Below are 55,913 nucleotides of genomic sequence, written 5' to 3'. Positions count from 1 at the left end.
GTGGTCGTGGGCGGCGGCGAGGACGGTGAGTTCGTCGAGGCGGTCGGCGGGGACCAGCCGGTGCAGCAGCTCGGTGTAGGCCGGGCGGCCGTCGTCGGCCTGGTCCTCGGAGACCTTGATCTGCGCGGTGAGCAGCCGCACCGGGGAAGCGGCCCGGTCCGGGTGCTGCCGGGCCGCGGCGGCCAGCAGGACGATCCCGAGCGGGTTGCCGCCGGTCAGCCGGTGTACGGCGTGCGGGAGCCGGGGCGGGAACTCGATGTCGTCGCAGATCGCGCCCACCATGTGCAGGGTGTCGTCCGGGGACAGCGGCGGCAGCGGCACCAGCAGCGCCCGCGAGGACGGGGTCGCCCCCGGCTCCCAGCCGCTCGCCCGGGCCACCTCCGGCAGTTCCCGCCGTACGGCGCCGCGCAGTGCCGGATGCCCGGTGCCGCGTACCGTCGCCACGCACACCAGCTGGTCGGCGAACCCGTCCGCCCGGTCGCGCAGTACGGCGTCCAGGAGCCCGGGGCCGGGACCGCCGTGCGCGTTGTCCAGGAGCACGACCGGACGGCCGAGCCGCCGCAGCCGGGAGCCCAGCCCGGCGTAGGCCTCCGCCAGGTCGGCGAGCAGGGCCCGGACCAGCCAGCGCTCGGCGTGCTCGCGGGAGGTGCCGCCGGCCCGGAAGTTCCCGGCGAGCAGCAGCAGACCGCGCTTGGCGTTGCCGCCCGCGTTCGGGTAGCCGCGGTACCAGGTGGCCGGTTTCTGCTCCTTGTGGGAGGTGAACCCCTCCGACAGCGCCTCCAGGGTGGCCTCGACGGTCGCCGCGACGAACGGGCCCTGGCCGCTGGCCGCCGCGATCACCTTCGCCGCGACCTTCGCCGCCCACCGGCCGGCCAGCGTGAAGCGGGAACCCCGCTCGTTGAGCAGCAGGATCCGCACCAGCTCGCGGCGGATCCGGTCGGAGTCGCTGCGCCCGCTCCAGTCGCTGGCCCGCACCGCCACCAGCCCCGCCGTCAGCCGGGGGAACGCGAGCTGCCCGGCCGCCCTCACCGGCTCGGTCAGCTGCTCGGCCAGTACCAGCAGCGCCTGCCACACCGGCGACCAGGACTCGGGGCTCTCCTCGTGCGGCGGCCGGGCGAACTGCTCGTCCTCGCAGTCGATCAGCGCGATGGGCGTACGCCGGCGGGCCTCGCCGCCGCGCGGCGGCTCGGTGTAGGCGTCCCGGATCTCGGCGAGCACCGCGCTCTTGCCCAGGCCCCGGCCGCCCGCCAGCACCAACAGGGGCGGTCCGGTGGGGTGTTCGGGTCTCTCCGCGTGCAGCTCGTACGGACGCAGACCGACGAGCCGGGGTACGAGACCGGCCGGTTCGACGTCGAACAGCGCGCTCCGTCCGTACAACCGTCTGTGCACCGCACCTCCCCCGGGGCCGGTTTCCCAACGCCAGGGTAAGTAGAGGCGGTTGTTCTTGCCAGATCGCGTGGTGCGACAGCGGTGGCTCGGTTCAGCGCAGGCGGGACGACGACAGGATCGACAGCAGGTGGGCCGGGACCATCAGCCAGGTGATGACGGCGATGGCGGCCAGCGCCCAGCGGGTCGGTCCGACACCGCCGCTCGCCGCGTCCGCGACGGCGACGACCAGCAGGACCAGGGAGGCCTCGATGCCGTTGGTCACCCGGTGGATCTTGAAGGCGGCGGCCAGCCGGCGGACCGAGGCGACACCCTGCGAGCGGGGTGCGGCGGCCTCGTCGTCGGCGACGGCGAGACCGCGCCGGGCCCGGGCCACGTCCACCAGATCGGTCGACGCCTTCAGCAGGACGACACCCAGGGCGGTCGCAAGGCCCAGCGACACCCAGCCGTTGAAACCGTGCCAGTTCCCGAGCCCGGAGTCGGCGGCCCGGAACCCGAAGCCGGTCATCAGGGCCGCGTCGGCCAGATAGGCGCCGAGCCGGTCGACGTAGATGCCGGTCGCGCTGTTCTGCCCCTTCCAGCGGGCCACTTCGCCGTCCACGCAGTCGAAGAGCAGGAACAACTGCATGAACAGCGCGGCGAGGACGGCACCGGCCAGGCCCGGGATCAGCAGGGCCGCGCCGGACAGCACCCCGCACGCCACCATCGTCCACGTCAGCTGGTCCGGGGTGACCGGGGTACGCACGAGCTGCCGGGTGAACCGCAGCGAGACCCGGCGCATGTACAGCCGCCCCGCCCAGTGTTCGCCGTTGCGGCTCGCCAGCTTGGCCTGCGGCTGGCAGACCTCCCGCAGCTCCTCCAGCACCGGAGCAGCACCCATGCCCGTTCCTCCAACTGCCGCCCGCACGGCGGCGATCGGCACAGGCTACCCGCAGGTCCGCGGGACTCGTCGGCCGGCTCATCGGCCGTTTCTGCGCCGCAGCCAGGTGCGGTAGCGGCGGAGGGAGCGCTGTCGGCCGACGTAGTCGCGCAGGAACGCGAGCATCGGGTTCACTCCGGGGTTCGTCGGGCGGTCGCGCGCGATGCGGTGCAGCTGGTACCTGACCCGGGACATGCCGATGGCGGAGGCCATGACCTTGTCCTTGACGCGGACCGGCGGCAGGACGACCCGGGTGTCGGCTCCCGCGCGCCACCGGTTGGGGAGGTCGGGATCGACGCCGAGGGCGCTGCCCATGCCGACGACGGCGACGCCCCCGGCCAGCACCTCCTCCGCGACCGGGCGTCTGACGATCCCGCCCGTCAGCATGAGGGGAAGGGGGCTGGCCGCGGCGAGTTCCTCGGCGAGGGTGAGGAAATACGCCTCGCGGGCCCGGGTGGGGGCGTCGGCGGGGAGTCCGGACATGGCGGGGCTCTCGTAGCTGCCGCCGGACAGCTCGACGAGGTCGACGCCGAGCGGGGCGAGCATGCCGATCACGGCCCCGGCGTCCGACGCGTCGAACCCGCCGCGCTGGAAGTCGGCCGAGTTCAGCTTCACGGCCACGGCGAACGACGGGCCGACCGTGTTCCTGACGGCCCGCACGACGTCGGTCAGGAGACGCGCCCGATTCGGCAGGGAGCCTCCCCACTCGTCGGTGCGCCGGTTGGTCAGGGGGGAGAGGAACTGTGAGATCAGATAGCCGTGGGCGGCGTGCACCTCGACGCCGTCGAAGCCGGCCAGTTCGGCGCGGCGGGCCGTCTCCGCGAAGCGCGCGACGGTGGCCCGGATCTGCTCGGCGGTCATCTCCGTGGGCTGGGCGAGGTGCCTGCTCTGTCTGCCGATGTCGACGCGGACGGCGGACGGCGCCCAGGCGACTCCGGGCATGTCGGCGAAGACCTGGCGCCCGGGGTGGTTGATCTGCATCCAGACCTGGGATCCGCCCCGCTTCGAGGCCTCGGCCCACCGTTCGAAGGGCTCGATGGGCGAGTCCGCGTCCAGGACTGTCCCGCCGGGGACGGTCAGCGCGTCGGCGTGGACCATCACATTGCCGGTGATGATCAGCCCGGCTCCGCCCCGGCCCCACCGCTCGTACAGGCGGAGCATCCGGTCCCCGGGCAGCTGGCCGGGCGCGGCCATGCTCTCCTCCATCGCGGCCTTCGCCAGCCGGTTGGGAAGGACCGAACCGCTGGGGAGCTCCAGCGGGGTGAAGAGGCCTTCGTCGCGTCCCGACATGTCACTCGCCGCCGTCGGCCGATGTGACGTGCCAGACGAAGATCTCCGTGCCCGGCTGCCGCTCGGAGAACCGTCCCGCCGGGGAGGCCTCCCGCAGCAGCCGGCGCAGGTCTTCCTCGAAGTCGTCGCGGCGCGTGCCGAACAGGTGCGGGGCCGCGTACGACATCGAGAACGCCCAGGCGACGACGTCGTCGTAGGTGCGCTCCAGCGCCTGTCCGCCCGGTACGACGTACCGCCGCGGGCCGGAGAACCCCGCCCCCGCGAACACCGCCGCCTCCCCGCCGGGCGTCCCCTGCGCCAGCACACCGCGGCCGGCCCTGCGCACCGGACCCAGATACCGCCGGACCAGTTCCTGGACCGCCGTGTGCGGCACGGCGGGGTACGGAAGACCTTCGACGGACGCCGGCGACCGGTCCTCCGCCTTGAGATCGGAAATGTGCACCAGGACCCCGCCGGGCCGCAGCATGCCCCTGACGGTCGCCGCGACCAGCTCCCGGTCCATCCAGTGGAAGGACTGGGCGAAGGTCACGACGTCGAACGTCCCGAGTCCGGCCGGCAGTTCCTCGGCCCGGGCCCGCACCCACCGGGCCTTCCCCGCCACCCCGTCCTCCTCGGCCGCGCGCCCGGCCTCGGCGATCATCCCCTCGTCCGGGTCCACCCCCACGATCTCGCCGAACAGCCGGGCCAGCCCCAGCGCGACGATCCCCGGCCCGCATCCCACGTCCAGGAGCCGCCCCCGCCCGTCCAGCCCCAGCACCTCGGCGAGGACGTCCGCCAGCCCGGGAGCGTACGGAACCCTCCCGCGCCGGTAGTAGGAGGCCGAACCCGCGAACAGCGTCTCGTCCCACTCCCAGCCGACCACCACGTCCGCCCACCGCCCTCACCGATACCCGCGGAAATTTCCGACGACCGATGATGCCAGTCAGTCGAGTACCGCCGTGGCCTCGATCTCGACGAGGTGCTCGGGTACGTCGAGTGCCGCGACGCCCAGCAGGGTGGCCGGCGGGACCGGGTTGACGCCCAGCCGGGCGGTCGCCCGGGAGATGCCCTCCAGGAGTGCGGGCATCTTGTCGGGGGTGCCAGCCGACGACGTGGAAGTTCAGCTTCGCCACGTCGTCGAAGCCGGCGCCGGCCGCGGCGAGGGCGGCGCCGATGTTGACGTAGCACTGCTCGACCTGCGCGGCGAGGTCGTCCTTGCCGACCGTGACCCCGTCGGCGTCCCAGGCGACCTGTCCGGCGACGAAGACCAGCTTCGAGCCGGTCGCGATCGCCACGTGCCGGTAGACGTCGATCTCGGGCAACCCGCCCGGCATGCTGGAGCGCAACGGCGTGGTCGAGCGGACGGTGTACGCCACCGTGCCGCCGAAGGTCGAGTACACCCTCACCGAGCCGGGCCGGGGCCTCCTCGCGACGGTCGACGGAATGTGCGCCTGGACCCGCCGCCACCTCGGCGACATCGAAACGGCCCGCAGCCGCTTCGGCGCGAGCGTTTGAGGGAGGGGACGGGGGCTCAGCCCGCCGTCATCGCGCGCTGGACGCTCTCGTGGAGCAGGGCGCGGCGCTGCTCGTGCAGTTCGGGGGGTTCCTGGGCGGTCGCCGCGTAGACGTTGCTGACCGGTGACCAGGCCATGGACATGGCGATGACCATGGCCATCACGTCGAACGGGTCTCCCTCGCGGACCAGTCCGGCGGCCTGGGCGTCGGCGATGGCGCGCAGTTTGCGGTCGTCGAGGCGGTCGGGGTCGTCGACCAGATGGCCGGCCGGGCGCCGCTCCAGGCGGGCCCAGGTGGCCAGCCGGATGAGGTCGGGGCGGCGGAGGTACTCGTCGTAGAGGCGTACGGCCCAGTCCGCGAGGTCGGTGGCGTCGATCGGGACGACGTTCACGATCCGCTCCAGTGAGCCGAAGAAGATCGCGTCGAAGAGCCCTTCCTTGCTGCCGAAGTAGGCGTAGAGCTGCGCCTTGTTGGTGCGGGCGGCGGCCACGATCCGCTCGACGCGCGCCCCGGCGATCCCGTGCTCGGCGAACTCCTGGGTCGCCACGTCGAGGATGCGCTGGTGCGTCGCGGCTCCACGGGAGGTGAGGGGTGGGTCGGCCATACGCCCACGATACCAAACAGAACAGTTGGTTTGCCTGACGGCCCGTGTGCGCTTACGGTGAATAGACCGAACAGTCTGTCTAGAGGGAGACACGTCATGCGGAGCACCGTTGGCTGGCAGGTGGAAGGTCCGTCCCCGACACTGCGGCGGACCCGGCTGGAACGGCGCGACCTGCGCCCCGACGACCTCGCGGTGCGGGTGGACTACTGCGGTGTCTGCCACACCGATCTGCACGCCGTCGGCGCCCGGCACGGCGAAGCGGGCTCGGCGGGACGGCCCCTGGTGCCGGGGCACGAGTTCACGGGCGTGGTGACCGAGACCGGCCCCGCGGTCACCCGCTTCACCGCCGGCGACCCGGTCGCGGTGGGCAACATCGTCGACTCGTGCGGCGAGTGCGCCATGTGCCGCGCCGGCCAGGAGAACTTCTGCCACGCCTTCCCGACCCTGACCTACGACGGCGTGGACCGGCACGACGGATCGACCACCCTGGGCGGCTACTCCCGCGAGTACGTCGTCCGCGAGGCCTTCGCGTACCCCCTGCCGGCCGGCCTGGACCCGGCCGCCGCCGCTCCGCTGCTCTGCGCCGGGATCACCGTCTGGGAACCGCTGCACGCCCTCGGCGTGGGGAAGGGGACGCGCGTCGCCGTGGCGGGACTGGGCGGCCTGGGCCATCTCGCGGTCAAGATCGCCGTGGCGCTCGGCGCCGACACCACGGTTGTCAGCCGCTCATCCGACAAGGCCGACAACGCCCGCCGGCTCGGCGCCCACGGATTCGTCGTCTCCACCGCCCCCGAGCAGTTGGCCGACGCCCGCGACAGCTTCGACGTCGTCATCGACACCGTCTCCGCGCCGCACGACCTCGGCCCCTACCTCCGCCTGGTCGCCATGGACGGAACGCTCAGCCACCTCGGACACCTCGGACCCGTCACCGTGGAGACCACCGACCTGCTCGTGGGACGCAAGCACCTCAGCTCCGCGGGCAGCGGCGGCAGGCCCGCCACCACCGCCATGCTGGACTTCTGCGCCGAGCACGGCATCACCGCCGACATCGAACTCCTCCCTTCGGCACGCGTGAACGAGGCCCTCGACCGCCTCCGCCGCAACGACGTCCGCCACCGCTTCGTACTCGACCTGTCCGACCTGGACTGAACAGCGAGGTCCGGCAAGGCCGTTGCCGGTCGCGAGGAAGGGGGTCCGCCGAGGGCCCAAGCAGGTGGTGAGGCCTGGGTGGAGTCGCGGCTGGGAGTGCGTTCATCAGTCCCGCGTCTGGTAGCGCGGCTCTCGGATGCTGTCGATGATGCGGGTCCAGTTGTCGCCGCCGTGCCCGTTCTCGATCGCGCGCCGGTAGTGGGACTGCACGGCCAGGGGGAGAGCGAGGTCGAGGCCGAGTGACGTGCTGGTCTCGACGATGTGGTCGGACGTCGCGCCCATCATGGTGACCGTGCTGAGGTCGCCGGGATGCTCGCCGGCGTCCAGCGCGGCGCCGGGGGTCTCTTCGGCGGCCCTCAGGATGGCGCCGATCGAGTCGGCGGAGGAGAGCAACTCCGGCAGGGTTTCCCCGGCCTTCATTCCTGCGGTGCCCAGCATCGCGGTGGCGTGCATCAGTGCGGACAGGGTGGTGAGGAACACCGCGAGCTGGGCTTGATACATCATCTGGGCGAGGCCCGGATCCTCGCCCAGATGCTTTGGCGTGCCGATGGGTGCCAACGCCGCCCGGTGGTTCTCCATCACCTCGTCGGGGCCGCTGTAGTAGACATGGGCCGCCTCCGTGCCGACCATCGGCGCCGGGACCATGACACCACCGGTGAGGAAGGCGGCGCCGTGGCCCGCCGCCCAGGTTGCTGCCTTGCGAGTGCGGTCGGGCGTGTCCGAGCTCAGGTTGACCAGCGTCCGGCCGGCGAGTGATGCGGTGGCGCTGTCGAGGATGTCGTACATCGCCTGGTAGTCGGTGAGGCTGAGGATCACGAGGTCACTCGCTTCGACCGCCTTGCCAGGTGTTGCCGCGAGCGTTGCTCCGTCGGCGACGACGCCGTCGGCCCGGCCGGCGGTGCGGTTCCAGACGGTGACCGGGTGGCCTGCGGTGAGGAGGGTGCGGGTCATCGCCTGGCCCATCGGGCCAAGCCCGATCACGGTGACAGCGCTGTCCTGCCTGGTGGTGTGGTTCTGCTGTTCGTTCACCCCTCCATGCTCGGAGAGCGCCACTACTCTCGGAAGTACCCACTATTTTCTGGGGTACTTACCTTTTCGTAAGGAGTTCAGTGATGGCCAAGAGGCCGAGGTGCGGGCCTTACATCTGTGGCATCGACGCTGCGCTCGACGTGGTGAGCGGCAAGTGGAAGGGACTGATCCTCTGGGAACTTGACGCCCATCGCGTACGCCGCTTCGCCGAGCTCCGTCGCGGTCTGCCTGGAGTGAGCGAGAAGATGCTGACTCAGCACCTGCGTGAGATGGAGGCAGACGGACTCGTGCACCGGGAGGTCTATGCCCAGGTGCCGCCACGGGTGGAGTACTCCCTGACTGAGCACGGGCGCACGCTCAATCAAGCGCTCGGGCCGCTCGGCGCCTGGGGGAGTGGACGGATGCGTCGCGAAGGCTTCGAAGTGGTCGACGCAGCCGAGACCTAGGAGTTGTCCGCGTTGCTTGAGTTCTATGCCGGTCACAGCGGGCACACCGTGGCCGAACAGCGGCTGCGTGACGACGCCGAGACGCGGTACGTCGACGACATCCTGCGGATCGTCGTCGAGCGGGACGACGCCCCGCTCGACAGGCGGCGGGAGCCCGACGACCGGTTCGTCGGGGTCTGCTGGCTGCTGGCCGACGCGCAGCTCACCGACCCGGACGCCGCCGCGCACTGGACGGGGGACTCCGACCCCATGGACGTACCCCGCGACCGCTTCCTCGTCGCGGGCCGGGCCTGGCGGGCGATCCGTGAGGAAGGGGCCGATCCCCGGACCTTCGGGCTGCATCCGCCGGAGGAGGGGCCGCTGTGGGGCGAGCGGTTCGTGGCGGGGAACGTCCGGCTCGACCTCGCCGCGCTGAACAAGGTCGAGACGCTGCTGTGGGACGTGTGGGGAGCGGACGAGGGCGAGTTCGGCGAGCCTCTCCCGGAGGCCGTCCGCGCGCTCTACGACCGTGCCGCGCGGGTGACGGCCGACGAGGTGCCGTTCGGCGCCGTCCGCGTGCTCTTCGCCGAGGAGGACGGACTGCGCACCCCGCGGACCGTCCTCTGCCCGGCCCCCTTCAACGGCCCGAGTCGTGTCACGCTGCGCTGAGTCACGCCGCGTTGGTGTTCGTCCCGTGGGCCGGGGTTCTCGTGCCCCGGACCACCCGGTGCGCGCAGGCCGCCGCCAGTAGTTCGCCCAGGAGGTCCGGGTCGTCGATCTCCAGGCCCAGGAGGGACTCGATGCGTTCCAGTCGCTGGTAGAGGGACTGGCGGCCGATGTGGAGGAGGGCGGCCGTGCGGGTGGGGGAGCAGCCGTGGCGGAGGTGGACCTCAAGGGTGCGGACGAGGTCGCTGGAGTGGGCCGCCTCCCACTCCAGGAGGGGGCCCAGGGCGTGCTGGACCATGCCCGCGAGACGGTCGCGGTTGGCGTCCACCCCGCCCCGGGTCAGCTCCCGCTCCAGGGCGAAGGCGCGGGAGGAGGTCACCAGTGGGCCGTCGGGGGCGGACGGCTCGGCCGGCGGGACGGTCAGCGCCAGTTCCAGCGTGGTCCGGGCCGCCCGCAGCGTCTCGCTCCAGCGCAGCCAGCCGCCTCCGGCCGCGACCGGGTGTCCGACGGCGACCGTCAGCCCGGGTTCGGCGGCGGACCGGAAGGCCTCCTGGACCGCGCGCACCGGATCACCGGCCCGGCTGCCCGACGGCAGCGCGAGGAGGGCGAGCACGTCCCCCGGGAACGCGGCCCGCAGCACCCCGCCCCCGCCCAGCAGCCGTACGGCACGGTCGACGCAGCCGGTGTCGCGCGCGCCGTGCGCGGAGACGCCGATCAGGCGCGCCCCCGGCCCCGGATGGAAATCGGCGAGCGCCGCCCGCGCCTCCACCTCCGGCTGGTTCAGCGCGGCCCGGTCGGCGAGGTCGGCCAGCAGTGCCGCGGTGTGGTCGTCGCTCCAAGGGCCCCAGGAACCCCAGGGGCGGGCACGGCCCGACAGCCCCCGCGCCACGATCGCCCGGTTGGCCGCCTCGGTGATCCGTACGAAGGGCACCACCCGGTGCATGGCCAGCAGCGGCAGATCGCGCCGGCGTGCCTCGTCGACGACCTCCTCCGGCATGCTCGGCAGGGAGCGCCCGACCTCCACCGCGAGCCCGGCGGCGCCCCGCGCGGCCAGTTCCCGCACGTACCGGCGCCGGACCTCGTCGTCGGCGTCCGTCAGCCCGAAGCCGTTGGTGAGCAGCAGCTCTCCGCCGTCGAGGAAGTTGGCGCCCTCGTAGACCTCGCTGGAGTGGACCCAGCGCACGGGACGGTCGAGTCCGCCCGCGCCGGCGAGCAGCTCGGGCTCGGCGGCCCGGACCGGGTCGAGGGCCAGGACTTCGCGGAGGGTGAGTGCGGGCACGGGGACCTCCAACGTGCTGACAGAACGTCCGGCTGCTGGCTCCCGGGAGAGTACTTTCCGCACGTTGCCCTGGTGTTTCGGCCACAGCAGAGTGGAGTCATGGACCTTATGGATCAGGCGACGGCGCGTGAGTGGCTGGCAGCCGCCGTGGACGAGGCCCGTACCGGGCTCGCCGAGGGCGGTATCCCGATCGGCGCCGCGCTCTACGGCGCCGACGGCACGCTGCTCGGCCGTGGCCACAACCGGCGCGTCCAGGACGGCGACCCCTCCACACACGCGGAGACGGCCGCCTTCCGGGCCGCCGGGCGGCAGCGTTCGTACCGTGGCACGACGATGGTCACGACCCTCTCGCCGTGCTGGTACTGCTCCGGTCTGGTCCGCCAGTTCGGTATCTCCCGGGTGATCGTCGGCGAGGCCGTCACCTTCCACGGCGGACACGACTGGCTGGCGGAGCACGGCGTGCGGATCGTGCTCCTGGACGACCCCGAGTGCGTCGCGATGATGAGCGACTTCATCGAGAAGAACCCGGCTCTGTGGAACGAGGACATCGGTGAGTAAGCCACGAATTCCCACGATCGACCTCACGCCCTGGCGCGACGGTGACGCCGAGGTCCGTGCCGCCATCGCGCGTACGGTCGACGACGCCCTCCAGACCGCCGGTTTCCTGCTGGTCACCGGGCATGGTGTGGACCCCGCCCTGCGCTCGCGCATCCGGGAGGCCGCCCGTGCCTTCTTCGCGCTGCCCGTGGACGTCAAGCTGCCGTACGCCGTGAAGGTCGGCGGGCGGGGCTGGCTGGGGCCGGGAGCGGAGGCGAACGGCTACTCGGAGGGTACGGAGACGCCCCCGGACCTGAAGGAGTCCCTCACCTTCGCCACGCACGACCCCTTCGACGACCCGGTGATCAACGCGGAGTGGTACGCCCCGAACGTCTGGCCGGCGGAGGTGCCGGAGCTGGAGGCCCTCTGCGCGCAGTACCTGGACCGGATGGGCGAGCTGGAGAAGCAGCTGCTCTCGCTGCTGGGGGAGGCCCTCGGTCTGGAACCGGACCTCTTCTCCCGCCACATGGACCACCCCACCTACGGCTTCAACATCAACTGGTATCCGGGGACGGAGGTCGTCGGCCAGCCGGAGCCCGGCCAGTTCCGCATCGGCCCGCACACCGACTTCGGTACGGTGACGATCCTCGACCGGCAGGCGGGCAAGGGGGGCCTCCAGGTCTGGACGGACGAGGGCGGCTGGGAGGACGCGCCCTTCGACCCGGACGCCTTCACCATCAACATCGGTGACCTGATGGCCCGTTGGACCGGCGACCGCTGGCGCTCCGGCCGCCACCGGGTCCTCCCGCCCCCGGCCGACGAGCCCGCCGAGGAGCTGATGTCCCTCGTCTACTTCGGCGAGTGCACCCCGGGCACGCTCGTGGAGTCCGTCCCGGCCCCGGTGGGGCGGGTGGCGTACGAACCCGTGGACTCGCATGTGTACCTGCGGGAGAAGCTGGACTCGATCACGGTCGACTGACCGATCCCGGCCGGCCGGGTCTTGCTTATGCGAGTAAAGGGCCTTTAGTTTACTTAGCATGATGCTGACCCAACGGGAGCGCGAGATCATCGCGTTCCTGCGGCGCGATCCGCTCGCCGGGCCGCAGGCGATCGCGGACGCCATCGGGACCACGCGCTCCGCGGTGAACGTGCACCTGTCGAACCTGGGCAAGAAGGGCGCGATCCTGGGGCGCGGCTACATCCTCCGCCAGGAGAACGCGGTGGTGGTCATCGGCGGCGTGAACCTCGACATCAAGGTCCGCAGCCTCGCGCCCGTCCAGCGCCGTACGAGCAACCCCGGCCGGTCGGTCACCGCCGCCGGCGGGGTCGGCCGCAACATCGCGGAGAACCTGGCGCGGCTGGGCACCCCGACCCACCTCGTCGCGGCCGTCGGACGCGACGCCGCGGGCGAGCGGCTGCTCGACGACACGCGGGCGGCGGGCGTGCGCGTGGACCATGTGCACCGCAGCACGACGCATCCGACCGGCACCTACACCGCCGTCCTCGACGCCGACGGGGACCTGGTGGTGGCCATCTCGGACATGGCGGCCACGGACGCCCTGACGCCCCAGGAACTCCAGCCGGCGCGGGAGCTCGTCGCGAACGCGAGCCTGCTGGTGCTCGACGGCAACCTCCCGGCGCGCGTGCTGACCTACGCGCTGGACATCGCCCGCGCCGCCGACGTCCCGGCCGTGATCGACCCGGTGAGCGCGCCCAAGGCCGCCCTCCTCGCCCCGCTGATCGCCCCGGAGCGTCCGGTCTTCGCCCTCACCCCGAACCTGGAGGAGCTGGAGGCGATCACCGGCCGGCCGGTCGGCGCCGGGGACGAGGACGTCGTCGAGGCCGCCGCCGTCCTGCACGAGCGGGGTGTGCGGCACGCCTGGATCCGGCTCGGTGCGCGCGGCAGCCTGCTGAGCACCGCCCACGCCGGCCATACGTTCCTCACCGCGCCGCCCGCCGAGGTCCACGACGTCACGGGCGCCGGCGACGCCATGCTCGCCGCCTTCGTGCACGCCCTGCTGGCGGGCGGCGAGCCGGTCGACGCCGCCCGCTACGGCCACGCCGCCGCCGCGCTGACCGTCGCCGGCACGGCCACCGTGCGCCCGGACCTGACCCCGCGACTCATCGAGGACACCCTCAACGACCCGAGTTGGAGCCAGACATGACCGTCCCGCACCCCAGGCTGACCCTGACCGACGAGGTCCGTGCGGCGCTGCACGACGGCCGTCCCGTCGTCGCCCTCGAGTCGACCATCATCAGCCACGGCATGCCGTATCCGCAGAACGTGGAGATGGCCACGCAGGTCGAGGAGATCGTCCGCGAGGGCGGAGCGGTCCCGGCGACCGTCGCCGTGCTGCACGGCCGGCCCTGCGTCGGTCTGACCCCGGCGCAGCTGGAACTGCTCGCGACCAGCAAGGACGTGACCAAGGCCAGCGTGCGCGACCTGGCGTACGTCATGGCGCGCGGCGGGCACGGCGCGACCACCGTCGCCGCCACCATGCGGCTCGCGGCCCTCGCCGGGATCAGTGTCTTCGTCACCGGCGGCATCGGCGGCGTCCACCGCGGCGCACCGGTGACCTTCGACATCAGCGCGGACCTCACGGAACTCGCCGCGACCGACGTCGCCGTCATCAGCGCCGGTGTGAAGAGCATCCTCGACATCGGGCTCACCCTGGAGACCCTGGAGACGCTGGGCGTGCCCGTGCTCGGTTACGGCACCGACGACTTCCCCGCGTTCTACTCGCGCAGCAGCGGCTTCCCTTCCCCCATGCGGGTCGACTCGGCACGCGAGATCGCCGCCGTCATGCACGCCCGCTGGGACCTGGGCATCTCCGGTGGTGTCAGCGTCGCCAACCCCGTCCCCGAGGCGGACGAGATCCCGGCGTCCCGGATGGACGGCATCATCGAACAGGCCCTCGACGAGATGGAGAAGGCGGGGATCTCGGGCAAGGCGGCCACACCGTATCTGCTGGGCCGCATCGTCGAACTCACCGACGGAGCGAGCCTGCGGACCAACATCGCCCTGGTCAAGAACAACGCCCGCCTCGGCGCACGGATCGCCACCGAGTACGCGGGCTGCTCCACTACTCCGTGAGCGAGTATGCCCACGCTGTCGCAAGCGGCCGTGAAGTGGAAGATTGAGCAGCAGGTCGGTGAGTTCGGTCGGCATGGTGATCATGCAGTCGTGGCCGGTCGCCAGCTCCCAGACCGTCGCCGTCGCGGGAACCGGCCGCAGGGTGAACCCTTCCGGCGCCGCGCCCACGCAGTGGATGTGCGTGCGCGGGATCGTGCGCACGGCCGGGTTGTCCAGCCGGACCGGTTGCTGCAGGCACCGCACCGGCTGATCCGACAGCATGCCGCGCAGCCAGGCGGCGTCCGCCGGGTCGGTGACCCCGAACAGGCCGAAGGGCGGCGGCATCTCGGGAAGCGGCGGCACCCGCCACGTGCCGGACTTCACGGCGAGGTCGATCAGGACCTGGGTCGCCGGCAGGATGTCGGCCGCGGTCTCACCGTCCTCCGGGACCATCGCGTCGAGGTAGACCAGCTGCGCGATCCGGTCCGGGACCTGGTTGGCCGCGGACGAGATGACCAGCCCGGCGTAGCTGTGTCCGACGAGGACCACCTCGGTGAGGTCCTCCTCGACGATCAGCCGGACGACGTCATCGACGTGCGTGTCGAGTCCGACCTCGGGGCCGAGCAGATGCGCCTGGTCGCCGTAGCCGGTCAGCGACGGCGCGAGTACCCGGTGTCCGGCCGACGTCAGCAGCGGGACCACCCGCTCCCAGCTCTGTCCGCTGTGCCAGGCGCCGTGTACCAGCAGGTATGTTGACGTGAGGGGCAAGCGGAGTCGTGATGCGGATAGGTGAACTCGCCGTCAGGGCCGGCGTCAGCGTGCGGGCGCTGCGGTACTACGAGGAACAGGCCCTGCTCGCCTCGGAACGCAGCGCCGGCGGCCAGCGGCACTACCCGGAGAGCGCGGTCGACCGGGTCCGGCTGATCCAGCGGCTGTACGCCGCCGGGCTGCCGAGCAGGTCGATCGTGGAGCTGCTGCGGTGCGTGGTGGGCGGCGTGGCCACGCCGGAGCTGCTCGAACGTCTCTCGGCCGAACGGGACCGTATCGACGGCCGGATCGGCGATCTGCTCAGCGCCCGGGACCGGCTCGACACGTTCATCGCCGGCGCGGCCATGAGCGGGCGAACCGGCCTCAGCTGCGGACCGACCCCGGTGACGGGCGAACGCTGACCGTTGGTCGAAGTCCCGTACCGAGTAAGGGATTTCGGCAACCCGTTCGGCGGCTGGGCCTATGCTGGGCGCGCCCAAGCAGTGGAACAGATGTGCGCCAGGAGGCAGTTGTGGCAGCGCTGGAGCCGGACGACCCGCGCTCCGTCGGTGAGTACCGGTTACTGAGCAGGCTGGGCGCGGGCGGTATGGGCCGGGTGTATCTGGGCCGTTCGCCGGGCGGCCGGCTCGTCGCGGTGAAGCTGGTGCACTCGGAACTGGTGCGCCGCCCGGAGTTCCGCTCCCGGTTCCGCCGCGAGGTGCAGGCGGCCCGCTCGGTCAGCGGTGCCTTCACCGCCGCCGTCATCGACGCCGACCCGGACGCCCCCCTGCCCTGGCTGGTGACCAGCTACATCGCCGGGCCCTCGCTGGAGCAGGCGGTCGCCGAGCGGGGGCCGATGTCCACGCCGGCGGTGCTGGCGCTCGCGGCCGGGCTGGCCGAGGCACTGGTGTCGATCCACTCCGTGAACCTGGTCCACCGCGACCTCAAGCCCTCCAACGTGCTGCTCGCCGAGGACGGACCGAGGGTCATCGACTTCGGGATCGTACGGAGCATCGAGGGCGACTCGTTCACCGGGACCGGACTCCTGGCCGGCTCACCGGGGTTCATGTCCCCCGAGCAGGTCGCCGGGGCCACGATCACCCCGGCCAGTGACGTGTTCTGCCTCGGCGCGGTGCTGGCCTTCGCGGCGACCGGCGGCAACCCCTTCGGCGCCGGGCCCACCCCCGCCCTGCTCTACCGCGTGGTGCACGACGAACCCGATGTCGACGCCGTCGCCGACCCCGCCCTGCGCTCGCTCATCTCCGCGTGTCTGGTGAAGGACCCCGCCCACCGGCCCACCCCGCGTCAGATCCTCGCCCATGTCGGCCCGGCAGCCGGGGAGGCCGTCTCCGCCGCCGGAGGGCGTACGGCGGTCGGCGCCCCGCAGTTCGCGACTCATCCGCCCACGCGGGCCATGCCGGCGGAGATCCGGGAGTACCCGCGCACCCAGGTGCTGCCGGCGACGCACCCGGCCACCCGGCTGGACACCCCGGTCGGCCGCCCCCTGACCCACCAGCCGACCGGCCCGGGCGACTCGCTCTCCCCCTCCGGACACCGAGACGGCCGCAGCCGCCGTGCCTTCCTGCTCGCCGGAGCGGGTGCCGTCGCGGCGCTGGGCGTCGGCGCGGGAGTCTGGTTCACCCGTTCCGACGCCGGGACCACCAGCGCGGACCCCTCCCCCTCCCCCTCCCCTTCCCCCGTCGAGGTCCCCCAGCCCGTAGGACTCTGGCCCCTCGACGAGACGTCCGGCGAGGCCGCCCGGGACACCCTCGGCGGCAACGCCGGCACCGCGACCGGCGTCCAGTGGCTGGACGGGGCCGCGGTGTTCGACGGCAGGAGCAGCCAGATCGTCACGCAGGGACCGGCGGTCGACACCAGCGAGGGCCGCAGCTTCTCCGTGTCGGCGTGGGTGCGGCTGAGCACGATCCCGGACACCTTCGCCACCGCCGTCAGCCAGGAAGCCGACACCAACAGCTGCTTCTACCTCCAGTACTCCGGCGACGAGCGACAGTGGGCCTTCGCCGGTGCCAGCCGGCGCGCGGTGGCCCCTACCGCCCCCGTGGCAGGCGTCTGGACCCACCTCGCCGGTGTGTTCGACGGCCCCGGCCGCCGGCTCCGCGTCTACGTCGACGGCGTCCAGGAGTCGACCCTGGTCGACACCGGCACGACCGCCATCGGCGGCCCCCTGGTGATCGGCCGGGCCAAGTACAACGGCGGCCCCGCCGACTGGTTCCCCGGCGCCGTCAGAGATGTCCGGGTCTTCGACAAGGCCCTGACCACCGCCCAGATCAAGTCCCTGAAGTAGGCCCCGGCTTCGCGGCCGTACGCCGGCGCAGCGCCGCGTACACCCCCGCGCTCACCAGGAACCCCACCAGTGGGGTGATGTCGCCGAAGGACGGCCAGTGGTCGGGGACGTAGCCCACGTACTTCTCCTGGTTGGAGAAGAGCGGGACCGACACCACCACACCGGTCAACAGGGCTGCCAGGCCCGGCCAGTTGGTGTACGCGCGGTCGGTCAGGGCCGCGTCCGTCGCCGGGTCGGGGGACCGGAGGAGACGGTCGGTCAGCACCACGCCCAGCCAGGGCGCCACCCAGTACGCGATGACGAGGAGGAACGCCTCGTACGCCGAACCCGCGTCCGACAGGGACGCCCACGCCGCCGCCGTGCCCGCCACGCCCGAGACCACCACCAGCGTGCTGCGGCTCAGCCAGGCGGGGAGGTCGAGGCCGAGGGCGGTGAGGGAGATCGCGCCGGAGTAGACGTTCAGGGCGTTCGCGGAGATCGCGCCGAGGATGATCGCGAGAAGGACCAGGTTGCCCAGCCAGCCGGGGAGATGGCCGGTGAAGGCGGCTGTCGGGGTGGCGCTCTGCGGGGCGGCGATCGTCGCCGAGGCCGCGCCGATGACGGAGACGACGGCCACGGAGAGGAACAGGCCGAGGGCCGGGTAGAGCGCCGTGCGGAAGCGGTTCGCGGTGCGGGGGAGATAGCGGGAGTAGTCGGCGGCGTACGGGTTCCAGCCCGCGGCGTAGCCCCAGGCCGCGCTCGTGGCGAGGAGGAAGCCGCCGATGCCGCCGCCGGAGCCGCCCCCGCCGAGGTCGGCGTGGTCGAAGGTCCAGACGCCGGCGAGGAGGAAGACGACGGCCAGGGCCGGGAACGCGTACCTCTCGAAGACGTGGACGAAGTTGTGGCCGATGAAGCCGATCAGGATCTCCACCGCCACCACGAGGAGGAGGGAGGGCAGGGGGCGCAGACCCGTGAGCGTGTTGAGCGCGAACGCCGCGCTCACGCTGTTCACCGCGAACCAGCCGACGCCCGCGACCAGTCCGTTCGCGGCGGACGGCAGGATGTTGCCCCGGAAGCCGAAGGAGAGCCGGCCGATCACCATCTGGGGGACGCCGTAGCGGGGGCCGTCCAGGGAGAGCACGCCCTGCGTGAGCGCGCCGAGGGCGGTGCCCAGGAGCAGGGCCGCCGTCGCCTGCCAGAAGCTCAGGCCGAAGAAGAGGACCGAGATCACGCCGATGTAGACCGTCGCGAACTCGATGTTCGGGGAGGCCCAGGTCCACAGCAACTGGAGCGGGGAGCCGTGCCGTTCGGCGTCGGGGATGGGGTCCGCGCCCGCCGTCTCGACGGCGATGACCTTGTCGCCGTATTCGGGGGCGGGTGCGGTGGCGGAGCCGGCCGGTGCAGTCGTCATGCGTCGTAAGTGTCCGGCCCGCCCCGGCCCCGGCCCAGAGGCGCACTGCCCGTTTCGGGAGGCTCGGGGACGTACAACCTGTAGGGCTGGTCAGCCGTCTTTGGGGTCCTCGCCGGACTCGCGGCGCTTCAACTCCTCCTCGCGGCGGCGGAGGTCGTCCTCCCAGTCCTTGAGGAGCTGCTCGTCGTCCTTCTCCTTCTCCTCTTTCAAAGACTTGAGGAACTCGGGGTTGTCGTCCGGCGCGACCCACTCCCGGGAGGCCGGGCCGCCCGCCGCGGCCTTGCGCTTCTTGCCCGCGACCAGCCACGCGACCGGACCGACCAGCACCTCGCCGAACAGCAGGATGATGAACACCCACGCCACCTTGGGCAGCCCCCGCACCTCGTCCTCAGGGGTGTTCAGGCAGTCGATGAACGCATAGATCCACAGCGCCAGGACCAGCAGGAACGGCAGATACCTGAGCATGGTGGCGGGTTCCCCCAGGAGACGGTGACGGGACGCGGGGCGGCCCCCGGTGACGGGGTCAGGGTAGCGGGTGGCCGATACTGGGACACATGGCTTACGACGATCTTCGTTCCCTGCTCAGGGCACTGGAACGCGAAGGCGACCTCAAGCGTGTCAAGGCTGAGGTCGATCCGTACCTGGAAGTCGGGGAGATCGTCGACCGGGTGCAGAAGGCACAGGGGCCCGCGCTGCTCTTCGAGAACGTGAAGGGGTCCTCCATGCCCCTCGCGATGAACGTGTTCGGCACCGACCGGCGGCTGCTGAAGGCGCTCGGGCTGAAGTCGTACGGCGAGATCAGCGAGAAGATCGGCGGGCTGCTGCGGCCCGAACTGCCGCACGGGTTCGTGGGCGTGCGCGAGGCGTTCGGGAAGCTCGGCGCGATGACGCATGTACCGCCGAAGAAGGTGAAGTCCGACAACGCGCCCGTGCAGGAAGTCGTCCTCCAGGGCGACGACGTGGACCTCGGCCAGTTGCCCGCCCTCTTCACCTGGCCGCAGGACGGCGGATCCTTCTTCAACCTCGGGCTGACGCACACCAGGGACCCGGAGAGCGGGATCCGCAACCTCGGGCTGTACCGCCTCCAGCGCCACGACCGGCGCACGATCGGGATGCACTGGCAGATCCACAAGGACAGCCGCAACCACTACCAGGTGGCCGCCCGGCGCGGTGAACGCCTCCCGGTCGCCATCGCCTTCGGCTGCCCGCCGGCCGTGACGTACGCCTCCACGGCCCCCCTCCCCGGTGACATCGACGAGTACCTCTTCGCCGGGTTCATCGCGGGCAGGCGGATCGAGATGGTCGACTGCAAGACCGTGCCGTTGCAGGTGCCGGCGCAGGCGGAGGTCGTCCTGGAGGGATGGCTGGAGCCGGGCGAGATGCTCCCGGAGGGCCCCTTCGGCGACCACACCGGCTTCTACACCCCGCAGGAACCCTTCCCGGCCCTGAAGATCGACTGCGTGACGATGCGCCGCCGCCCCCTGCTCCAGTCGATCGTCGTGGGCCGCCCGCCGACGGAGGACGGCCCCCTCGGCCGCGCCACGGAACGCTTCTTCCTCCCCCTGCTCAAGATCATCGTCCCGGATATCGTGGACTACCACCTCCCCGAGGCCGGCGGCTTCCACAACTGCGCGATCGTCGCGATCGACAAGAAGTACCCCAAGCACGCGCAGAAGGTCATGCACGCCGTCTGGGGCGCCCACATGATGTCCCTGACCAAGCTGATCGTGGTCGTCGACTCCGACTGCGACGTCCACGACCTGCACGAGGTCGCCTGGCGGGCCCTCGGCAACACGGACTACGCCCGCGACCTGACGGTCGTGGAGGGCCCGGTCGACCACCTCGACCACGCCTCCTACCAGCAGTTCTGGGGCGGCAAGGCAGGCATCGACGCGACGAGGAAATGGCCCGAGGAGGGCTACACCAGGGACGGCGGCTGGCCGGACATGGTCCTCTCGGACCCGGAAACGGCAGCGACGGTCGACCGCCGCTGGAAGGAGTACGGACTGTGAGTTCCGCTTCCGCAGCGCTTCCGCAACCGGGGCGTACGAAGGCCTTCCTGCGGCTGGTGATGATCGAGCACTCGGTCTTCGCGCTGCCCTTCGCCTACATCGCCGCGCTGACGGCCATGTTCCGGCTGGACGAGAACGTCCACTGGGGCAGGCTGCTCCTCGTCACGATCTGCATGGTGGGGCTGCGTACCTTCGCCATGGCGGTCAACCGGATCATCGACCGGGAGATCGACGCGCGGAACCCGCGTACGGCTCACCGTGAGCTGGTGACCGGTGCGATGTCCGTGCGGCACGCGTGGACCGGCGCGCTGATCGCCGTCGTGATCTTCCTGGGCTCGGCGGCGCTGCTCAACCCGCTGTGCCTGGCGCTGGCCCCCGTCGCCGTCATTCCGATGGTGGTGTACCCCTACGGCAAGCGGTTCACGAACTATCCGCAGGCGATCCTCGGTCTGGCCCAGGCGATGGGTCCGGTCGGGGGCTGGCTGGCGATCACGGGGGAGTGGTCCTGGGACGCCGTCGTCCTGGGCCTCGCCGTCGGCATCTGGATCGGCGGCTTCGACCTGATCTACGCCTGTCAGGACGTCGAGACCGACCGCGAGACCGGTGTCATGTCGGTCCCGGCCCGCTTCGGCATCCCCGCGGCCATCTGGGGCGCCCGTGTCTGTCACGCCCTCACGACGGCGCTGCTGGTCTGGTACGCCCTCGCCACCGGCGCCGGCGCGTTCTTCTGGCTCGGCCTCCTCGTCGTCGCCGGCGCCTTCGTCTACGAGCACACCATCGTCCGCCCCCACGACCTCTCCCGTCTGAACAGGGCGTTCTTCTCCGTCAACGGCTTCATCGGCATCGCCCTGTTCGTGTGCGCCCTGCTCGACCTTCTGGTACGTGGGCTCACCGTGTAGCCACGCGCGTTCACTACGGCCCTCCGGTCCTGAAGACCTCCGCGCTCACCGGTACGCTCAAGGTGTGAACGCAGGAGAAACGCAGCGCGTGCCTTGGATCGTGGGGGTGTCCGGGGCGTCCGGGACGCCGTATGCCGCTGCCGTGCTGCGGGCGCTGCTCGCCGGGGGCGAGAGCGTCGACCTGGTGGTCAGCCGGGCCTCGCGGCTCACCCTGCTGGACGAGACCGGGATCTCCTTCCGGGACGCGCACTGGCGGGACGACCTGCGGGAATGGCTGGCGCGAGGGGCCGACGGGAAGCCGGACACGTTCGATGCCGACGTCGACCCCGTGCGGTACTGGAACGCGGGGGACCTCGCGGCGGGGCCGTCCTCGGGGTCGTATCCCACGAAGGGGATGCTGATCGTGCCCGCCTCGACCGCCTGCGTCGCAGGTGTCGCCCTCGGGCTGTCGAAGGACCTCCTCCAGCGCGCGGCGAGCGTCACGCTCAAGGAGCGCCGGGCGCTCGTCGTCGCCGTACGGGAGAGTCCGCTGAACGGGCAGACCCTGCGCCATCTCGTCGCCCTCGACGACGCCGGCGCGAGCGTCGTGCCCGCCTCGCCCGCCTTCTACGCGGGCGCCACGCACATCCAGGACCTGGTCGACTTCGTCGCCGGGAGGGTGCTCGACGCGGCGGGGGTCGCGCACGGGCTCTACCGCCGGTGGGACGGCGAACTGGGTGGTGGTGGCGGGGGCGGGACCCCGACCACCTGAAGCACGTCGTACGGCGGAGCACTACTTCTCAACTTTGTACTACCTCTCATCTTTTCAGGAACTTCAGGAACTTCAGGAACTTGAACCGGAAGGCTTCGATTCGCATGGACGCGGTGGACAGGCAGCTCATCCAGGCTCTGCGGGAGAACGGCCGGGCCTCCTATGCCGAGCTGGGGCGCCTCGTCGGCCTGTCGGGACCCAGCGTCACCGACCGCATCAACCGGCTGGAGGCGGCCGGTGTCATCACCGGCTACCGCGCCACGGTGAACGCCGCCTCGCTCGGCCTCGGCGTCACCGCCCTCATCGGCATCTCCCTCTCCGACGCCGCCGACCACGAGGACGTGGCGAACCGGATGAAGGACCTGAGCGAGATCGAGGACTGCTGGTTCATCGCCGGCGACGACTCGTTCATGCTCAAGGTGCGGGCCAACAACGTCGACGGGCTGGAGAGGATCATCCGGCGGCTGTCGGGAACGAAGGGCGTCTCCAGGACGCGCACCACGATCGTGCTCTCCACGAAGTGGGAGAACCGGGTCGGGGAGCTTCCCGAGGAGGTCTAGCCGTACGGTTGGTCGTCGGTGGCGTCGTCGTAGGAAGTCGTAGAAAGGTGTGCGCATGGATGTCGGGCTCAAGCGCGAGCTGGAGGAGAAGGTCAGGGCCGGTGAACGGCTGACCCGTGAGGACGGCGTCGCGCTGTACGAGTCGGACGACCTGGCCTGGCTGGGCGGACTCGCGCACGAGGTGCGGACGCGCAAGAACGGCGACGTCGTGCATTTCAACGTCAACCGGCACCTCAACATGACCAACGTGTGCACGGCGTCCTGCGCCTACTGCTCCTTCCAGCGCAAGCCGGGCGAGAAGGACGCGTACACGATGCGCATCGAGGAGGCGGTGAAGCTCGCCAAGGCGATGGAGGGCGAGAACCTCACCGAGCTGCACATCGTCAACGGCCTGCACCCGAACCTCCCCTGGCGGTACTACCCCCGCTCCCTGCGGGAGCTGAAGGCCGCCCTCCCGGAGGTCTCGCTCAAGGCCTTCACGGCGACGGAGATCCATCACTTCGAGACGATCAGCGGGCTGTCGGCGTCCGAGATCCTGGACGAGCTGATCGACGCGGGCCTCGAGTCCCTCACCGGCGGTGGCGCGGAGATCTTCGACTGGGAGGTCCGCCAGCACATCGTGGACCACCGGACGCACTGGGAGGACTGGTCCCGCATCCACCGCCTGGCGCACGAGAAGGGGCTCAAGACCCCGTGCACCATGCTGTACGGCCATATCGAGGAGCCCCGTCACCGGGTCGACCACGTGCTGCGGCTGCGTGAACTCCAGGACGAGACCGGCGGCTTCCAGGTCTTCATCCCGCTGCGCTACCAGCACGACTTCGTGGACGTGAAGGACGGCAAGGTGCGCAACCGCCTCCAGGCGCGCACCCAGATGGCCACCGGCGCGGAGGCGCTGAAGACCTTCGCGGTCTCACGGCTGCTCTTCGACAACGTCCCGCACGTCAAGGTGTTCTGGGTCATGCACGGCGTCCAGACCGCGCAGCTCGCGCTCCAGCACGGCGCGGACGACATGGACGGCTCGGTCGTCGAGTACAAGATCACGCATGACGCGGACAACTACGGCACGCCGAACAAGCTGACCCGCGAGGACCTGCTGGACCTCATCCGCGACGCCGGGTTCCGCCCGGTGGAGCGCAACACGCGCTACGAGATCATCCGCGAGTACGACGGCCCCGACGCGGCGCGTCGTGAGTCGCCGCAGCCGATGCGGGTGTGAGCCGCCGCAGCCGTAAGTTCTAATATGCCCGGGTGTCCCTTACGTTTTCACTCGATCCCGCCGTCACCCCGGCCCTCCGTGACGGCATCCTCGACCTCTGGACGGACGTCTCCAACGCGGGCGGCGCCGTCGGGTTCGTCGCTCCGGTGGAGCGGGAGACGATCCGGCCGGAGCTGGTCAAGCACCTCACGGCGATGGCCGAGGGGCGGCACCGGCTGCTGGTCGGACTCGACGAGGCGGGAGAGCCGGCCGCGACCGCCTTCTTCTCCTTCAACACGCACCGGCTGCAGACGCACTGGGTGTGGCTCTACACGGTGATGGTGCACCCCCGCCACCAGGGCCGGGGGTACGGCCGCGACCTGCTGGCGGCCGCCGCCCAGGCCGCCCGCGGCTTCGACGGCATAGACGCCATACGGCTCACCTGCCGGGGCGGGCACGGCCTGGAGCGCTTCTACGGCTCCTGCGGCTACAAGGAGGTCGGCCGGATCCCGGGTGCCATCCGGGTCGCCCCCGGCGACGACCGCGACGACATCATCATGCTGCTGCCGCTGACCTGACGGCCGTGGGGGCGGCTGCGAGATCGTGAGCGGGGCGTGCTTCACTGGACGGCGGTCCCTTTTTGGAACGGTCGAGTGGATTGAACGGAAGAGTGGATTGACATGCTCCGCTACACACTGATGCGTCTCGGCATCTTCGCCGGCTGCCTCGTGGTCGTCTGGGGCCTGGTCTACTCCGGCGTGTTCCCGCGCGGGTTCGGCCAGTCCAACGGCATGTGGGTCGTCCTGCTCGCGATGGTGCTCTCGGCGCCGATCAGCTTCGTCGTCCTGCGCAAGGAGCGGGACCGCGCCTCGGAGACGGTCGTGAAGCGGGTGGACCGGATGAAGGCCAACCTGGAGGCCAACCGCTCCCAGGAGGACGACGCGATCGACTCGGCCCACGCGCAGGGGCAGACCTCGTAAGGGAGTTGGCCAACTAGGCTGGCCCCATGGGTGCTGTGAAGGCGAAACGGATGCCGCGGGCGGTCCGTGAGCAGCAGATGCTGGACGCCGCCGTGGAGACCTTCGGGCAGCGTGGGTACATGGCGGCGTCCATGGACGAGATCGCCGAACTCGCGGGCGTTTCCAAGCCGTTGGTGTACCTGTACCTGAACTCCAAGGAAGAGCTCTTCACCGCCTGCATCCGCCGTGAGGCGGCGGCGCTGGTGACGGCCGTACGGTCCGGTGTCCGCACCGGTCTGCCCGCCGACCGCCAGCTCTGGGACGGGCTGCTCGCGTTCTTCGTACACACCGCGGCGTACCCGCACGCCTGGTCGGTCGTGCATCTCCAGGCGCGTACCCACGGGGAGACGTTCGCCGCCGAGGCGGCGGCGATGCGGGAGGAGATCGTCGCGTTCGTGACGTCCCTGATCGTCGTCGCCGCCCGCGAGGCCCACCGCGACCCCGACCTCCCCGAACGCGAGGTCGCCGGGCTCGCCGAGGCCCTCGTCGGCGCGGCGGAGTCCCTCGCGACCTGGGCCAACACCACGGACGGCGTCACGGCCCGCCAGGCGGCGACGACTCTGATGAACTTCGCCTGGGCAGGTCTCTCCAACCTGATGGACGGCCGCAACTGGACCCCGCCGGCGGCCTGACCTCCTGGCGGTGGAACAGGCCCGGGCCGCCCCTCGCATCACGGTGTCAGGCCGCTCCCCACTTCCGCAGGGTCGGGGCCACCCGCTGGTAGCCGACGCGGTACAGCTTTCCCGCTCCGCGGCGGGCCAGCCGGCGTACGGCACGGCCCGTGCGGCCCGAGGCGGCGGTGGCCGGGGCCGACCGGGGGCGGCCCTGCTCGTCCAGGCCGTGCCGGCGGAGGATGTCGCCGAGGTAGAGGCCGGCGGAGCGGGGGGTGTAGTAGGGCCGCAGGGGCGGCAGGGGTCCGGACGCGCGCAGCAGGGCGAGGCGGGCGCGGGCCGCCGCGTACGGGTCGGCCTTGCCGATGCCCTGCGCCGCCGCCCACTCCGGCAGGGGCCTCGGCTGCGCGCCGGCGTCGAGGTCGTCCCAGGAGGCGAGGCAGCCGGAGGGCAGGAAGTAGTGGTTGCCGTGCGCCTCGCGGACGCCGAGGTCGGTGAGGATCGCGGTCGGGATGCCCCGGTGCATCGACTCCAGGGCCGCCGTGGAGGAGACCGTCACCAGCAGGTCGGTGCGGTCGAGAACCTCGGCCATGTTGCCGTAGACCAGCCGGAGGTTGGCCGGGGCGGGCTCGGGCAGGTCCTCGACGAGGTGCTGGTAGGGATTGGCCTCGACGTGGGTGGTCTGCTCGCCGGGCAGGCTGCGCAGCTTGATCAGCACCTCGCGCCCGGGATGGCGCCGGGCGTGCGCGGCGGCCCGTCCGAGCAGGTGCAGCCGGGCCTCCCGGTCCCTGGGCACGGACGGCTGTACGGCGAAGGTGAGCGTGAACGGCCGCTCCCCGTCCTCGGCGGGCCGGTGCGGCGCGCCCCCGAGGAACGGCAGCGCGCACTCCACGACCGACTCCGGGTCCACCCCGACGGAGGCGAAGGCATGGGCGAACCGCTCCGCGTCGTGGGCGGAGTTGGCGAGGACGAGGTCCGTGCCCGCGCGGGTCAGCAGCCCGTCGACCAGCTTCTCGTAGACGACACCGACGTACCCGCTGACGGTCACCGGCCGCCGTTCGCGCCCCGCCCAGGCCAGGCCCAGCGCGTGCGTGAGCGCCAGGACGGCACCGCCCGACACCGCCAGGATCACCACGTCGGCGGCGGCCAGCTCCTCGTCGTCGACCAGCCCGGCCGTCGCCACCACCCGCTGCCGGTCCGGCACGATCCCGACCTCGGCCAGCTGCCGCTCGGTCGGGGTGGAACGGCCGCGCAGGAAGACGGCGTCGAGGGAGTGCTCCGGGGCGAGTTGCCGGGCCACCGAGGCGCCCCACTTCCAGCGCGTGTCCGAGTCCGCGATCACGGCGATCACGGCGGTGGGTCTGCGGGAGCTGTCGGGGGTTGAAGACATGGCTCAGGCCCTTTTCTGGCGGGGTGCGAGAGGGCCGAAGCTAGGAGGAGTGGCTGAGAGTGGGGTGGGGAGTGGCTGGACGTGAGCTGGGAGGGCTGTGCGCCGCCTGTGGGTGGAACGGCAAGTTCCGCACACCGTGCCCCAGTTGCCGACCGCGACGATGTTCCGGGCGCCGGCGGTTCACCTGATGTTCACCTGGCATCGGGGCAGGAGCCGGTCACCCGCCCGCTCACATGCAGCCGTCCGGCGTCCCCCGCCTCCCGTAGTTCGAAGCGGTCGCCGTCCGTCCCGAACGTCACCGACCCCGGCAGCGGCACCGGCGCCCGGAAGTCCGCGCGGACGTGTACGTCGGGCGGGGTGCCCTGGGCGGCGAGGCAGCGGGCGACGGTCCACATGCCGTGCGCGATGGCCCGGGGGAAGCCGAAGAGACGGGCGGTGAGGGGGTGCAGGTGGATGGGGTTGCGGTCGCCCGAGGCGGCGCCGTAGCGGCGGCCGACGTCGGCGCCGAGATGCCACTCGTCCAGGACGGGGAGGGGGGTCTGCTGAGACTCCCCCGGTGCCGTCGTCGTCTCCTGCGTCCGGTGCCGGGCCAGATAGGTGCTCGTCGACTCCCACACCACCGTCCCGCCCTCCCGCAGCTCGGTCACCACGAACGCCTCCGTGCCGCGCCGGTGCGGCGCCAGGTGGTCGACGCGCACGGCGAGTTCGTACGTCCCGCCGGCCGCGAGGGAGCGACGGCGGGTGATCTCGATCGACGTGTGGACCAGGCCGAGCAGCGGCAGCGGGAAGTCGCCGCGGCTCATGATGTCCATCGCCGCCGGGAAGCCGAGGACGTGCGGATAGGTGACGGGCAGGGAGTCCTCACCGGTCGCGAAACCGCAGACCCGCTCGTAGGCGGCCAGCCGGGTCAGGTCCACCCGCAGGCCGGACACGACGACTTCCCCGCCGGAGAAGGCGACTCCGGGGCGCGGGCGCTTGAAGGGGGAGCGCAGGGCACCCCGGGCCAGCAGCAGTCCCAAGGGGGTGGCGGCGGCCATCACGCCCCCAGCAGACTCTGGCCGCACACCCGCACGACCTGTCCGTTGACCGCCCCGGACGCCGGGTGCGCGAGCCAGGCGGTCGTCTCGGCGACGTCGACCGGGAGGCCGCCTTGCGCGAGTGAGTTCATCCGGCGGCCCGCCTCGCGGATGAACAGCGGTACGGCGGCGGTCATGTGCGTCTCGATGAAGCCGGGCGCCACCGCGTTCATTGTGACCCCGTGCCCGGCGAGCGCGCGCGGCGCGAGGGCGCGGACCAGTCCGGCCACCCCCGCCTTGCTCGCGCCGTAGTTCGTCTGCCCCGCGTTGCCCGCGAGCCCGGCGATGGAGGCGGTCGCCACGATCCGCCCGCCCGGCCGCAGCGTGCCCTTGGCGAGCAGCGCGTCCGTGGTGCGCAGCACGCTCGCGAGGTTGACGTCCAGGACCGAACTCCACCGCTCGGCGGGCATGTTGACCAGCCGCCGGTCCCGGGTGATGCCCGCGTTGTGGATCAGCACGTCCAGCCCGTCGGGGAGTTCGGCGGCGATCCGCTCGCCCGCGTCGGCGGCCGTGATGTCGAGCGGGAGGGCCCGCCCGCCCAGCCGCCCGGCGACCCGCCGCGCGTCCGCCTCCGCCTGCGGTACGTCGAGTACGACGACCTCGGCGCCGTACCGGGCCAGCGTCTCGGCGACCGCCGCCCCGATCCCGCGCGCGCCGCCGGTGACCAGGGCGGTACGCCCGGCGAGCGGACGGTCGTCGTCGTACGCGCCGGTCTCCCCCTCCCCGACCCCGATCACCTGGCCGCTGACATACGCCGACTTGGGGGAGAGGAGGAACCGCAGGGTCGACTCGGCGGCGGGGGCGTCCGTCAGGCGGACCAGGTTCACGGTCCTGCCCCGGCCGGTCTCCTTGCCGAGGGACCGGGTGAACCCCTCCAACGCCTGCTGCACGGCGGCCTGTTGGTGGTCGTCGGCGTCGAGGGGCGAGCCGAGGACCACGATCCGGCCGCTCGCGGCGACGGACCGTACGACCGGGTGCAGGGCCGCGTGCACCTCGGCGAGCGTCTCGACGTCCCGCACGCCGGTGGCGTCCAGGACGACGGCGGCGGGGTCGGAGGTGCCGAGGGGGAGTCCCGTACGGGACAGGACCGGGGCGAGATCGAGTAGGGCGGACTTTCCGGCCGTAAGGTGAAGCAAGGTGCCAGTGAGGGACGGGTGTTCGGGTGACCAGCGCCTGAGTGCCGCCGGCTGCGGAAGGCCGAGCCGTCGCGAAAGGAAGCGGCCGGGTGCGGTGGCGGTGAAGCTCAGATAGCGGTCGGCCATGCTCGTCTCCCAGTCTCCCACGGGCTCTGCCGTAGTTACTTACTCCGGAGTAAGGTTACCGGGGGTAAGTCTAGGTCAAGGGTGAGGAGCAGGTCGAGATGAGTCCCCTGGAGCTGGTGCGTGACGACGCCCCGAAGCCCCCGGTCGAGCCCCCGCGCGCCCGCCGCGTCGCGGTCGTCGGCGGTACCCGGGTCCCCTTCGCCCGCGCCGACGGCCCGTACGCCACCGCCTCCAACCAGGACATGCTCACGGCGGCGGTGAACGGCCTCGCGATCCGCTACGGCCTCGACGTCCCCGGAGTCGTCGGCGAGGTGGTCACCGGCGCCGTCCTCAAGCACAGCCGCGACTTCAACCTCGCCCGCGAGACCGTCCTCGGCTCGAAGCTGGACGCGCGCACCCCGGCGTACGACATCCAGCAGGCGTGCGGCACCGGTCTGCAGGCCGTCATCGCCGCCGCCAACAAGATCGCCCTCGGCCAGACCGACTCGGCCGTCGCGGGCGGCGCCGACACCGCCAGCGACGCCCCGCTCGGCGTCAACGACCAACTGCGCCGCGTCCTCCTGGAGGCCCGCCGGGCCAAGTCCACCGGCGCCCGCCTCAAGGCCCTGACCCGGATCCGCCCCGCCCATCTGATCCCCGACATCCCGCGCAACGCCGAGCCGCGCACCGGCAGATCCATGGGCGAGCACGCCGCGGTCACCGCCCGCGTCTGGGGCGTCGAACGCGAGGCCCAGGACGAACTCGCGGCGACCAGTCACCAGCGGCTGGCGGCGGCGTACGAACGCGGCTTCTTCGACGACCTGGTGGTCCCCTTCCGCGGCCTGACCCGCGACCAGAACCTGCGCCCGGACTCCACACCCGAGAAACTCGCCGCGCTGAAGCCGGTGTTCGGGCTCGACGCCCCCGAGGGCGGGCCGGAACCGACCATGACCGCGGGCAACTCCACCCCGCTCACCGACGGCGCGGCGGTCGTCCTGCTCGCCTCGGAGGAGTGGGCCGAGACCCGGGGCCTGGAACCGCTCGCCTACCTGGCGGCGTACGAGACGGCCGCCGTGGACTTCGTACGCGGCGATGTCGCGGGCGGCGAGGTCGGTCTGCTGATGGCCCCCGCGTACGCGGTCCCGCGCATGCTGGCCCGGACCGGGCTGACCATCGAGGACTTCGACTTCGTCGAGATCCACGAGGCGTTCGCCTCCCAGGTGCTGGCGACGCTGGCCGCGTGGGAGAAGCAGGGGCTCGCGCCGGTGGACCGGTCGCGGCTGAACGTCGCCGGCTCCTCCCTCGCCACCGGGCATCCGTTCGCGGCGACCGGCGCGCGGATCGTCGCGACGCTGGCGAAGCTGCTGGCCGAACGGGGCCGTCCCGGGCGTGGGCTGATCTCGATCTGCGCGGCGGGCGGACAGGGGGTGACGGCGGTGCTGGAGCGTCCTTGACGGAGAATCAGGGGGATTGACGAACGAACCTGAACGTTCGTCACATAACCCCCGAGACTGCACACCCCCACCCCCTGATCATTCCCGAACACGCACAAGCCCCCCACGCCAGCCCCGTACGATCCCGTACCTAACCGGTGGTAACCCCTTACTTCGGTGTCATCCCGGTGAACGCCTCCATACCCGAGGTACGTACGTCAGGCAGCAAGCAGTTCTTTTTCGCTGCACGCCCAGGGAGCCGCCCGTGTCCACGTCCCACGCCACCTCCGCCGACTTCGACCACGCGTCCCCCTCCCTCGTGGAACCCGAGACGCGGCGGCTGGACGGCGCCGTACGGGAGGCGTCCGTACCGGCGTTCGCGCATCCGGTCACCTACGGGTCCCTCGCCGACCTGCCCTACGACAACGCCGCCGCCGCCCCGCAGGAGGTGGTCATCAGCCGCCGGGACCGCGAGGGCGGCGAGTGGAGCGACATCACGGCGGAAGAGTTCGCGGCGCAGGTCCAGGCCGTGGCCAAGGGGCTGATCGCGGAGGGGCTGATGCCGGGTGACCGGATCGCCATCATGGCCCCGACGACGTACGAGTGGACGCTGCTCGACTTCGCCGCGTGGGCGGCCGGCCTGGTCACCGTGCCCATCTACCCCACCTCCTCCGTCTTCCAGACCCGCTGGATCCTCCAGGACTCCGGCGCGGTCGCCCTCGTCACCGAGACGGTCGGCCAGGCCGCCGCGGTCGGTCCCGAACGCGACCGGCTGCCCGACCTCCAGCATCTGTGGGTGATGGAGAAGGGCCACGTGGACCGGCTCGCGGAGGCGGGCGAACACGTACCCGACGGCGAAGTGGCGGTCCGGCGGGGCGTGTTGGGACCCGACACCCTCGCCACCCTCATCTACACCTCCGGCACCACCGGCCGCCCCAAGGGCTGCGCGATCTCCCACGGCAACTTCTTCGCCGAGATCGACAACGCGATCGAACTCCTCTACCCGATCTTCAAGCAGCCGGGCGAGGACATCTCGGTCCTCCTCTTCCTGCCGATGTCCCATGTCTTCGGCCGGATGGTGGCCATCGCCTGCGTCCGGGCCCGGGTCCGCCTCGGCCATGCCCCGAGCCTCAAGCCCGACCGGCTCCTGCCCGACCTCGCCGCGTTCCGTCCCACCTGTCTCCTCGCCATCCCGTACATGCTGGAGAAGATCTTCAACACGGCCCGCGCGAGAGCCGAGGCCGGCGGCCGGCTCTCCAAGTTCGACCGGGCGGTGTCGGTGGCCCGCCGCTACGGCGAGGCGATCGAGGCCCAGAAGACCGGCTCCGGCCACGGCCCCGGCGCCACCCTCCGCGCCGCCCGCGCCTTCTACGACCCCCTCGTCTACCGCCGCATCCGCAACGCCATGGGCGGCCGGGTCCGCCACGCCATCTGCGGCGGCTCCCCGCTCGGCCGCCCCCTGTCCGCCTTCTACCTGGGCGCGGGCATAGAGATCTACGAGGGCTACGGCCTGACGGAGACCACCGGCGCGTCCACCGTCACCCCGCCCCTCAAACCCCGCCTCGGAACGGTCGGCTGGCCCCTCCCCGGCACGAAGATCCGCATAGCCGCCGACGGTGAGATCCTGATCGCCGGCGACCACGTCCTGCGCGGCTACTGGGACCCCTCGGCCGGCGGGGTGGTCCCGGCCGCCCCCGACGGCTGGCTCGCCACGGGCGACATAGGCGAACTGGACGACGAGGGCTACCTCACGATCACCGGCCGCAAGAAGGAAATGATCATCACGGCGGGCGGCAAGAGCGTGGCCCCCGCGCCCCTGGAGAACTGGCTCCGCTCCCACCCCCTGATCTCCCAGGCCATGGTTCTCGGCGACGGCCGCCCCTACGTCTCCGCCCTCCTCACCCTCGACCCCGACGGCCTCACCCACTGGCGCAACATGAACGGCAAACACCCGGTCCCGGTGGAGCTCCTCCTCGGCGACGAGGAGCTCTACGCCGTCCTCCAGCGAGCGGTGGACGAGGCCAACAAACTGGTCTCCCGCCCGGAGTCGATCCGCCGCTTCACCGTCCTGACCAGCGATTTCACAGAAATCTCGGGCCACCTCACCCCTTCGATGAAACTCCGCCGGGAGGCAATCCTGCGGGACCACGTGACAGAGGTGGAGGGCCTGTACGGGGAGTGACGGCCGCGAACGCCGTCAAGTTCTCAGGCCGGGGTGAGGAGTTCGGCGAAGTGGTCGGCGAGGCGGGTGACGGCGTCGAGCCGGGTGCCGGCGCGGGCGACGCGGAAGCCGTGGCGGCGGCCCCAGAAGCAGGCCCGGACGATCTGGAAGTGTGCCCAGCGGCCGACCCGTTCGCGGTCGAGCCCCGCCTCCTCGGAGAAGAGGTCCATCAGCCGGTGGGCGGTCTTCAGGGCGTCGGCGGGCAGGATGCGCAGGGCGAGGGGCTTGAGGAGCGTGCCCGCGTCGTACGCCGGATCCCCCACCCACCCCTTGGGATCGACCGCGAGCCATGGCTCCCGCTCCGCGCGCAGGATGTTACGGGCGTGGAGGTCGCCGTGGACGAGCAACGACGGTTGTGAGGGCCCGAGTTCGCGGGCGGTGGCGAGGGCGGCGTCGATAACGCGGCCCGGGAGCGCGTGCTCCAACTCCCGCCGGTCGAGCCGGAGTTCATCGGCCCACCTCGCCACCATGTCCCGCAGCCGGGGCAGTTCCGCCGAGGGCGCCGGTACGGCCAGCCGCCGGGCGACCCGCCCCGCGACCCGGGCGACCTCCTCGACGTCCTCGACCTCGGCGAGCGAATCGCTGTGCACCCGTTCCAGCAGCATGGCGTACCGCGAGTCGTCGCGCGCGTAGAGCCGTACGGCACCGTGCCCGCCCCAGGCGGCGAAGGCGTCGGGCTCGTGGTCGTTCCCGGGATGCGGGTACGACACCTTGATCACGGCGGGACCGTGATCGGGCGTCGCGACGGGTACGACGATCCCGACGCCGCCGTGCACCACGTCACCGTCGGGCACGCAGCCCCACCGGTCGGTCAACTCCCCGAGGAGGGCGGGAAGCCCGGCGAGCCAGTGGGCGCCGGGCTCCCCCTCGCGGTCGACGGTGGTGCGGACGAACGTCTCCGGTACCTCGATCATGCGTCCATTGTCAGCACCGCTTCCGTGAGCCTGTCGGCCAGTTCGGCGAAGCCGGTGCTCAGCGGCACGTCCGTGGTACGGCTGGCGTAGGACTGGAAGACGAGCGCGGCCGTGGCGAGGACGGCTGGTGCGACGGCCGCCTCGTCGACGGCGAGCGCCTGCCGCAGCTGGAGCGGGACGGGCCACTTCCTGGGGATGGGGCGCTTGGGCGGCGGGGGACAGATGTCGTTCCCGACCTCCCTGAGGATCGCGGTGGGGTCGCCGCCCGCCAGGCTCGCGGCGATCGTGGCCTCCGCGACCGAGACGTAGGTGGCGTGGACCGACTGCCACAGGCCCTCGTGCGGCGGCAGCGGCTGCGGGTTGAGCCGTGCCTCGTCCGCGTCCGTCCGCAGCGCGCCGTTGGACCGGGCGGCTATTCCGGTTTCCGGGGGCCGACCAGCTCCTGGTAGAGCTTCCGCTGTTCCGCCGGGCTCTGGGCCTTCTTGAGCTTGTCCGCCCAGCCCTGCTTGATCTCGTCGAGGAAGGTGTGCCAGCCCTTGCCGCCGCCCATCTTCCCCAGCTCCACCAGCCGCTGGTTCTCCTTCAGCTTGCCTTCGCCGATCTTGTCCGGCTTGTGGCCGTGCAAGGGGGACTCGGGGTTGGCGGTCGCCTCCGTGGACTTGATGCCGTGGTGGTAGCCGACCGGGCTGTAGGCGTGCGGCGCGATCGTCTCGATGCCGACCAGCAGGGAGCCGTCCGTGACACGGGTCGGCGCGGTGAACACCAGGAGCATGTGGCCGTAGGAACCGTTCGGGAGGACGACGTCCCCGTTCCAGTCCTTGGTGCCCATGCCGCCGATCGCCTGGTCGACCCCCAGGATCTTCGGGGTGGCGATCGGCAGGCCCTTGGAGGCGATATTCGTCAGCGACGCCCCGACGCCGCCCTTCTCCACGAAACTGCCGGGCGTGTCGCCCTTGTTCTCGCCGATGGACGAGCGGTGCGTGGCGAACCCACGGTTCGTGACGCGCGGGTCCTGGACACCCTTCTGGGTGATGCCGAGGAAGTCGAGCAGCTGATGGTCGTTCTCGCCGGACCGGAGGGCGGGGATACGGATGTTCACGCGTCCGCCGTGCGCGAGGGCCCGGATGACGTCGCCCTCCCGGTAGTCGACGTGCTGGTCCTTCTTCTTGTCGAAGACCTTCAGGCCCTCCTGAAGGATGATCAGGACGTTGGTGAGGATTTCCCGGGCGAAGGCGTCCTGTGAGGTGTGCTGTTCCGTCGGCTTTGTGTCGCCCTCCGGGTGCTTCTGGTCCGCCCGCACGCTCTTCGGAACCAGGGAGTCGAGGGCCGTCTCCCGGATCTGCGTGTCCCGCTCCTCCTCCAGTCCCTGGCGCTCCTCATCGTTCTTGGGCAGCCCTTGCGTCCGCATGAAACGGCCCAGAGTGTAGGCGGGGTTGATCGGGATGGGGGCGCCGCCGGTGGGCCGCTGGGTCCCGAAGCCGAGCGTCGCGGCGAGGATGCGTCGGCCCGGGGTGAGCTTCAGCCAGTCCGTGTAGTCGGGCTTCTGCTCCGTGGCCTTGCCCTTGCCCTTGCCGGTGCTCGTGTCCTCGGCGGCGGTGCCTCGCTGGCCGGTGGCGATCTTGTGGCCCTCCGCCATGGTGCCGATGCCCACGCTGTTCAGCCACGCCGGTCGCTGCGACGACAGGAGTTCGATGTCCGAGAGTTCCTGCCCCCGGAAGATCTCGCCGAGTTGCAGCCGCCGCTCCAGGACCCACCGCATCCTGTCGTTGGGGAGCAGCCACTCCTCGGGCCACAACTTGTGCGGCTCCCAGATGTTGAACTTCCGCTTCTCCTGGAGCGCGTACTTCTCGATCGACCGGGCCAGCCGGACCATCACCGCGTCAGGGTCGGTGGACGTCTCCAAGGACGCCTCGTCGAGGGGCGGGCTTGCCGCCGTCTCCTCGTCCACCATCCGCTGGACCGTCGCCGTCACGGCCCGGTTGCCGGCGGCGCGCTGGAGCGCCAGCATGCCGGTGGGGTCTTTCACGTTCCGCGACGGGGTCTTCGGGCGCTTCTGTTCGGTGTCCCGATCCTGCTGCCGCTGCTGTCGCTGTGCGTGCATCCCTCCAGGCTGACCCCGGCCCCGGTCACGGCACCAGAGCGGAAGGGGCGCCTACCGGGGCAGAGCGTTGCCCTCACGTTCACCTGGCGTACGTGAGGAATTCCGCCCAGGCGGGGGAGGAGAGGGTGAGCTGCGGACCGGCGGGGTTCTTGGAGTCGCGGATGTGGATGGTGTGGGGGCAGACAGCCACTTCGAGGCATTCGCCGCCTTCACCGCCGCTGTACGTCGACTTGCGCCAGGTGTAGGCGGCTTCCACGCAATCACCGCCCTCGCCGCTGCTGTAGCTGGACTTGAACCAGGCGAGTTCCTCGGTGCTCATAGCTCCTCCAGCTTCTTCTCGATCAACGTGCGGGTCTCCCTTGGCGGGAGAGCCACCGCCCGCATGATCCCATAGCGGTCGGCGATCTTCCGGACCTCTTCAGGGTCGGTGATCAGCCGGGGATATCCCTGCGCTTCGGTGTAGGCCACCTGCGGGTGCTTCTTGGGGGCCAGGAGGTTGAACGCGCTGTCCATGTTGGGGTGTTCCTCCACCCTGGTCGGCATCACCTGGATCTCCACGTTCTGCATGTGGCTGACCGTCAGCAAGTGCCGCAACTGCTCCGCGTGGACCTCCCGTCCGCCGATCGGCCGGTCCAGCACGTGCTCCTCGATCACGTAGCTGACAACCGGCGCAGGTCGACGGCTGAAGAGCTGCTGCCGCGAGAGCCTGTCGGCCACCCGCTTCTCGATCGTCTCCTCGTCCAGGAAGGGACGCCGCTTGGCGAACACCGCGTGGGCGTGGGCCTCGGTCTGGAGCAACCCGTGCACCGCGTTGATGGAGTACTGGTGCAGCTCCACCGCCTCCGCCTCCATGGCCGCATAGCCCCGGTACCACTCCGGATGCCGCGTCCGAACCTTGGCCATCGCCTCCCTCACCTCGGGGATCGCCTCCAAGAACAACCCCCCGGCCTCCAACAGCGCATCCGCCTGCTCCAACACCTCCGGACGGATCGTCCGTACCCCCCGCTCCATCGAGGAGATGGCATCCGGCCCGTACCCCACCATCTCGCCGAACTGCTTCTGCGTCAGCCCCTTCCGCTCCCGCAGGAGTTTCATCATCTTGCCCAGGGCCGTGAGCAGCCCCGTCGTGCCGTCGGCCTCCGCCGGTGTCTCCGGCCTGCGCTCATCCGTCACTCACCCCACCGCCTTCACGTCTTCGTGGTCACGACCGACGGCCCGTACACGCCTCGCACCGCAGCCGTACGGCTACACAGAGTCGCCAAGTCGCTCCTGGCCAGCGTAGATACAACCGGCCACGCTGAGTCAGGTGAACTCCGAAATCTCCACCCAGATCTCCACCCCCCTCGGTGATATGACCCTGCGCTTCAGCTCCACTCCGCGCGGCGCCCGTCTGGCTCGGCGGCTGGCCGCGCAGCAGCTCACGGCGTGGGGGCACCCGTACGGCGGCGACGGCAACCACACCGTGCAGCAGGTGGTCGCCGAGCTGGCCGCCAACGCCGTCACGCACGGACGCGTGCCCGGCCGGGACTTCGAGCTGCGGCTGCTGCTGCTCACGGAGGACACCGTGCGGGTGGAGGTGAGCGACACGCGGGGTGACCGGAGCCTGCGGATCGTGCGGGACGCGGACGCGGAGGGCGGCCGGGGCCTGATCGTCGTGACGGTTCTGTCCCGCGCCTGGGGCGTCACGGAGCGGGAGGTGGGGAAGACGGTGTGGGCGGAAGTACGGCTCTCGTAGTGCCGGATTTCCGGAAGACGGGCCGGGCGAGGAATTATGGGCCCCATGAGCGACAACGTTTACTTCGACATCACCATCAACGACGAGCCCGCCGGGCGCATCGTCTTCAAGCTGTACGACGACGTCGTGCCCAAGACCGCCCGCAACTTCCGCGAGCTGGCCACCGGTGCGCACGGCTTCGGCTACAAGGGCTCGTCCTTCCACCGGGTCATCCCCGACTTCATGCTCCAGGGCGGCGACTTCACCCGCGGCGACGGCACGGGCGGCAAGAGCATCTACGGTGAGAAGTTCCAGGACGAGAACTTCCAGCTGAAGCACACCAAGCCGGGCCTGCTCAGCATGGCCAACGCCGGTAAGAACACCAACGGCTCGCAGTTCTTCATCACCACCATCGTGACCTCCTGGCTGGACGGCAAGCACGTCGTCTTCGGCGAGGTCGTCGAGGGTCTGGACATCGTCAAGACGATCGAGGGCCTGGGCAGCCAGTCCGGCCGCACCTCGGCCAAGGTCACCATCGCGGACTCCGGCACCGTCTGAGACACCGCCGACAGGCGACTGCGGCGGGCACCACGTGCGGGTGCCCGCCGCGCGCTCGTACGAGGACGTCAGTCCCGCGCCGCGTGCTGCTCCGGGGGTCTCTCGTACATCGCCCGGAACCCCTGAGCCAGCGTGGCGGCGACGGCCGGGTCCGTGACCTTGGACCACTCCTGGTGGGCGTGGTCGAGGCAGGTGCGCGCGGTGCGGGGATCCGGATGCGGCCCGGAGGAGTGGAACCGGGCGGCGGTCAGCCACAACTGGGCGGAGAGGCCGTGGTTCCCGGCGATACGGGCGACCTCGGCCCGTACCTCGATCCAGTGCGTGGCCTCGGTGGACTTGGCGCCGTGCAGGCGCACGGCCTGGTTCTCCTGCCTCCGCACGATGGCCTCGACCTCGGCGAAACGTCCCGCACGGGCTTCGCGCCACAGGCGGGTGTGGATGTCTTCGCCGGGCCGGGGACCGAGGGCGAGGAGACCGTGCTGCGTGATCGCGAGGGAACGGCGTGTCCCGTCGGCGCCGTCCGCCGTCGGATCCACCCGCCGGGCGTCTCCGACCACCACCACGACCACACCCAGCATGATCATGATGAGTCCCGGCCACGCGCTCCCTCCGGGCAGCTGATCGAGCCACAGCCAGGCGATCAACGCGGCCACGGGGGCCTCCAGCAGGAGCAGCACGCTCACCGCCGTGGCCGGCGCCCGGCCGAGGGCGAAGTTCAGTGAGAACAGGCCGAGCAGCTGGGGGAAGACGAGGAGACCCAGCAGCGCGAGCCAGGTGTTGCCGTCGAAGGTGACCAAGGGGGTTCCGGTGACCAGGCAAAGGACCAGCAGCTCCACCGTGCACACCAAGGAGCACAGCACCGAGTAGGTCATGGTGCTGACGTCGGGGCGGGCCTGCTCGCTGAACGCCGTGTAGCCCGCGAGGGTGATGGCGCCCACGAGGGCCAGCGCGTCACCGACGAGGGCCTCTGTGCCCGACCGTCCGTCCATGCCGCTGGCGAGGGCCGCGCCCGCCACCGAGACGGCGAGACCCGTCCAGGTCACGCGCGGGAGCCGGTTGCCCTGGAACGTCGAGATGAGGGCCTGCCAGACGGGCTGGGTGGCGACCAGGGCGGTGGCCATGGCGACACTGGTCATCCGGGTACTGGTCATGAACGTGGCGAAGTGCGCGGCCAGCGCCGTACCGGCGAGGAATCCGTACAGCGCGCCTCGGCGTTGCTCCTTCCGCACGATGAAACGCTCTCTGCGGAAGACCTTCCTGAACTCGCCCCGGCGGATCAGCACGACCACCGGTCCGAGGGTGAGGAGCCCCAGCGCGTTGCGGCCCAGTGCCAGTGCGAGCGCGGGACCCGTGGCGAACGCGGTCAACGGCGCGGTGGCGGAGAACGCGCCCACCGTCACCAGCACGGCGGTGATGGAGGCTGCGTCGAGCTTTGTGCGCATGGTGAAGGCGAACTTTCATGGCGAATGAGAGGTGTGCGGGTGGGCGTGCGCCGCACTGCCTTGTGAGCAGCGCGGCGTCACCACCTGAGGATGCGCACCTCATACCGCCGGTTCAGTCCCCTGCTCGCGCGCCGGACGGGGAGCCGGAACGAACCGTTCACTGCCCGGAGACCTGATCACCCCTGGTCACGGCGTTGCCGGGACGGCCGAAGCCGCGACGGATCCCGGTCGGGGGAGGGGAGAAGAGTGCACGCGGGCACCATGCCAGGAGGGAAGAACGTGCAAGGGTCCCGGCGCGGGAAAGGCCGGGCGGCTAGGCGGCTCGCCTGGTGATCAGGAAGGCGTGCGGGGTCCTCTCGTCGCTGTCCGGGATCGGCTCGCGCACCGTGCAGGACACCAGGGTGAAGCCGGCCGCCCGCAGCAGCTCCGTCATCCGCTCCGGACGGCGGCGCTCGAAGTCCAGGGTGACCGGGTGGCCCCAGGGGCGGTCGTGGTGGCGGGGCTCGTCGCCGACCTGGAAGGCCAGGAGGAGCGGGCCGCCCGGGCGCAGGACGCGGTGGAACTCCGCGAAGAGGGCGGGAAGCTCGTCCACAGGGGTGTGGATCGAGGAGTAGAAGGACAGGACGCCGTCGAGCGAGGCGTCGTCGTAGCCGTGTTCGTGCAGCCTCAGCATCGATCCCTGGGCGAAGGGGATCCCCGGGTTCTCGCGGCGCGCGATCGCCAGAAACGACTCGGAGAGGTCGAGGCCGGACATCGTCAGCCCGCGCGACGCCAGGAGTCCCGTCGTCCGGCCGGGCCCGCAGCCCAGATCCGCCACCCGGCCGCCTACGCCGACCAGCTCGGCGTAGGCGGTGAGGACAGCCCGCTCCAGAGGTTTGTCGGCGAGATCGGTGCGGAAACGGTCGGCGTAGTCCTCGGCGATGGCGTCGTAGAAGGTGCGTGTGTCTTTCTCGGTCATGCCGGGGACCCTAGAGGCCCCCACTGACAGCCGGGCCGACAGTCGGGCCGACAGTCGGGGCGATGGCCGGGGCGATGGCCGGGGCGCGAGGCCAAAGGCAGGAGCCCCGTGCCTTTCGGCACGGGGCTCCTTGGGTGCTGCACTCAGAATGCGATCACACGAGGTGTGACAATCACACGGGGGTGACGTTCTCCGCCTGCGGACCCTTCGGGCCCTGCGTGACGTCGAAGGAGACCTGCTGGTTCTCCTCGAGGGAACGGAATCCCTGTGCGTTGATCGCGGAGTAGTGGACGAAGACGTCGGGGCCGCCGCCTTCCTGGGCGATGAAGCCAAAGCCCTTTTCGGCGTTGAACCACTTCACGGTTCCGGTAGCCATAAGCCCTCCTTGGGCCCAAAGGGTTGCCCTGCTCCAGAACCTGCAAGTGTGAAAAGCGAGTGCCGCACAACTGCATACGTCTGAAAACGTCAAGAGCCCGCGGTTACATGCGCTCCGCAGGCTCTGTACTGCAAGGGAAACCAAACTGCAACTTGCGGCGAGCCTAGCATGTGGGCAGCCGAATGCAATAGGGGTCAAGATCACGTCACCCGGATGTTTGAACATCTCGTGAAGCAGTTGACCCGGGGGGCGGAGTCCGCAGAGTACCGGACGAGGTCTAGCCTCGCGATGTGGACAATTCTCGCACCCGGCCGCGCGTCGGCCACATCCAGTTCCTGAACTGCCTGCCCCTGTACTGGGGGCTCGCGAGAACCGGCACGCTCCTCGACTTCGAGCTCACGAAGGACACCCCGGAGAAGCTCAGCGAGAAGCTGGTACGCGGGGACCTCGACATCGGGCCCATCACCCTGGTCGAGTTCCTCAGGAACGCCGACGACCTGGTCGCCTTCCCCGACATCGCGGTCGGCTGCGACGGACCGGTCATGTCCTGCGTGATCGTCTCGCAGGTCCCGCTGGAGGAACTGGACGGGGCGCGCGTCGCCCTCGGCTCCACCTCGCGCACCTCCGTACGCCTGGCCCAGCTGCTGCTGGCCGACCGTTTCGGCGTACGACCCGACTACTACACATGTCCGCCCGACCTCAGCCTGATGATGCAGGACGCCGAGGCGGCCGTACTCATCGGGGACGCGGCCCTGCGCGCCAACCTGGTCGACGCACCCCGCTTCGGCCTCCAGGTGCACGACCTCGGCACCCTGTGGAAGGAGTGGACCGGCCTGCCCTTCGTGTTCGCCGTCTGGGCCGCCCGCCGGGACTACCTGGACCGGGAGCCGGCCCTCACCCGCGACGTCCACCAGGCCTTCCTCACCTCCCGCAACGTCTCCCTGGAGGAGGTCGGCAAGGTCGCCGAGCAGGCGGCCCGCTGGGAGGCGTTCGACGAGCAGGTCCTGGAGCGGTACTTCACCACCCTCGACTTCCGCTTCGGCGGCCCCCAGCTGGCGGCGGTCGCGGAGTTCGCGCGCAGGGTCGGTCCCACCACGGGTTTCCCGGCGGACGTGAAAGTGGAGCTGCTGCGGGACTGACGTCGGCACTACGCTGCCTGCGAATTGCGAATTGCGAGTTCCGCGTCCTACGGGGGAGGGGTGGACATTCATGCAGCCGCTCGGAGCCGACGAACCCACGGCCGTCGGGCCCTACCGGCTTCTCGGCCGGCTCGGCTCGGGCGGAATGGGCCGGGTCTACCTGGGGCGCAGCGCCGGGGGGCGCACGGTCGCCGTGAAGATCGTGCATCCGCACCTCGCGCTCGACGACGAGTTCCGCACCCGCTTCCGGCGCGAGGTCGACGCGGCGCGGCGGGTCGGCGGCGCGTGGACCGCACCCGTCCTCGACGCCGACCCCGAGGCCGCGGTCCCCTGGGTCGCGACGGCCTACGCGGCCGGTCCTTCGCTGGCCGCGGCCGTCGCCTCCGCCGAGGGGGCACTGCCGGAGCACACCGTGCGGGTGCTGGGCGCGGGGCTCGCGGAGGCGCTGGCGGCGGTGCACGACCTGGGCCTTGTGCACCGGGACGTCAAGCCGTCCAACGTGCTGCTGACCGTGGACGGCCCGCTGCTCATCGACTTCGGCATCGCCCGTGCCACGGACGGCACCTCCTCGCTCACCTCGACCGGCGTCTCCGTCGGCTCCCCCGGCTACATGGCCCCCGAGCAGATCCTCGGCAAGGGCGGTGCCTTGTCGGGCGCGGCCGACGTCTTCTCGCTCGGCGCGGTGCTGGCGTACGCGGCGACCGGCGAGCCGCCGTTCCCGGGGGACTCGTCGGCCGCGCTGCTCTACAAGGTCGTCCACGAGGAGCCTGAGCTGGGGAAACTGGGCGACGGGCCGCTGCGGGAGGTCGTCGAGGCCTGCCTCGCCAAGGACCCCGCCGTCCGTCCCGCCCCCGGCGAGGTGGCCCGACGGCTCGCCCCCGAGGGAGCGGCCCGGCTGGTCGCGGCCGGGTGGCTGCCGGGGGCGCTGGTGGAGCAGGTCGGGCGGAGCGCCGTACAGCTGCTGAACCTGGAGGCGGCGGAGGCGGTCCCCTCGGGGCCCGTCGGATTCAGCAGCACGGCGGTGACGGAAGGGGAGCCCGGGTCGGTCGGGCCGATTGGGTCGGTCGGGCCGGTTGGGTCGGTAGGTTCGGTCGGTTCGGTCGGGTCGGTTGGTGAGTCTGCGACGGCCGGTTCGGCTGGGGAGCCCGTGACGGCCGGGGCGTTCGGGCCGCCGCCGGTGATGGACGCGAGCCCCGCGACCCCGGTGGATCTTCCGGGTGGTCCTGCCCTGGCGGCCGTGCCGACGCCCAGAGAGGCTCCCCGCCCCGGGAAGGTCTCCGTCAGCCTGTCGGCCTCCACCGTCCCCGGTGAGGGCGGGCGCGGACGGCGGCTGAGCTGCTCCGTCGCGCTCGCGGTCGCGGGGGCGCTGGCGGTGGTGACGGTGGGTTCGGTCTTCGTCTTCCAACTGCTGCCGGGCGGCGCCAACGACGACGCCGGGTCCGACGCCGGCAACGGCCCCGCGGCCTCCGAACCGTCGGCCTATTCGAGCGCCCCCGCGAGCGACACGGCGCCCACCGCGCTCCCGGCCCGCTACGTCGGCACCTGGCAGGGCGAGGGCAGCGGCCTCGGCGGCACCCTCCCGATGGGCACCTTCCGGGTCACCCTGAAACAGGCGGACGTGGGCGAGAAGCTGGGCGAGCTGCGGCAGACCGATGTGCTCGGCGGGGTCTGCTTGGACGTCCTGACGCTGAAGAAGGTGACGGCGAAGGAAGTCGTCGCCGACTCCGTGGGCGCGAAGACCAACCACTCGGGCTGCAACCCGACTCCGCACACCATCCGCTTCACCCCGACCGGCGACGACCTCACCTACACCTCGGACAGCTCTGCGGAGGGCAACCCGACGGCACGCATGTCGAAGGTGCGGTAGATGGCGAATCGGGGGCGGGGCCGGGATCGAGGCCGGGACCGGGATCGGGATCGAGGTCGGGACCGGGACCGGGGGAGGCTGCGGGCGCGGGACGCCTTGGGGCTGGTGGGCACGCTGCTCATCGGGGCGGTCTTCGTCGGGGTCGTCCTCCTCGCGGTCTGGGGGCTGAGGCGTGTCGTGCGGGAGGCCGCACCGGCGCTGGCCGAGGTGCCGGGCGGAGGGTGGACGGTCGGCGCGGTCCTCGGACTGCTGTCCCTGGCCGGGTGGGCCGGCGGCAACCGGCTCACGGGACGGGGCCAGGGGGTCTGCTGGTCGGTGGCCGTCGGCGTGCCGATCGCCGTCATCCTCGCGCTGCCCGGCCGCAACTGCCGCTCGGACGCCGGGACGTGCGCGTACATCCCGGGCACGGGCGGCGTGGCGGTGGCGTACGGGGTGACGGTCGCGATGGCCGGCGGGCTCTGGTACCTCGGCCGGCGCAGCCGGGCGGGCCGGCGATGATCACAACACCCCCCAGCGATCTCCTGTTGGCCTTCCTCGCGCTGGTGTGGGGCGTGGCGGCGGGTTCCCTCCTGCCCCGCGCCGCCTACCGCTTCTCCGTGCCGGTACAGGAGGAAGGGGAGGGGGAGGGGGAGGAGGGGGTTGATGTTCCGGAGGAGGGCTGGCGCGACGCCTGCCCGGCGGGACACCCGCTGCGGGGATGGGTGGGGCGGGCGCGGTGCGCGGCCTGCGCGGCGGAGGCACCGGCTTCCGCGGCTGACGGCGGCCGTCTCGCGGCGCGGGCGGCGACACCGGATGCCGAGGCTGACGCGCGGGCCGAGCCATCCGCGTCGTACGGCCCCGGCGGCCTGCTCCTCCCCGCGCTCACGGGCGCCGTATGCGCCGCGCTCGCCCTGGCCACCGGCGTGCGGCCGGAGCTCGGGGCGTGGTTGCTGCTCGCGCCCGTCGGGGTACTGCTGGCCGTCGTCGACGTACGGGTGCGGCGGCTGCCCGATCCGCTCACCTTCCTCCTCGCGGCCTCCGCACTCGCGCTCCTCGGCCCGGTCGCCCTGCTGCCCGAGCACGCCGGCACCTGGACGGGGGCCCTGCTGGGCGCACCGGCCCTGGCCGCCGCCTACCTCCTCCTCCACCTCCTCAACCCCGGCGGACTCGCCTTCGGCGACGTCAAACTGGCCCTCGGTATCGGGGCCGTCCTCGGCTGGTACGGCTGGCCGACCATGCTGCTCGGCACCTTCGCCGCGTTCCTGCTCGGCGCGCTCTACGGCGGCGCGCTCGTCGTCGCGCGGCGCGCGGGACGTCGTACGACGATCGCCTTCGGGCCCTTCATGCTCGTCGGCGCCTTCGCCGGGCTGCTGATCGGCGCGTACACGGCCTGAGGCGGGGACCGTGAGGGCGCTGGCGTAGGCTGGCTTTCCGTCCGTCCACAACCCTTGACGAAAGGGACGCATCCGGTGACCGAGAAGGCCGACCTCACCTCTGTTGATGTCACAGCCGTGCTCGACCGTGCCGCCGCCGGTGGGCGGATCACGCCGGAGGAGGCCCTCGTCCTCTACCGCGACGCGCCCCTGCACGCGCTGGGCGCCGCCGCCGACGCGGTACGGCGACAGCGGTACGCGGGCATCGAGCACATCGCCACGTACATCATCGAGCGGAACATCAACTACACGAACGTGTGCGTCACCGCGTGCAAGTTCTGCGCCTTCTACTCGGCCCCCAAGGACACGGCCAAGGGCTGGACGCGCGACCTGGACGACATCCTGCGCCGCTGCGCCGAGACCGTCGAACTCGGCGGCACCCAGATCATGTTCCAGGGCGGCCACCACCCGGACTACGGCGTGGAGTACTACGAGAAGCACTTCGCGGCCATCAAGAAGGAGTTCCCCCAGCTGGTGATCCACTCGCTGGGCGCGTCCGAGGTCGAGCACATGGCCCGGATTTCCAACGTGAGCGTCGACGAGGCCATCACCCGCATCCACGCGGCCGGCCTCGACTCCTTCGCCGGCGCCGGCGCCGAACTCCTCCCCGAGCGGCCCCGCAAGGCCATCGCCCCGTTGAAGGAGAGCGGCGAGCGCTGGCTGGAGATCATGGAGACCGCGCACGGGCTGGGCGTCGAGTCCACTTCGACCATGCTCATGGGCACCGGCGAGACCAACGCCGAGCGCATCGAGCACCTGCGGATGATCCGTGACGTACAGGACCGGACGGGCGGCTTCCGCGCCTTCATCCCGTACACCTACCAGCCCGAGAACAACCACCTGAAGGGCCGCACGCAGGCGACCATCTTCGAGTACCTGCGGATGATCGCCATCGCGCGCCTCTTCATGGACAACATCGCCCACATCCAGGGCTCCTGGCTGACCACGGGCAAGGAGGTCGGCCAACTCTCCCTGCACTACGGCGCGGACGACCTCGGCTCGATCATGCTGGAGGAGAACGTGGTCTCCTCGGCGGGCGCGAAGCACCGCTCCAACCGCCTGGAGATCATCGACCTGATCCGCAAGGCGGGCCGGGTGCCGGCCCAGCGCGCCACGACCTACGAGCACCTCGTCGTCCACGACGACCCGGCGAACGACCCGGTCGACGAGCGCGTCGCCTCGCACATCTCCTCCACCGCCATCGAAGGCGGCACGGCCCACCCCGAGTTGAAGATCCTCGCCTCCAACTGACGACCCGGCTGACATACCTGACTGGCGCGCGCCCGTGCTGACGATTCACACCGCCGACCTGCTCCTGCCGGCCGACGCGGCCCCCGTTCCGGACGGCGCGGTCGTGGTGGACGGCAGCCGCATCGCGGCCTTCGGACCGTACGAGGACATGGCCGAGACGGCACCGGACGCACGCGTCCGCCGCTGGCCGGGCGTACTCACTCCCGGGCTGCGCCAGTGGCACGCCCTGTGGCTGCTGCGCAGTTGCTACCACCCCGACCCGCGCGAGGCCGACGAACTGGGCGAACTCCCCTTGTGGGGCGACCGGTTGGCGGCCCTGGATCTCACCGACGCGCGGTGGGCCGGCAGCGTACGGCGCGGCCTCCAACGGATGCTGCGTCACGGCACGACAGCCCTCGCGGCGACCGGCACCCGCTTCCGGGACCCGGTGATCGCCCAGGCCGTCGCCCGGTCCGGCCTGGCCGTGGTGCCCCACACCGGCGGCCCCGGAGGCATGCTGCTCGGGGAGCGCCCCGACCTCGACCCCTTCGCCGAGGGCTACGACCTGGCGGGTACCGTCCACACCCCCCTCACCGTGGGCGGCCGGGCCGACCTCGCCGTCTTCGACGTCCCCGACGAGGCGACCCTGAGGGAGCGGGGGGCCTCCTGTTGCGTGGCCACGGTGCTCGACGGCCGCTTGGTATACCGGTCCAGGTGAGGGCCGTTGCTTCTGGCTCTCGAGGGGCGCGGGGAACTGCGCGAGCACCCCCCCCACGACCCGCACCTCACGGATCACCCGGAGAACGCCTCCGCGAACGCCCCCGAACTCTGCTCAACCCCACTGCAGTTGGTCAACGCATCATCCGTCGACGTCCCCTCCTCACACTCCTGGTCCCGAAACGTCGACCACATGGACACCCACGCCACCCCCTTCTCCTCGGCGAACGCCCGCACCTCCGCCGCATCGGCCAGCGTGAACGTCTCGTTGTCGACGTCATTCGTCCCGATCATCGAAGTGAGCGCGAGAGCCCGCCACGCAGTGGCGTCCGTCGTGCCGAACACCTCCTTCAGCTGAGCCTGCGTGGCCTTCGCCGAGGTGATCGCGTACGCGCCCATGTCGTCGTCGTACGACTCGCCGTAGTTCATCGTCATGATGTTGACGGTGGAGACCTGGACGTCGTACTTGTTCGCGGACTCCAGCAGCGCGAGCCCGTCGTCGTCCAGGCCGGACGGCATCACCGGAAGGGTGAAGGAGACCTCCAGGTCGGGACGGTCCTCCTGGAGCAGGGCGATCGCCTCCGAGCGCAGGGCGACCGAGTCGGAGTCGGTCAGCTGGTCGCCCTCGATGTCGAAGTCGGCCTGCGTGGAACCCGCCGCGTCGAGCGCCTCGCCGTACGCGTCGGCGAGCGCGGACGCGCTGTCACAGGTCGTCGCCAGCTCCTTGCCGGAGGCCCCGCCGAAGGAGACACGGACCGTGGCCCCCGATTCCGTCAGCGCGGAGATACGGGATTTCACCGCCGAGTCGTCGACGGCGCTCGCCCCGTTCCACTCCGGCGTACAGCTGCTGTCGTCGGAGATGACGAAGGCCAGGTTGTACGTCGCGGGCGAGCCCGCCGAGTCATTGTCGGAGGCTTCGCCGGCGCTGACATAAGGGGCGTAGGACGTACTGGAGGTACCCGATGTACCGGACGACGCGCTTTCCGACGGTGAGGCGCTCGTGGCCGGTTTCGTCGCCGCGGGTGCCGCGTCCGACGTGCCGTCGGACCCCGCGGAGCATCCCGCCGTGGCCAGGGCAAACACACAGACCAGCCCTGCCGTGTACGTAAGGGAACTCCTCATTGTTCAAGACCCGCTCTCTTAATTTTCGTGATGTCTGTCTCAAGACAGAAACGAGAATGCGTTTCTGAATTGGAAATGTCTCACATCAGGGGTGATGGTGAGCGAACAGTGGGCACACAGTCACTTCATGGAAGTGGGTGCGCAAAAGGGGTCAACTGGCCACCCAAAAGGGACAATCGACCCTCCCATGTCACGAACAGATCTCGCATGGCTTTTATGAATCTCTCAGGAAGGAGACAGGTTCACGCGTTTCTCATGGGTTCCTCACATGGAGATCAGAGTTTCTGCCACATAAAGGCTCTCTAATATCCGAGGAATGCAATCCGAGTCTGCCTTCGAAAATCGTGACGCCGTCCGGGGTCGCCGTCGCAATCGCAACGGTGGCGACTCGGGCTCCGCAGAGGGGCCCGTGTTCGTGGACAACTCCGGGCGCAGGTCCAAGCTCCTGCGCAGGATCGGCCTCCTCCTCGGGGTCGGCTGCCTCGCCTACGCCGTCATCCTCGGCGCCGCCTTCATGGGCTGGGGCACCTCCCTCACGCCGTCCTCGCTGCTGCCCTTCGGGGGGAACGGCCGCAGCGGCCAGGGCGGCCCCGGCGGCATCCGCCCCAACGGCGGGATCGGCTACGAGATCGGCGCACCCGGCGCGACCCCGCCGTCGGGGCTGCCCACCGGCACCGCCTCGCCGTCCGCGTCCGCCTCCGCCAACTGACGGGAACGCACCACCGCCATGACGACGACTACACCCACCTCCCGCGGGCGTCGCCGCGCCCCCACCCGTATGAAACGGGCGGCGGGCAAGGCCGCGGCGCTGCAGAAACCGCGTGTCATCCTCGCCCTGCTGCTCCTGCTCGCGCTGACCAGCGTGATGCTGCTTGACGGCTATCTGCGCGCCGAGGTCGGCGGCGACCAGCGCGTGCGCACCGGCGCCAGCTCCAGCAAGGTGCCCGACAAGGTCCTCGACGGCGGCCCGATCCTCACCTTCCGGGGCGGCCAGGCCACGACGCTCTCCGTCCCCGACAAGACGATCGCGCTCACCTTCGACGACGGCCCGAACCCCACCTGGACGCCCCAGGTCCTGGACATCCTCCAGGAGCACGACGTACCAGCCACGTTCTTCCTGGTGGGCTCGATGGTCTCGCGCTACCCGAGCATCGTGAAGGACCTGGTCGAGCAGGGCAACGAGGTGGGCATCCACACCTTCACCCACGTCGACCTCTCCTACCAGAGCGACGCCCGCGTCACGCGGGAGATGACGCAGACCCAGCTCGCGCTCGCCGGTGCGGCCGGCATCACCACCACGCTCTTCCGCGCGCCGTACTCCTCCGAGACGGACGCCATCGACAACTACAGCTGGCCCGTCTACAAGAAGCTCGGCGAGGACGGCTACACCAGCGTCTTCGTCGACACCGACAGCGACGACTGGAAGCGGCCGGGCGTCTCGAAGATCATCAAGTGGGCCACGCCCGAGGACGACAAGGGCGCGTCCGTGCTCTTCCACGACGCGGGCGGCGAGCGGTCGCAGACGATCAAGGCCCTGCCGAAGTACATCGAGAAGATGCAGAAGGCCGGCTACACCTTCACCACGATCAGCGGGGTGATCGAGGAGGAGAGCGGCAACGGCGCGGCTGCGGCAGGCGGCGCCGGTACCGGTGCTGGTTCTGCCCAGGCCGGTGCGGGTGCGGGTGCGGGTGCCGGTGCCGGTGTCGGTGTCGGTGGTGAGCAGCCGGGCGGTGCGCCGAACGGCGAGGGCGGTAACGGCGGCTACGGCGCCGGCGCGGGCAGCGGCAACGGCAGCCGTACGGACACGACGCGTGATCCCCTCCAGGCCGCCCACCGCGAGGCCACCGGCGTGACCCTCTACGAGGGCAAGGCCCTGGTCGCGGCCGTCACCCTCGCCGAGTGGACCGTCCCGGCGCTCTCGGTGGGGCTGCTGGTGGTCGGCGTCGCGGTCATGGGCCGCTTCGGGATGATGCTCATCCTGGCCCGCCGCCACTACAGACTGCGCAACAAGCGCCGCTTCAGCTGGGGGCCGACCGTCACCGGCCCGGTGAGCGTGATCGTCCCGGCGTACAACGAGAAGGAGTGCATCGCCAACACCCTTCAGTCACTGGCGCAGAGCACCCACCCGATCGAGATCATCGTGGTCGACGACGGGTCGACGGACGGCACCTCCGAGATCGCCCGCGACGCGGCCCTCTCGCTCGGCATGACCAACGTCCGCGTCATCCGCCAGGAGAACGCCGGCAAACCCGCCGCCCTCAACAACGGTGTCCGCAACGCGAGTTACGACATCGTCATCATGATGGACGGCGACACCGTCTTCGAGCCGGACGCCGTGCACCAGTTGGTGCAGCCCTTCGCCGACCCGAAGGTCGGCGCGGTCGCCGGCAACGCCAAGGTCGGCAACCGCAACACGATCATCGGCGCCTGGCAGCACATCGAGTACGTGATGGGCTTCAACCTCGACCGCCGCATGTACGACCTGCTGCGCTGCATGCCGACCATCCCCGGCGCGATCGGCGCGTTCCGCCGCGACGCCGTCCTGGAGGTCGGCGGCATGAGCGAGGACACCCTCGCCGAGGACACCGACATCACCATCGCCATGCACCGCGCGGGCTGGCAGGTCGTCTACCAGGAGCACGCCAGGGCCTGGACGGAGGCGCCCGGCTCGCTGAAGCAGCTGTGGTCGCAGCGCTACCGCTGGTCCTACGGCACCATGCAGGCCCTGTGGAAGCACCGCAAGTCCTTGACCGACAAGGGTCCCTCGGGCCGCTTCGGCCGCGTCGGCATGCCTCTGGTGGTCCTCTTCCAGATCGTCACGCCGGTCTTCGCGCCGCTCATCGACGTCTTCACCGTCTACTCGATGATCTTCGTCGACTTCCAGGCGGCCCTGCTGGCCTGGTTCGCGGTCCTCGGCGTCCAGCTGGGCTGCGCGGCCTACGCGTTCCGCCTCGACCGTGAGCAGTACCGCTATCTGCTGATGATGCCGCTCCAGCAGCTGGCCTACCGCCAGATGATGTACCTCGTCCTCATCCACTCCTGCATCACCGCCCTGACAGGCGGCCGCCTCCGCTGGCAGAAACTGAAGCGCACAGGCGAGGTCGGCACCCCGGCGGGGGTGAGCTGATGGGCGCGCACAGCAAGGGTGTCGTACATCTGGATGCTCCTGCAGTACCGGGTGCCGATGAAACACAGGCCAAGGAGTCCAAGCCCCCGGCACCTCAGAGAGACCGCTACTTCGACTCCCTCCGCGCCCTGGCGTTGATAAGGGTCGTCGCCTATCACACCTTCGGCTGGGCCTGGGCCGGCATGGTCTTCCCCTCCATGGGCATCATGTTCGGCCTGGCCGGCACCCTCATGGCGAAGTCCCTGGAGCGCCCCGCGCTCAAGGTCGTCAAGAGCCGGATACGCCGACTCCTGCCCCCCTTCTGGTTCTGGGGTGTCTTCGTCGTCCTGGCCATGCTGATCCACGACTGGATCCCGAACTGGGAGATCGTCTACTGGGTCGTCCCGCTGGGCGACCCCCCGGGCAACGCCTGGGGCGAGCAGGCCTGGGAGATCCTCTGGTACCTGCGCACGTACCTCTGGTTCGTCCTGCTCTCCCCGCTCCTCCTACGGGTGTTCCGCCTGGCCCCCCTCCCGGTGCTCGCGCTCTCCCTCGCCCCGATCCTCGTCCTGAACTTCCTCTGGTCGGGCCCGGACAACCGGTTCGGCACCGCCCTGTGGGACCTGTCGACGTACCTCTTCTGCTGGATGCTCGGCTTCGCGCACCGCGACGGCGTGCTCCAGCGGATGAAACCGGCCGCGGTCGTCGTCCTCTCGCTCGCCGCGATCGGCTTCGGCGGCTGGTACGCCTTCGCCCACCAGGCCGACTTCGGCACCTACGACCTGGACGAGGACCCCCTCGCACAGGCCTTCTGGTCGGCCGGCTGCGTGCTGCTGCTGATGTGGGCCAAGTCGTCCTTCGGCATCGACTTCGCCTGGCTGACCCGCTTCCGCCGGACGAACCGGATCGTCACCGTCTTCAACGCGCGCGCGGTCACGATCTACCTCTGGCACCAGATCGCCCTGATCCTCGCCGTCCCGCTGATCGACCAGTTCTGGAACGTGCCCGCGTTCGAGAAGTACCTGCCGCTGGAGAGCCAGTGGTTCATGTTCGGCATCAGCTGGCTGCTGATCGGGTTCTTCGTCCTGTCCTGCGGGTGGGTGGAGGACGTGGCGGCGAAGAAGAAGCCGAAACTTCTGCCGTGAGGGGGTGCTGTAAGAATGGCGAGGTGACCCGCGCTTCCCTGAACAAGCAGCCCCACGAAGTCGCCTCGATGTTCGACCGCGTGGCGGAACGGTACGACCTGACGAACGACGTGCTGTCGCTCGGCCAGGACCGCAGGTGGCGCAAGGAGGTGGCGAGGGCGGTCGACGCCCGGCCGGCGCAGAAGGTCCTGGACCTCGCCGCGGGCACGGCCACCTCCTCCCTCCCCTTCGCGCGGACCGGCGCGTACGTCGTCCCCTGCGACTTCTCCCTCGGCATGCTCCAGGTCGGCAAGCAGCGGCACACCTGGCTGCCGTTCACGGCCGGTGACGCCACCCGGCTGCCGTTCAAGGACGACACCTTCGACGCCGTCACCATCTCCTTCGGCCTGCGCAACGTGCAGGACACCGCCGCCGCCCTGGGCGAGATGTACCGCGTCACCAGGCCCGGCGGACGGGTGGTGATCTGCGAGTTCTCGCACCCCACCTGGGCGCCCTTCCGCACGGTCTACACCGAGTACCTGATGCGCGCCCTGCCCCCGGTCGCCCGCGCGGTCTCCTCGAACCCGGACGCGTACGTCTACCTCGCCGAGTCCATCCGCGCCTGGCCCGACCAGCCCGCACTCGCCGAGCTGCTGCGGAAGGCCGGCTGGTCCAGGGTCGCCTGGCGCAACCTCACGGGCGGCGTGGTGACCCTGCACCGCGGCTTCAAGGACGCCTGAGCGTCCTGCCGATCAGAGGCCGATCGACTCGAAGGGCGACCCCGACGGTGCCCCCGACCGGTCCAGCTCGCGCTGCAGCCCGCCGCCGCCCGGTCTCGGCACGCGCGGCTCGCGGACGCCCGCTCCACCGCCGCCCTCGCCCTCGCCGAAGTCGAACCACACGGTGACGACGGCCCCGCGCGATACCTCCACTCCGGGCGGTGGGTACTGCCGTACGACGTAGTCGACGACGGCGCGGTGGAAGTCGGGCCGGTCGGGAGCGGCCAGCAGCACGCCTTGCGCGGCGGCCGCCTCGCGCGCGTCCACGGCCATCAGACCGACGAACCTGGGCACGAGCACTTCGGGTGTTTTGGGCGGTATGAGCACAGATGTCACCCCCAGCGGTACTGGAAGGGTAACCGCCCGAGGGTGCCGTCCGGAAGCGCTGCGTATCCGAATGTGACAGATGGTTACTCAGCGTGACTTTCTGGAGTGAGGGTGAGGTACGGGTGGGTCACTGGGCCTGGAGGTCGAGCCGGTAGCAGTGGCCCTCCTTTTGCGACGTCGGCGTCCTGAAGACCTCCGCGAGCCGCATGCCGAGCCGCTGGGTCACCGCGATCGACCGGGTGTTCGTGGCCATCACCATCGCCACCACACTCGGTACCCCGGCCGCCCGCACCCGCTCGATCGTCATCCGCGCGGCCGTCGTGGCGTACCCCTGCCCCCAGTACTCACGGCCGAGCCGCCACCCGATCTCGATCTCGCCGGACGGCCCCCACTCCCGCTCCCACGGCTGCGCGCCCGTGAAGCCGACGACCCTGCCCTCCTCGTCCAGCATGGTCCACAGACAGAAGCCGCGCTCCGCGTCGTGCCGGCGCTGTCGGGCGGTGAGCTCCTCGTAGGCGGAGAGCTCCGCGGGCCGGCCGCCGTGGAACTCCATGACGTCCGGGTGGCCGAAGATCCGGTGCCACGCGACCGCGTCCTCGTCCGTGGGGACACGCAGCCGTACAACGGGGAGAGCTCGGTTCACGGGGCAGCCCTTCAGCCGGGTGATCAATTCTGCTGAATAGACTGCCCATGTCCAGTGCCGGTCGGCACGCAGATTCCGAACTTGGGGAGATCCCGCCGTGACCGTCGCGCCCGAGCCCCACTCCCGGCCCTTCTCCGAGCACTCCGCCGACGTCATCGTCGTCGGCGCCGGGCCGGCCGGCTCCACGACCGCCTACTACCTCGCCAAGGCCGGCCTCGACGTGCTCCTGCTGGAGAAGACCGAGTTCCCGCGGGAGAAGGTGTGCGGTGACGGCCTCACCCCGCGCGCCACCAAACAACTCGTGGCCATGGGCATCGACATCTCCGAAGAGGCCGGCTGGCTGCGCAACAAGGGCCTGCGCATCATCGGCGGCGGCATCCGCCTCCAGCTGGACTGGCCGGATCTCGCCACCTACCCGGACTACGGCCTCGTCCGCAAACGCGACGACTTCGACGAGCAACTCGCCCGGCAGGCCCAGAAGGCGGGCGCGCGCCTCCACGAGCGCTGCAACGTCGGCGCCCCGATCGTCGACGACCGCACCGGCCGCATCACCGGCGTGCACGCCAAGCTGGGCGAGGAGAAGCGGGAAGTCACCTTCCACGCCCCGCTGGTGGTGGCCGCCGACGGCAACTCCACCCGTCTGTCGGTGGCGATGGGCCTGCACCGCCGCGAGGACCGCCCGATGGGCGTCGCGGTCCGCACGTACTTCACCTCCCCGCGCCACGAGGACGACTACCTGGAGTCCTGGCTGGAACTGTGGGACCGCCGCGGCCCCGGCGAGGACCGGCTGCTGCCCGGCTACGGCTGGATCTTCGGCATGGGCGACGGCACGTCGAACGTCGGCCTCGGGGTCCTCAACACCTCCGACTCCTTCAAGGAACTCGACTGGCGCGAGGTCCTCAAGGCCTGGTGCGCGTCGATGCCGGAGGACTGGGGCTACACCCCCGAAAACATGACCGGGCCGATCCGTGGCGCCGCCCTCCCCATGGCCTTCAACCGCAAGCCCCACTACACCAAGGGCCTGCTGCTCGTCGGCGACGCCGGCGGCCTGGTCAACCCCTTCAACGGCGAGGGCATCGCCTACGCCATGGAGTCCGGCCAGATCGCCGCCGACGTGATCGTCCAGGCCCACGCCCGCGCCACGCCCGCCCAGCGCGAACTGGCCCTGCGCCGCTACCCGCAGATCCTCGCCGACACCTACGGCGGCTACTACACGCTGGGCCGCGCCTTCGTGAAGCTCATCGGCAACCCGAAGGTCATGAAGATCGCGGCCCAACGCGGCCTGACCCACCCCCTCCTGATGAAGTTCACCCTCAAAATGCTCGCCAACCTCACCGACCCCACAGGCGGCGACGCAATGGACCGCATCATCAACGGCCTGAGCAAGGCAGCCCCAAAGGCGTAGGCCCTGGGCGCACCCGCTGGGGTAAGCCCTGGACGACCCCGCTGGTGTCGGCCTTGGGCGGGCCCGGTGGTGTCGGCCTTGGGCGGGCCCGGTGGTGTCGGCCTTGGGCGGGCCCGGTGGTGTCGGCCTTGGGCGGGCCTGGTGGTGTGAGCCCTGGGGGTTCCGATGGCGCGAGTCCCGGGTGGTTCCGAAGGCGTGAGCCTTGGGTGGCTCCCGGGGCGTCAGCCCCAGTGGCCCCAGCGCGTGAGCCCGGGCGGCCCGGAAGGCGCGTGAGC

General features: G+C 71.1%; 54 protein-coding genes and 3 pseudogenes (1 of these 57 cut by a window edge). 33 read left to right on the top strand and 24 right to left on the bottom strand.

Annotated elements, in window-relative coordinates; genetic code table 11:
* From ACFPIH_RS30585 to ACFPIH_RS30565, 5 genes and pseudogenes are all read right to left on the bottom strand, one after another.
* Positions 1–1,389: the 5' portion of a hypothetical protein gene (locus tag ACFPIH_RS30585; RefSeq protein WP_381179225.1), read on the bottom strand. Its footprint begins 723 nt before the window's first position; the window shows 1,389 of its 2,112 coding nt (coding positions 1–1,389); it begins with the start codon at positions 1,387–1,389; its stop codon lies off the left edge, out of view.
* 91 nt (positions 1,390–1,480) lie between these two features.
* Entirely contained in the window at positions 1,481–2,266 is a 786-nt protein-coding gene (locus ACFPIH_RS30580) for a CDP-alcohol phosphatidyltransferase family protein (RefSeq protein ID WP_381179222.1), read from the bottom strand.
* Positions 2,267–2,344: 78 nt separating this feature from the next.
* The gene (locus ACFPIH_RS30575) at positions 2,345–3,595 is read right to left on the bottom strand and encodes an NADH:flavin oxidoreductase/NADH oxidase family protein (RefSeq protein ID WP_381179219.1); all 1,251 of its coding nucleotides are present in this window, start codon (positions 3,593–3,595) and stop codon (positions 2,345–2,347) included.
* 1 nt (position 3,596) lies between these two features.
* Positions 3,597–4,460 carry a class I SAM-dependent methyltransferase gene (locus tag ACFPIH_RS30570; RefSeq protein ID WP_381179216.1) on the bottom strand — a complete coding sequence of 288 codons (864 nt, stop codon included), beginning with the start codon at positions 4,458–4,460 and terminating at the stop codon, positions 3,597–3,599.
* A gap of 57 nt (positions 4,461–4,517) precedes the next feature.
* Positions 4,518–4,908 (bottom strand): annotated as a pseudogene (locus ACFPIH_RS30565) (RidA family protein).
* On the opposite strand from ACFPIH_RS30565, the pseudogene ACFPIH_RS30560 reads away from it, so the two are divergent.
* Positions 4,907–5,089 (top strand): annotated as a pseudogene (locus ACFPIH_RS30560) (winged helix-turn-helix transcriptional regulator); the annotation flags it as partial. The pseudogenes ACFPIH_RS30565 and ACFPIH_RS30560 sit on opposite strands and share 2 nt — an antisense overlap.
* A 16-nt stretch (positions 5,090–5,105) precedes the next feature.
* On the opposite strand, the gene ACFPIH_RS30555 reads toward ACFPIH_RS30560, so the two are convergent.
* Positions 5,106–5,693, bottom strand: coding sequence for a TetR/AcrR family transcriptional regulator (locus tag ACFPIH_RS30555; protein WP_381179213.1), 588 nt, complete (start codon positions 5,691–5,693; stop codon positions 5,106–5,108).
* Between the two features lie 96 nt (positions 5,694–5,789).
* Here ACFPIH_RS30555 and ACFPIH_RS30550 point away from each other — a divergent pair, with 96 nt between their 5' ends.
* Complete coding sequence (locus ACFPIH_RS30550) at positions 5,790–6,842, top strand: NAD(P)-dependent alcohol dehydrogenase (RefSeq protein ID WP_381179210.1); 1,053 nt, start codon at positions 5,790–5,792, stop codon at positions 6,840–6,842.
* 105 nt (positions 6,843–6,947) lie between these two features.
* On the opposite strand, the gene ACFPIH_RS30545 is transcribed toward ACFPIH_RS30550, so the two are convergent.
* A complete protein-coding gene (locus tag ACFPIH_RS30545) occupies positions 6,948–7,871 on the bottom strand; it encodes an NAD(P)-dependent oxidoreductase (RefSeq protein ID WP_381179207.1) in 924 nt (307 codons plus the stop codon).
* A gap of 83 nt (positions 7,872–7,954) precedes the next feature.
* Between ACFPIH_RS30545 and ACFPIH_RS30540 the strand changes: the two genes are divergently transcribed.
* Together ACFPIH_RS30540 and ACFPIH_RS30535 are read left to right on the top strand one after the other, a co-directional pair.
* Entirely contained in the window at positions 7,955–8,317 is a 363-nt protein-coding gene (locus ACFPIH_RS30540; protein ID WP_381179204.1) for a winged helix-turn-helix transcriptional regulator, read from the top strand.
* Positions 8,318–8,329: 12 nt separating this feature from the next.
* Complete coding sequence (locus tag ACFPIH_RS30535; protein WP_381179201.1) at positions 8,330–8,965, top strand: hypothetical protein; 636 nt, start codon at positions 8,330–8,332, stop codon at positions 8,963–8,965.
* A 1-nt stretch (position 8,966) separates the two neighbouring features.
* Here ACFPIH_RS30535 and ACFPIH_RS30530 read toward each other — a convergent pair whose 3' ends face one another.
* Positions 8,967–10,241: a PucR family transcriptional regulator gene (locus tag ACFPIH_RS30530; protein WP_381179198.1), complete on the bottom strand. Its 1,275-nt coding sequence runs from the start codon at positions 10,239–10,241 to the stop codon at positions 8,967–8,969.
* 99 nt (positions 10,242–10,340) lie between these two features.
* Between ACFPIH_RS30530 and ACFPIH_RS30525 the strand changes: the two genes are divergently transcribed.
* From ACFPIH_RS30525 to ACFPIH_RS30510, 4 genes are read left to right on the top strand one after another with little or no spacing between them, the layout of a single operon-like run.
* Positions 10,341–10,799, top strand: a complete 459-nt coding sequence (locus ACFPIH_RS30525; protein WP_381179195.1) for a nucleoside deaminase — start codon at positions 10,341–10,343, stop codon at positions 10,797–10,799.
* Positions 10,792–11,757 (top strand): isopenicillin N synthase family dioxygenase, encoded by a 966-nt coding sequence (locus ACFPIH_RS30520; protein WP_381179192.1) that lies wholly within the window; start codon positions 10,792–10,794, stop codon positions 11,755–11,757. The genes ACFPIH_RS30525 and ACFPIH_RS30520 overlap by 8 nt, the downstream gene beginning before the upstream one ends.
* A 58-nt stretch (positions 11,758–11,815) precedes the next feature.
* A complete protein-coding gene (locus ACFPIH_RS30515) occupies positions 11,816–12,943 on the top strand; it encodes a PfkB family carbohydrate kinase (RefSeq protein WP_381179189.1) in 1,128 nt (375 codons plus the stop codon).
* Positions 12,940–13,872, top strand: a complete 933-nt coding sequence (locus ACFPIH_RS30510; RefSeq protein ID WP_381179186.1) for a pseudouridine-5'-phosphate glycosidase — start codon at positions 12,940–12,942, stop codon at positions 13,870–13,872. The genes ACFPIH_RS30515 and ACFPIH_RS30510 overlap by 4 nt, the downstream gene beginning before the upstream one ends.
* 39 nt (positions 13,873–13,911) lie before the next feature.
* Here the strand turns inward: ACFPIH_RS30510 and ACFPIH_RS30505 are convergent.
* A pseudogene (locus ACFPIH_RS30505) lies at positions 13,912–14,619 on the bottom strand (alpha/beta fold hydrolase); the annotation flags it as partial.
* An 11-nt stretch (positions 14,620–14,630) separates the two neighbouring features.
* On the opposite strand from ACFPIH_RS30505, the gene ACFPIH_RS30500 reads away from it, so the two are divergent.
* Together ACFPIH_RS30500 and ACFPIH_RS30495 are read left to right on the top strand one after the other, a co-directional pair.
* A complete protein-coding gene (locus tag ACFPIH_RS30500) occupies positions 14,631–15,020 on the top strand; it encodes a MerR family transcriptional regulator (RefSeq protein ID WP_381179183.1) in 390 nt (129 codons plus the stop codon).
* 110 nt (positions 15,021–15,130) lie between these two features.
* On the top strand, positions 15,131–16,903 hold the full coding sequence (locus ACFPIH_RS30495; RefSeq protein WP_381179180.1) for a protein kinase domain-containing protein: 1,773 nt from the start codon (positions 15,131–15,133) through the stop codon (positions 16,901–16,903).
* On the opposite strand, the gene ACFPIH_RS30490 is transcribed toward ACFPIH_RS30495, so the two are convergent.
* Positions 16,887–18,293: a purine-cytosine permease family protein gene (locus ACFPIH_RS30490; RefSeq protein ID WP_381179177.1), complete on the bottom strand. Its 1,407-nt coding sequence runs from the start codon at positions 18,291–18,293 to the stop codon at positions 16,887–16,889. The two genes, ACFPIH_RS30495 and ACFPIH_RS30490, sit on opposite strands and share 17 nt — an antisense overlap.
* A gap of 90 nt (positions 18,294–18,383) precedes the next feature.
* Positions 18,384–18,758, bottom strand: coding sequence for a PLD nuclease N-terminal domain-containing protein (locus ACFPIH_RS30485; RefSeq protein WP_381179175.1), 375 nt, complete (start codon positions 18,756–18,758; stop codon positions 18,384–18,386).
* A gap of 89 nt (positions 18,759–18,847) precedes the next feature.
* Between ACFPIH_RS30485 and ACFPIH_RS30480 the strand changes: the two genes are divergently transcribed.
* From ACFPIH_RS30480 to ACFPIH_RS30445, 8 genes are all read left to right on the top strand, one after another.
* Positions 18,848–20,305 (top strand): menaquinone biosynthesis decarboxylase, encoded by a 1,458-nt coding sequence (locus ACFPIH_RS30480; protein WP_381179173.1) that lies wholly within the window; start codon positions 18,848–18,850, stop codon positions 20,303–20,305.
* Positions 20,302–21,204 carry a menaquinone biosynthesis prenyltransferase MqnP gene (mqnP, locus tag ACFPIH_RS30475; RefSeq protein WP_381179170.1) on the top strand — a complete coding sequence of 301 codons (903 nt, stop codon included), beginning with the start codon at positions 20,302–20,304 and terminating at the stop codon, positions 21,202–21,204. The genes ACFPIH_RS30480 and mqnP overlap by 4 nt, the downstream gene beginning before the upstream one ends.
* Positions 21,205–21,292: 88 nt before the next feature.
* On the top strand, positions 21,293–21,955 hold the full coding sequence (locus ACFPIH_RS30470; protein WP_381179167.1) for a UbiX family flavin prenyltransferase: 663 nt from the start codon (positions 21,293–21,295) through the stop codon (positions 21,953–21,955).
* 104 nt (positions 21,956–22,059) lie between these two features.
* Positions 22,060–22,515: an Lrp/AsnC family transcriptional regulator gene (locus tag ACFPIH_RS30465; protein WP_381179164.1), complete on the top strand. Its 456-nt coding sequence runs from the start codon at positions 22,060–22,062 to the stop codon at positions 22,513–22,515.
* Positions 22,516–22,570: 55 nt separating this feature from the next.
* Positions 22,571–23,734 (top strand): aminofutalosine synthase MqnE, encoded by a 1,164-nt coding sequence (gene mqnE, locus ACFPIH_RS30460; RefSeq protein ID WP_381179161.1) that lies wholly within the window; start codon positions 22,571–22,573, stop codon positions 23,732–23,734.
* A 32-nt stretch (positions 23,735–23,766) separates the two neighbouring features.
* The gene (locus ACFPIH_RS30455; RefSeq protein ID WP_381179158.1) at positions 23,767–24,291 is read left to right on the top strand and encodes a GNAT family N-acetyltransferase; all 525 of its coding nucleotides are present in this window, start codon (positions 23,767–23,769) and stop codon (positions 24,289–24,291) included.
* 102 nt (positions 24,292–24,393) lie between these two features.
* Positions 24,394–24,693, top strand: a complete 300-nt coding sequence (locus ACFPIH_RS30450; RefSeq protein ID WP_381179155.1) for a DUF4229 domain-containing protein — start codon at positions 24,394–24,396, stop codon at positions 24,691–24,693.
* Positions 24,694–24,719: 26 nt separating this feature from the next.
* Positions 24,720–25,364: a TetR/AcrR family transcriptional regulator gene (locus ACFPIH_RS30445; RefSeq protein WP_381179152.1), complete on the top strand. Its 645-nt coding sequence runs from the start codon at positions 24,720–24,722 to the stop codon at positions 25,362–25,364.
* A gap of 46 nt (positions 25,365–25,410) precedes the next feature.
* Here ACFPIH_RS30445 and ACFPIH_RS30440 read toward each other — a convergent pair whose 3' ends face one another.
* From ACFPIH_RS30440 to ACFPIH_RS30430, 3 genes are all read right to left on the bottom strand, one after another.
* A complete protein-coding gene (locus tag ACFPIH_RS30440; protein ID WP_381179149.1) occupies positions 25,411–26,733 on the bottom strand; it encodes a DUF6716 putative glycosyltransferase in 1,323 nt (440 codons plus the stop codon).
* Positions 26,734–26,924: 191 nt separating this feature from the next.
* Complete coding sequence (locus ACFPIH_RS30435; RefSeq protein ID WP_381179146.1) at positions 26,925–27,770, bottom strand: MaoC family dehydratase; 846 nt, start codon at positions 27,768–27,770, stop codon at positions 26,925–26,927.
* Entirely contained in the window at positions 27,770–29,071 is a 1,302-nt protein-coding gene (locus tag ACFPIH_RS30430) for a 3-oxoacyl-ACP reductase (RefSeq protein ID WP_381179143.1), read from the bottom strand. Before ACFPIH_RS30430 ends, ACFPIH_RS30435 begins: the two co-directional genes overlap by 1 nt.
* A gap of 98 nt (positions 29,072–29,169) precedes the next feature.
* On the opposite strand from ACFPIH_RS30430, the gene ACFPIH_RS30425 reads away from it, so the two are divergent.
* Complete coding sequence (locus tag ACFPIH_RS30425) at positions 29,170–30,504, top strand: acetyl-CoA C-acetyltransferase (RefSeq protein WP_381179140.1); 1,335 nt, start codon at positions 29,170–29,172, stop codon at positions 30,502–30,504.
* A gap of 244 nt (positions 30,505–30,748) precedes the next feature.
* Entirely contained in the window at positions 30,749–32,665 is a 1,917-nt protein-coding gene (locus tag ACFPIH_RS30420) for an AMP-dependent synthetase/ligase (protein ID WP_381179137.1), read from the top strand.
* Positions 32,666–32,688: 23 nt separating this feature from the next.
* On the opposite strand, the gene ACFPIH_RS30415 is transcribed toward ACFPIH_RS30420, so the two are convergent.
* The 4 genes from ACFPIH_RS30415 to ACFPIH_RS30400 form a co-directional block, all read right to left on the bottom strand.
* The gene (locus ACFPIH_RS30415; protein WP_381179134.1) at positions 32,689–33,618 is read right to left on the bottom strand and encodes an aminoglycoside phosphotransferase family protein; all 930 of its coding nucleotides are present in this window, start codon (positions 33,616–33,618) and stop codon (positions 32,689–32,691) included.
* Between the two features lie 412 nt (positions 33,619–34,030).
* On the bottom strand, positions 34,031–35,719 hold the full coding sequence (locus ACFPIH_RS30410; protein WP_381179131.1) for a PE-PGRS family protein: 1,689 nt from the start codon (positions 35,717–35,719) through the stop codon (positions 34,031–34,033).
* 79 nt (positions 35,720–35,798) lie between these two features.
* Positions 35,799–36,038, bottom strand: coding sequence for a DUF397 domain-containing protein (locus ACFPIH_RS30405; RefSeq protein ID WP_381179128.1), 240 nt, complete (start codon positions 36,036–36,038; stop codon positions 35,799–35,801).
* Positions 36,035–36,892, bottom strand: a complete 858-nt coding sequence (locus tag ACFPIH_RS30400) for a helix-turn-helix domain-containing protein (protein WP_381179125.1) — start codon at positions 36,890–36,892, stop codon at positions 36,035–36,037. The genes ACFPIH_RS30405 and ACFPIH_RS30400 overlap by 4 nt, the downstream gene beginning before the upstream one ends.
* 133 nt (positions 36,893–37,025) lie before the next feature.
* Here ACFPIH_RS30400 and ACFPIH_RS30395 point away from each other — a divergent pair, with 133 nt between their 5' ends.
* On the top strand, positions 37,026–37,454 hold the full coding sequence (locus ACFPIH_RS30395; protein WP_381179122.1) for an ATP-binding protein: 429 nt from the start codon (positions 37,026–37,028) through the stop codon (positions 37,452–37,454).
* 45 nt (positions 37,455–37,499) lie between these two features.
* The gene (locus ACFPIH_RS30390) at positions 37,500–37,991 is read left to right on the top strand and encodes a peptidylprolyl isomerase (RefSeq protein WP_381179119.1); all 492 of its coding nucleotides are present in this window, start codon (positions 37,500–37,502) and stop codon (positions 37,989–37,991) included.
* Between the two features lie 68 nt (positions 37,992–38,059).
* On the opposite strand, the gene ACFPIH_RS30385 is transcribed toward ACFPIH_RS30390, so the two are convergent.
* The 3 genes from ACFPIH_RS30385 to ACFPIH_RS30375 all read right to left on the bottom strand — a co-directional run bounded on the left by ACFPIH_RS30385 (position 38,060) and on the right by ACFPIH_RS30375 (position 40,767).
* Positions 38,060–39,433 (bottom strand): DMT family transporter, encoded by a 1,374-nt coding sequence (locus tag ACFPIH_RS30385; protein WP_381179116.1) that lies wholly within the window; start codon positions 39,431–39,433, stop codon positions 38,060–38,062.
* 313 nt (positions 39,434–39,746) lie between these two features.
* Complete coding sequence (locus ACFPIH_RS30380; protein WP_381179113.1) at positions 39,747–40,391, bottom strand: class I SAM-dependent methyltransferase; 645 nt, start codon at positions 40,389–40,391, stop codon at positions 39,747–39,749.
* Positions 40,392–40,563: 172 nt separating this feature from the next.
* Positions 40,564–40,767, bottom strand: a complete 204-nt coding sequence (locus ACFPIH_RS30375) for a cold-shock protein (RefSeq protein ID WP_003974443.1) — start codon at positions 40,765–40,767, stop codon at positions 40,564–40,566.
* A gap of 290 nt (positions 40,768–41,057) precedes the next feature.
* On the opposite strand from ACFPIH_RS30375, the gene ACFPIH_RS30370 reads away from it, so the two are divergent.
* From ACFPIH_RS30370 to ACFPIH_RS30345, 6 genes are all read left to right on the top strand, one after another.
* A complete protein-coding gene (locus ACFPIH_RS30370) occupies positions 41,058–41,906 on the top strand; it encodes a menaquinone biosynthetic enzyme MqnA/MqnD family protein (RefSeq protein WP_381179109.1) in 849 nt (282 codons plus the stop codon).
* Positions 41,907–41,976: 70 nt separating this feature from the next.
* Positions 41,977–43,773: a serine/threonine-protein kinase gene (locus ACFPIH_RS30365; RefSeq protein ID WP_381179106.1), complete on the top strand. Its 1,797-nt coding sequence runs from the start codon at positions 41,977–41,979 to the stop codon at positions 43,771–43,773.
* Positions 43,774–43,878: 105 nt separating this feature from the next.
* Complete coding sequence (locus ACFPIH_RS30360; RefSeq protein ID WP_381179103.1) at positions 43,879–44,271, top strand: hypothetical protein; 393 nt, start codon at positions 43,879–43,881, stop codon at positions 44,269–44,271.
* A complete protein-coding gene (locus tag ACFPIH_RS30355; protein ID WP_381179100.1) occupies positions 44,268–45,146 on the top strand; it encodes a prepilin peptidase in 879 nt (292 codons plus the stop codon). The genes ACFPIH_RS30360 and ACFPIH_RS30355 overlap by 4 nt, the downstream gene beginning before the upstream one ends.
* Positions 45,147–45,221: 75 nt before the next feature.
* Positions 45,222–46,436, top strand: coding sequence for a cyclic dehypoxanthinyl futalosine synthase (mqnC, locus tag ACFPIH_RS30350; protein ID WP_381179097.1), 1,215 nt, complete (start codon positions 45,222–45,224; stop codon positions 46,434–46,436).
* Positions 46,437–46,470: 34 nt separating this feature from the next.
* Positions 46,471–47,133, top strand: a complete 663-nt coding sequence (locus tag ACFPIH_RS30345; RefSeq protein WP_381179094.1) for an amidohydrolase family protein — start codon at positions 46,471–46,473, stop codon at positions 47,131–47,133.
* A gap of 74 nt (positions 47,134–47,207) precedes the next feature.
* Here the strand turns inward: ACFPIH_RS30345 and ACFPIH_RS30340 are convergent, their stop codons facing one another.
* Complete coding sequence (locus tag ACFPIH_RS30340; RefSeq protein WP_381179091.1) at positions 47,208–48,254, bottom strand: chitinase; 1,047 nt, start codon at positions 48,252–48,254, stop codon at positions 47,208–47,210.
* Positions 48,255–48,669: 415 nt separating this feature from the next.
* On the opposite strand from ACFPIH_RS30340, the gene ACFPIH_RS30335 reads away from it, so the two are divergent.
* Genes ACFPIH_RS30335 through ACFPIH_RS30320 form a run of 4 tightly spaced genes read left to right on the top strand, consistent with a single transcriptional unit; the run spans position 48,670 to position 53,224 of the window.
* On the top strand, positions 48,670–48,963 hold the full coding sequence (locus tag ACFPIH_RS30335; RefSeq protein WP_381179088.1) for a hypothetical protein: 294 nt from the start codon (positions 48,670–48,672) through the stop codon (positions 48,961–48,963).
* An 18-nt stretch (positions 48,964–48,981) separates the two neighbouring features.
* Positions 48,982–51,381, top strand: coding sequence for a bifunctional polysaccharide deacetylase/glycosyltransferase family 2 protein (locus ACFPIH_RS30330; RefSeq protein WP_381179085.1), 2,400 nt, complete (start codon positions 48,982–48,984; stop codon positions 51,379–51,381).
* Positions 51,381–52,505 carry an acyltransferase family protein gene (locus ACFPIH_RS30325; protein WP_381179082.1) on the top strand — a complete coding sequence of 375 codons (1,125 nt, stop codon included), beginning with the start codon at positions 51,381–51,383 and terminating at the stop codon, positions 52,503–52,505. The genes ACFPIH_RS30330 and ACFPIH_RS30325 overlap by 1 nt, the downstream gene beginning before the upstream one ends.
* A gap of 23 nt (positions 52,506–52,528) precedes the next feature.
* Positions 52,529–53,224: a demethylmenaquinone methyltransferase gene (locus tag ACFPIH_RS30320; protein ID WP_381179079.1), complete on the top strand. Its 696-nt coding sequence runs from the start codon at positions 52,529–52,531 to the stop codon at positions 53,222–53,224.
* A 12-nt stretch (positions 53,225–53,236) separates the two neighbouring features.
* Here the strand turns inward: ACFPIH_RS30320 and ACFPIH_RS30315 are convergent, their stop codons facing one another.
* On the bottom strand, positions 53,237–53,563 hold the full coding sequence (locus tag ACFPIH_RS30315; RefSeq protein ID WP_381179076.1) for a PASTA domain-containing protein: 327 nt from the start codon (positions 53,561–53,563) through the stop codon (positions 53,237–53,239).
* Positions 53,564–53,717: 154 nt separating this feature from the next.
* Positions 53,718–54,260 carry a GNAT family N-acetyltransferase gene (locus ACFPIH_RS30310; protein ID WP_381179073.1) on the bottom strand — a complete coding sequence of 181 codons (543 nt, stop codon included), beginning with the start codon at positions 54,258–54,260 and terminating at the stop codon, positions 53,718–53,720.
* A 70-nt stretch (positions 54,261–54,330) separates the two neighbouring features.
* On the opposite strand from ACFPIH_RS30310, the gene ACFPIH_RS30305 reads away from it, so the two are divergent.
* A complete protein-coding gene (locus tag ACFPIH_RS30305) occupies positions 54,331–55,638 on the top strand; it encodes a geranylgeranyl reductase family protein (protein WP_381179071.1) in 1,308 nt (435 codons plus the stop codon).
* The last annotated feature ends 275 nt before the right edge of the window (positions 55,639–55,913 follow it).

This window comes from Streptomyces vulcanius (assembly GCF_042653945.1).
GTDB lineage: Bacteria > Actinomycetota > Actinomycetes > Streptomycetales > Streptomycetaceae > Streptomyces > Streptomyces mangrovi.
The sequence above is the reverse complement of the archived record's forward strand: the minus strand, read 5'-3'. Positions and strand labels throughout refer to the sequence as shown.

Bases quoted from the DNA above. Each gene is read 5' to 3' on its own strand.
- ACFPIH_RS30580 (WP_381179222.1), bottom strand. From the start codon at position 2,266: ATGGGTGCTGCTCCGGTGCTGGAGGAGCTGCGGGAGGTCTGCCAGCCG.
- ACFPIH_RS30575 (WP_381179219.1), bottom strand. From the start codon at position 3,595: ATGTCGGGACGCGACGAAGGCCTCTTCACCCCGCTGGAGCTCCCCAGC.
- ACFPIH_RS30555 (WP_381179213.1), bottom strand. From the start codon at position 5,693: ATGGCCGACCCACCCCTCACCTCCCGTGGAGCCGCGACGCACCAGCGC.
- ACFPIH_RS30550 (WP_381179210.1), top strand. From the start codon at position 5,790: ATGCGGAGCACCGTTGGCTGGCAGGTGGAAGGTCCGTCCCCGACACTG.
- ACFPIH_RS30540 (WP_381179204.1), top strand. From the start codon at position 7,955: ATGGCCAAGAGGCCGAGGTGCGGGCCTTACATCTGTGGCATCGACGCT.
- ACFPIH_RS30525 (WP_381179195.1), top strand. From the start codon at position 10,341: ATGGACCTTATGGATCAGGCGACGGCGCGTGAGTGGCTGGCAGCCGCC.
- ACFPIH_RS30515 (WP_381179189.1), top strand. From the start codon at position 11,816: ATGATGCTGACCCAACGGGAGCGCGAGATCATCGCGTTCCTGCGGCGC.
- ACFPIH_RS30510 (WP_381179186.1), top strand. From the start codon at position 12,940: ATGACCGTCCCGCACCCCAGGCTGACCCTGACCGACGAGGTCCGTGCG.
- ACFPIH_RS30500 (WP_381179183.1), top strand. From the start codon at position 14,631: ATGCGGATAGGTGAACTCGCCGTCAGGGCCGGCGTCAGCGTGCGGGCG.
- ACFPIH_RS30490 (WP_381179177.1), bottom strand. From the start codon at position 18,293: ATGACGACTGCACCGGCCGGCTCCGCCACCGCACCCGCCCCCGAATAC.
- ACFPIH_RS30485 (WP_381179175.1), bottom strand. From the start codon at position 18,758: ATGCTCAGGTATCTGCCGTTCCTGCTGGTCCTGGCGCTGTGGATCTAT.
- ACFPIH_RS30480 (WP_381179173.1), top strand. From the start codon at position 18,848: ATGGCTTACGACGATCTTCGTTCCCTGCTCAGGGCACTGGAACGCGAA.
- ACFPIH_RS30465 (WP_381179164.1), top strand. From the start codon at position 22,060: ATGGACGCGGTGGACAGGCAGCTCATCCAGGCTCTGCGGGAGAACGGC.
- mqnE (WP_381179161.1), top strand. From the start codon at position 22,571: ATGGATGTCGGGCTCAAGCGCGAGCTGGAGGAGAAGGTCAGGGCCGGT.
- ACFPIH_RS30450 (WP_381179155.1), top strand. From the start codon at position 24,394: ATGCTCCGCTACACACTGATGCGTCTCGGCATCTTCGCCGGCTGCCTC.
- ACFPIH_RS30445 (WP_381179152.1), top strand. From the start codon at position 24,720: ATGGGTGCTGTGAAGGCGAAACGGATGCCGCGGGCGGTCCGTGAGCAG.
- ACFPIH_RS30440 (WP_381179149.1), bottom strand. From the start codon at position 26,733: ATGTCTTCAACCCCCGACAGCTCCCGCAGACCCACCGCCGTGATCGCC.
- ACFPIH_RS30435 (WP_381179146.1), bottom strand. From the start codon at position 27,770: ATGGCCGCCGCCACCCCCTTGGGACTGCTGCTGGCCCGGGGTGCCCTG.
- ACFPIH_RS30430 (WP_381179143.1), bottom strand. From the start codon at position 29,071: ATGGCCGACCGCTATCTGAGCTTCACCGCCACCGCACCCGGCCGCTTC.
- ACFPIH_RS30425 (WP_381179140.1), top strand. From the start codon at position 29,170: ATGAGTCCCCTGGAGCTGGTGCGTGACGACGCCCCGAAGCCCCCGGTC.
- ACFPIH_RS30415 (WP_381179134.1), bottom strand. From the start codon at position 33,618: ATGATCGAGGTACCGGAGACGTTCGTCCGCACCACCGTCGACCGCGAG.
- ACFPIH_RS30410 (WP_381179131.1), bottom strand. From the start codon at position 35,719: ATGCACGCACAGCGACAGCAGCGGCAGCAGGATCGGGACACCGAACAG.
- ACFPIH_RS30405 (WP_381179128.1), bottom strand. From the start codon at position 36,038: ATGAGCACCGAGGAACTCGCCTGGTTCAAGTCCAGCTACAGCAGCGGC.
- ACFPIH_RS30390 (WP_381179119.1), top strand. From the start codon at position 37,500: ATGAGCGACAACGTTTACTTCGACATCACCATCAACGACGAGCCCGCC.
- ACFPIH_RS30385 (WP_381179116.1), bottom strand. From the start codon at position 39,433: ATGCGCACAAAGCTCGACGCAGCCTCCATCACCGCCGTGCTGGTGACG.
- ACFPIH_RS30380 (WP_381179113.1), bottom strand. From the start codon at position 40,391: ATGACCGAGAAAGACACACGCACCTTCTACGACGCCATCGCCGAGGAC.
- ACFPIH_RS30375 (WP_003974443.1), bottom strand. From the start codon at position 40,767: ATGGCTACCGGAACCGTGAAGTGGTTCAACGCCGAAAAGGGCTTTGGC.
- ACFPIH_RS30365 (WP_381179106.1), top strand. From the start codon at position 41,977: ATGCAGCCGCTCGGAGCCGACGAACCCACGGCCGTCGGGCCCTACCGG.
- ACFPIH_RS30355 (WP_381179100.1), top strand. From the start codon at position 44,268: ATGATCACAACACCCCCCAGCGATCTCCTGTTGGCCTTCCTCGCGCTG.
- ACFPIH_RS30340 (WP_381179091.1), bottom strand. From the start codon at position 48,254: ATGAGGAGTTCCCTTACGTACACGGCAGGGCTGGTCTGTGTGTTTGCC.
- ACFPIH_RS30330 (WP_381179085.1), top strand. From the start codon at position 48,982: ATGACGACGACTACACCCACCTCCCGCGGGCGTCGCCGCGCCCCCACC.
- ACFPIH_RS30325 (WP_381179082.1), top strand. From the start codon at position 51,381: ATGGGCGCGCACAGCAAGGGTGTCGTACATCTGGATGCTCCTGCAGTA.